52 protein-coding genes (1 of these 52 only partly in view) are annotated in these 55,679 nt (G+C 69.6%); 33 read left to right on the top strand and 19 right to left on the bottom strand.

Features of this window, described 5'->3' with window-relative positions:
* Positions 1–756: 756 nt before the first annotated feature.
* Positions 757–4,236, bottom strand: a complete 3,480-nt coding sequence (locus DFP85_RS10865) for a putative bifunctional diguanylate cyclase/phosphodiesterase (RefSeq protein ID WP_133636303.1) — start codon at positions 4,234–4,236, stop codon at positions 757–759.
* Between the two features lie 222 nt (positions 4,237–4,458).
* Here DFP85_RS10865 and DFP85_RS10870 point away from each other — a divergent pair, with 222 nt between their 5' ends.
* Together DFP85_RS10870 and DFP85_RS10875 are read left to right on the top strand one after the other, a co-directional pair.
* Positions 4,459–4,929, top strand: coding sequence for a GFA family protein (locus DFP85_RS10870; RefSeq protein ID WP_133636304.1), 471 nt, complete (start codon positions 4,459–4,461; stop codon positions 4,927–4,929).
* A gap of 120 nt (positions 4,930–5,049) precedes the next feature.
* A complete protein-coding gene (locus DFP85_RS10875) occupies positions 5,050–6,018 on the top strand; it encodes a YbgA family protein (protein WP_133636305.1) in 969 nt (322 codons plus the stop codon).
* Positions 6,019–6,051: 33 nt separating this feature from the next.
* On the opposite strand, the gene DFP85_RS10880 is transcribed toward DFP85_RS10875, so the two are convergent.
* Positions 6,052–6,918, bottom strand: coding sequence for an SDR family oxidoreductase (locus DFP85_RS10880; RefSeq protein ID WP_133636306.1), 867 nt, complete (start codon positions 6,916–6,918; stop codon positions 6,052–6,054).
* A gap of 145 nt (positions 6,919–7,063) precedes the next feature.
* Here DFP85_RS10880 and DFP85_RS10885 point away from each other — a divergent pair, with 145 nt between their 5' ends.
* Positions 7,064–8,269 (top strand): methyltransferase, encoded by a 1,206-nt coding sequence (locus DFP85_RS10885; RefSeq protein ID WP_133636307.1) that lies wholly within the window; start codon positions 7,064–7,066, stop codon positions 8,267–8,269.
* A 63-nt stretch (positions 8,270–8,332) separates the two neighbouring features.
* Positions 8,333–8,767 (top strand): GFA family protein, encoded by a 435-nt coding sequence (locus tag DFP85_RS10890; RefSeq protein WP_133636308.1) that lies wholly within the window; start codon positions 8,333–8,335, stop codon positions 8,765–8,767.
* 15 nt (positions 8,768–8,782) lie between these two features.
* Here DFP85_RS10890 and DFP85_RS10895 read toward each other — a convergent pair whose 3' ends face one another.
* The 5 genes from DFP85_RS10895 to DFP85_RS10915 all read right to left on the bottom strand — a co-directional run bounded on the left by DFP85_RS10895 (position 8,783) and on the right by DFP85_RS10915 (position 14,055).
* Positions 8,783–9,904, bottom strand: coding sequence for an extracellular solute-binding protein (locus tag DFP85_RS10895; protein ID WP_133636309.1), 1,122 nt, complete (start codon positions 9,902–9,904; stop codon positions 8,783–8,785).
* A complete protein-coding gene (locus DFP85_RS10900; RefSeq protein ID WP_133636310.1) occupies positions 9,891–11,654 on the bottom strand; it encodes a chloride channel protein in 1,764 nt (587 codons plus the stop codon). Before DFP85_RS10900 ends, DFP85_RS10895 begins: the two co-directional genes overlap by 14 nt.
* 87 nt (positions 11,655–11,741) lie before the next feature.
* On the bottom strand, positions 11,742–12,152 hold the full coding sequence (locus DFP85_RS10905) for a glutaredoxin family protein (RefSeq protein WP_133636311.1): 411 nt from the start codon (positions 12,150–12,152) through the stop codon (positions 11,742–11,744).
* A gap of 131 nt (positions 12,153–12,283) precedes the next feature.
* Positions 12,284–12,748 (bottom strand): aminoacyl-tRNA deacylase, encoded by a 465-nt coding sequence (locus DFP85_RS10910; protein ID WP_166644635.1) that lies wholly within the window; start codon positions 12,746–12,748, stop codon positions 12,284–12,286.
* A gap of 152 nt (positions 12,749–12,900) precedes the next feature.
* The gene (locus DFP85_RS10915) at positions 12,901–14,055 is read right to left on the bottom strand and encodes a ChaN family lipoprotein (protein ID WP_133636313.1); all 1,155 of its coding nucleotides are present in this window, start codon (positions 14,053–14,055) and stop codon (positions 12,901–12,903) included.
* Between the two features lie 164 nt (positions 14,056–14,219).
* Here DFP85_RS10915 and DFP85_RS10920 point away from each other — a divergent pair, with 164 nt between their 5' ends.
* The 5 genes from DFP85_RS10920 to DFP85_RS10940 all read left to right on the top strand — a co-directional run bounded on the left by DFP85_RS10920 (position 14,220) and on the right by DFP85_RS10940 (position 19,688).
* Positions 14,220–14,576 (top strand): hypothetical protein, encoded by a 357-nt coding sequence (locus tag DFP85_RS10920; RefSeq protein WP_133636314.1) that lies wholly within the window; start codon positions 14,220–14,222, stop codon positions 14,574–14,576.
* Positions 14,573–15,703, top strand: a complete 1,131-nt coding sequence (locus DFP85_RS10925) for a heparan-alpha-glucosaminide N-acetyltransferase domain-containing protein (protein WP_243737275.1) — start codon at positions 14,573–14,575, stop codon at positions 15,701–15,703. Before DFP85_RS10920 ends, DFP85_RS10925 begins: the two co-directional genes overlap by 4 nt.
* Entirely contained in the window at positions 15,700–16,710 is a 1,011-nt protein-coding gene (locus tag DFP85_RS10930) for a serine hydrolase (RefSeq protein ID WP_133636315.1), read from the top strand. The genes DFP85_RS10925 and DFP85_RS10930 overlap by 4 nt, the downstream gene beginning before the upstream one ends.
* 131 nt (positions 16,711–16,841) lie before the next feature.
* The gene (locus DFP85_RS10935) at positions 16,842–17,897 is read left to right on the top strand and encodes a L,D-transpeptidase family protein (protein ID WP_133636316.1); all 1,056 of its coding nucleotides are present in this window, start codon (positions 16,842–16,844) and stop codon (positions 17,895–17,897) included.
* Positions 17,898–17,942: 45 nt separating this feature from the next.
* A complete protein-coding gene (locus tag DFP85_RS10940) occupies positions 17,943–19,688 on the top strand; it encodes a mechanosensitive ion channel family protein (protein ID WP_243737276.1) in 1,746 nt (581 codons plus the stop codon).
* Between the two features lie 58 nt (positions 19,689–19,746).
* Here DFP85_RS10940 and DFP85_RS10945 read toward each other — a convergent pair whose 3' ends face one another.
* Positions 19,747–20,838, bottom strand: a complete 1,092-nt coding sequence (locus tag DFP85_RS10945) for a methyltransferase domain-containing protein (RefSeq protein WP_133636318.1) — start codon at positions 20,836–20,838, stop codon at positions 19,747–19,749.
* Between the two features lie 98 nt (positions 20,839–20,936).
* Between DFP85_RS10945 and DFP85_RS10950 the strand changes: the two genes are divergently transcribed.
* From DFP85_RS10950 to DFP85_RS10980, 7 genes are all read left to right on the top strand, one after another.
* On the top strand, positions 20,937–21,959 hold the full coding sequence (locus DFP85_RS10950) for a GlxA family transcriptional regulator (RefSeq protein ID WP_133636319.1): 1,023 nt from the start codon (positions 20,937–20,939) through the stop codon (positions 21,957–21,959).
* A gap of 126 nt (positions 21,960–22,085) precedes the next feature.
* A complete protein-coding gene (locus tag DFP85_RS10955) occupies positions 22,086–23,312 on the top strand; it encodes an RNA polymerase sigma factor (RefSeq protein ID WP_133636320.1) in 1,227 nt (408 codons plus the stop codon).
* Between the two features lie 77 nt (positions 23,313–23,389).
* Positions 23,390–24,229, top strand: a complete 840-nt coding sequence (locus tag DFP85_RS10960) for a YciI family protein (RefSeq protein ID WP_133636321.1) — start codon at positions 23,390–23,392, stop codon at positions 24,227–24,229.
* A complete protein-coding gene (locus DFP85_RS10965; protein WP_133636322.1) occupies positions 24,226–24,600 on the top strand; it encodes a YciI family protein in 375 nt (124 codons plus the stop codon). Before DFP85_RS10960 ends, DFP85_RS10965 begins: the two co-directional genes overlap by 4 nt.
* Positions 24,597–24,950 (top strand): DUF1428 domain-containing protein, encoded by a 354-nt coding sequence (locus tag DFP85_RS10970; protein ID WP_133636323.1) that lies wholly within the window; start codon positions 24,597–24,599, stop codon positions 24,948–24,950. Before DFP85_RS10965 ends, DFP85_RS10970 begins: the two co-directional genes overlap by 4 nt.
* Positions 24,951–25,064: 114 nt before the next feature.
* Positions 25,065–25,511 carry a PaaI family thioesterase gene (locus tag DFP85_RS10975; RefSeq protein WP_133636324.1) on the top strand — a complete coding sequence of 149 codons (447 nt, stop codon included), beginning with the start codon at positions 25,065–25,067 and terminating at the stop codon, positions 25,509–25,511.
* Between the two features lie 14 nt (positions 25,512–25,525).
* Positions 25,526–27,169: an MBL fold metallo-hydrolase gene (locus DFP85_RS10980; RefSeq protein WP_133636325.1), complete on the top strand. Its 1,644-nt coding sequence runs from the start codon at positions 25,526–25,528 to the stop codon at positions 27,167–27,169.
* A gap of 33 nt (positions 27,170–27,202) precedes the next feature.
* Here the strand turns inward: DFP85_RS10980 and DFP85_RS10985 are convergent, their stop codons facing one another.
* The 3 genes from DFP85_RS10985 to DFP85_RS10995 all read right to left on the bottom strand — a co-directional run bounded on the left by DFP85_RS10985 (position 27,203) and on the right by DFP85_RS10995 (position 30,616).
* Complete coding sequence (locus DFP85_RS10985; RefSeq protein WP_133636326.1) at positions 27,203–28,108, bottom strand: cation diffusion facilitator family transporter; 906 nt, start codon at positions 28,106–28,108, stop codon at positions 27,203–27,205.
* Between the two features lie 85 nt (positions 28,109–28,193).
* Positions 28,194–28,904: an SIMPL domain-containing protein gene (locus DFP85_RS10990; protein ID WP_133636327.1), complete on the bottom strand. Its 711-nt coding sequence runs from the start codon at positions 28,902–28,904 to the stop codon at positions 28,194–28,196.
* A gap of 122 nt (positions 28,905–29,026) precedes the next feature.
* Positions 29,027–30,616 (bottom strand): BCCT family transporter, encoded by a 1,590-nt coding sequence (locus tag DFP85_RS10995; protein WP_133636328.1) that lies wholly within the window; start codon positions 30,614–30,616, stop codon positions 29,027–29,029.
* A 154-nt stretch (positions 30,617–30,770) separates the two neighbouring features.
* Between DFP85_RS10995 and DFP85_RS11000 the strand changes: the two genes are divergently transcribed.
* Complete coding sequence (locus tag DFP85_RS11000; protein ID WP_133636329.1) at positions 30,771–31,448, top strand: TVP38/TMEM64 family protein; 678 nt, start codon at positions 30,771–30,773, stop codon at positions 31,446–31,448.
* Between the two features lie 27 nt (positions 31,449–31,475).
* Here DFP85_RS11000 and DFP85_RS11005 read toward each other — a convergent pair whose 3' ends face one another.
* A complete protein-coding gene (locus DFP85_RS11005; protein ID WP_166644636.1) occupies positions 31,476–32,783 on the bottom strand; it encodes a peptidoglycan-binding protein in 1,308 nt (435 codons plus the stop codon).
* 105 nt (positions 32,784–32,888) lie between these two features.
* Positions 32,889–33,389, bottom strand: coding sequence for a CIA30 family protein (locus DFP85_RS11010; protein WP_133636331.1), 501 nt, complete (start codon positions 33,387–33,389; stop codon positions 32,889–32,891).
* 137 nt (positions 33,390–33,526) lie between these two features.
* Between DFP85_RS11010 and DFP85_RS11015 the strand changes: the two genes are divergently transcribed.
* The 5 genes from DFP85_RS11015 (at position 33,527) to DFP85_RS11035 (ending at position 38,476) form a co-directional block, all read left to right on the top strand.
* Entirely contained in the window at positions 33,527–34,555 is a 1,029-nt protein-coding gene (locus tag DFP85_RS11015) for an Acg family FMN-binding oxidoreductase (protein WP_133636332.1), read from the top strand.
* A gap of 183 nt (positions 34,556–34,738) precedes the next feature.
* Positions 34,739–35,980: an efflux RND transporter periplasmic adaptor subunit gene (locus tag DFP85_RS11020; protein ID WP_133636333.1), complete on the top strand. Its 1,242-nt coding sequence runs from the start codon at positions 34,739–34,741 to the stop codon at positions 35,978–35,980.
* The gene (locus tag DFP85_RS11025) at positions 35,977–37,200 is read left to right on the top strand and encodes an ABC transporter permease (RefSeq protein ID WP_208108496.1); all 1,224 of its coding nucleotides are present in this window, start codon (positions 35,977–35,979) and stop codon (positions 37,198–37,200) included. Before DFP85_RS11020 ends, DFP85_RS11025 begins: the two co-directional genes overlap by 4 nt.
* A complete protein-coding gene (locus DFP85_RS11030) occupies positions 37,193–37,900 on the top strand; it encodes an ABC transporter ATP-binding protein (protein WP_133636334.1) in 708 nt (235 codons plus the stop codon). Before DFP85_RS11025 ends, DFP85_RS11030 begins: the two co-directional genes overlap by 8 nt.
* 285 nt (positions 37,901–38,185) lie before the next feature.
* Positions 38,186–38,476, top strand: coding sequence for a DUF1330 domain-containing protein (locus tag DFP85_RS11035; RefSeq protein ID WP_133636335.1), 291 nt, complete (start codon positions 38,186–38,188; stop codon positions 38,474–38,476).
* 260 nt (positions 38,477–38,736) lie between these two features.
* Here the strand turns inward: DFP85_RS11035 and DFP85_RS11045 are convergent, their stop codons facing one another.
* Positions 38,737–39,156 carry a DCC1-like thiol-disulfide oxidoreductase family protein gene (locus tag DFP85_RS11045; RefSeq protein WP_133636336.1) on the bottom strand — a complete coding sequence of 140 codons (420 nt, stop codon included), beginning with the start codon at positions 39,154–39,156 and terminating at the stop codon, positions 38,737–38,739.
* A gap of 184 nt (positions 39,157–39,340) precedes the next feature.
* Between DFP85_RS11045 and DFP85_RS11050 the strand changes: the two genes are divergently transcribed.
* The 6 genes from DFP85_RS11050 (at position 39,341) to DFP85_RS11075 (ending at position 48,149) form a co-directional block, all read left to right on the top strand.
* Positions 39,341–39,919 carry an acyloxyacyl hydrolase gene (locus DFP85_RS11050; RefSeq protein WP_133636337.1) on the top strand — a complete coding sequence of 193 codons (579 nt, stop codon included), beginning with the start codon at positions 39,341–39,343 and terminating at the stop codon, positions 39,917–39,919.
* 157 nt (positions 39,920–40,076) lie between these two features.
* On the top strand, positions 40,077–42,290 hold the full coding sequence (locus DFP85_RS11055; RefSeq protein ID WP_133636338.1) for an OsmC domain/YcaO domain-containing protein: 2,214 nt from the start codon (positions 40,077–40,079) through the stop codon (positions 42,288–42,290).
* A 321-nt stretch (positions 42,291–42,611) separates the two neighbouring features.
* Entirely contained in the window at positions 42,612–43,673 is a 1,062-nt protein-coding gene (locus tag DFP85_RS11060) for an efflux RND transporter periplasmic adaptor subunit (protein ID WP_133636339.1), read from the top strand.
* Complete coding sequence (locus DFP85_RS11065) at positions 43,670–46,714, top strand: efflux RND transporter permease subunit (RefSeq protein WP_133636340.1); 3,045 nt, start codon at positions 43,670–43,672, stop codon at positions 46,712–46,714. Before DFP85_RS11060 ends, DFP85_RS11065 begins: the two co-directional genes overlap by 4 nt.
* Before the next feature lie 114 nt (positions 46,715–46,828).
* Complete coding sequence (locus tag DFP85_RS11070; RefSeq protein ID WP_133636341.1) at positions 46,829–47,701, top strand: DMT family transporter; 873 nt, start codon at positions 46,829–46,831, stop codon at positions 47,699–47,701.
* A 40-nt stretch (positions 47,702–47,741) separates the two neighbouring features.
* Positions 47,742–48,149, top strand: coding sequence for an alpha/beta fold hydrolase (locus DFP85_RS11075; RefSeq protein ID WP_133636342.1), 408 nt, complete (start codon positions 47,742–47,744; stop codon positions 48,147–48,149).
* A gap of 77 nt (positions 48,150–48,226) precedes the next feature.
* On the opposite strand, the gene DFP85_RS11080 is transcribed toward DFP85_RS11075, so the two are convergent.
* Both DFP85_RS11080 and DFP85_RS11085 read right to left on the bottom strand, forming a co-directional pair.
* Positions 48,227–48,487 (bottom strand): hypothetical protein, encoded by a 261-nt coding sequence (locus DFP85_RS11080; RefSeq protein WP_133636343.1) that lies wholly within the window; start codon positions 48,485–48,487, stop codon positions 48,227–48,229.
* 184 nt (positions 48,488–48,671) lie between these two features.
* Positions 48,672–49,028 carry an antibiotic biosynthesis monooxygenase family protein gene (locus DFP85_RS11085; RefSeq protein ID WP_133636344.1) on the bottom strand — a complete coding sequence of 119 codons (357 nt, stop codon included), beginning with the start codon at positions 49,026–49,028 and terminating at the stop codon, positions 48,672–48,674.
* A gap of 522 nt (positions 49,029–49,550) precedes the next feature.
* On the opposite strand from DFP85_RS11085, the gene DFP85_RS11090 reads away from it, so the two are divergent.
* The gene (locus DFP85_RS11090; protein WP_133636345.1) at positions 49,551–50,357 is read left to right on the top strand and encodes a bestrophin-like domain; all 807 of its coding nucleotides are present in this window, start codon (positions 49,551–49,553) and stop codon (positions 50,355–50,357) included.
* Positions 50,358–50,447: 90 nt separating this feature from the next.
* Entirely contained in the window at positions 50,448–51,113 is a 666-nt protein-coding gene (locus DFP85_RS11095; protein WP_133636346.1) for an aspartate/glutamate racemase family protein, read from the top strand.
* 40 nt (positions 51,114–51,153) lie between these two features.
* Here the strand turns inward: DFP85_RS11095 and DFP85_RS11100 are convergent, their stop codons facing one another.
* Together DFP85_RS11100 and DFP85_RS11105 are read right to left on the bottom strand one after the other, a co-directional pair.
* Complete coding sequence (locus DFP85_RS11100; RefSeq protein ID WP_133636347.1) at positions 51,154–51,510, bottom strand: antibiotic biosynthesis monooxygenase family protein; 357 nt, start codon at positions 51,508–51,510, stop codon at positions 51,154–51,156.
* Between the two features lie 128 nt (positions 51,511–51,638).
* Positions 51,639–53,036, bottom strand: coding sequence for an aminotransferase-like domain-containing protein (locus DFP85_RS11105; RefSeq protein ID WP_133636348.1), 1,398 nt, complete (start codon positions 53,034–53,036; stop codon positions 51,639–51,641).
* 95 nt (positions 53,037–53,131) lie between these two features.
* Here DFP85_RS11105 and DFP85_RS11110 point away from each other — a divergent pair, with 95 nt between their 5' ends.
* The 3 genes from DFP85_RS11110 to DFP85_RS11120 all read left to right on the top strand — a co-directional run bounded on the left by DFP85_RS11110 (position 53,132) and on the right by DFP85_RS11120 (position 55,142).
* Positions 53,132–53,737, top strand: coding sequence for a LysE family translocator (locus tag DFP85_RS11110; RefSeq protein ID WP_133636349.1), 606 nt, complete (start codon positions 53,132–53,134; stop codon positions 53,735–53,737).
* 11 nt (positions 53,738–53,748) lie between these two features.
* Entirely contained in the window at positions 53,749–54,450 is a 702-nt protein-coding gene (locus DFP85_RS11115) for an aspartate/glutamate racemase family protein (protein WP_133636350.1), read from the top strand.
* 203 nt (positions 54,451–54,653) lie between these two features.
* Positions 54,654–55,142, top strand: a complete 489-nt coding sequence (locus tag DFP85_RS11120; RefSeq protein WP_133636351.1) for a VOC family protein — start codon at positions 54,654–54,656, stop codon at positions 55,140–55,142.
* 358 nt (positions 55,143–55,500) lie between these two features.
* Here the strand turns inward: DFP85_RS11120 and DFP85_RS19285 are convergent, their stop codons facing one another.
* Positions 55,501–55,679 carry the 3' portion of a site-specific integrase gene (locus DFP85_RS19285; RefSeq protein WP_133636352.1) on the bottom strand. 115 nt of this gene lie beyond the right edge of the window, so 179 of the gene's 294 nt are visible here — the last part of the coding sequence; its start codon lies beyond the right edge, outside the window — the gene reads right to left on this strand; the stop codon is at positions 55,501–55,503.

Raw genomic sequence — 55,679 nt, forward strand, 5'->3', positions numbered from 1 at the left:
CTGGCCCTGACCATACCCTTGGCCATAGCCCGGTCCCATCATCCCGGGACCCATCTGGCCCTGACCATACCCTTGGCCATAGCCCGGTCCCATCATCCCGGGACCCATCTGGCCCTGACCATACCCTTGGCCATAGCCCGGTCCCATCATCCCCGGGCCCATCTGGCCTTGGCCATACCCTTGGCCATAGCCCGGTCCCATCATCCCCGGGCCCATATGGCCCTGACCCTGGTCATAGCCGTGACCGTACCCGTGCCCTTGGCCCGGTCCCATCATCCCGGGGCCCATCTGGCCCTGACCATACCCTTGGCCATAGCCCGGTCCCATCATCCCGGGACCCATCTGGCCCGGACCATACCCGTGGCCATAACCCGGTCCCATCATCCCGGGACCCATCTGGCCCTGACCTGGACCGTAGCCGTGACCATAGCCCGGTCCCATCATCATGCCAGGACCCATCTGGCCCTGACCTTGGCCATAGCCCTGGCCATCCCGGTCATCGTCCATCATCCTCTGGGCGAGGGCGGTGCTGCTGGCACCCGCCCCCAGCGCCATGGCCAGGCCGAAGGCGAGCGACTGCTTGCGAAGGTTCATGAGGCATCTCCTGCGGGTTCACGAAGCGGGCCGGCCGTCGTGCCTGATCGCCGTGGCGTCAGGTCCGCGATGCTGGCCTGTCCTCCAGCATAGTCCGCCAGGCGTGCGTCCCCTTGACGCTTGTCAATCAAGCCGGTGACGTGCGCAACATCGGCCTGCCCATCACGGCCGAGGACGCGCCTCGAGCCATGCGACCAGCGCATCCAGGGGCATCGGCCGGGCGAACAGGAAGCCCTGGAAGACCTCGCAGCCGTGATGCTTCAGGTAGTCGTGCTGGTCGCGGGTCTCGATGCCCTCGGCGACCACCCTCAGGTCGAGCTCCCGGGCCAGGGTGATGACCCCCTGGCAGATGGCGGCATCCTTGTCGCTGGCGGTGACGTCCCTGACGAAGGTCCGGTCGATCTTGATCTTGTCGATGGGCAGCGTGCGCAGGTAGCCCAGGCTCGAGAAGCCGGTGCCGAAGTCATCGATGGCGGTGCTGATGCCCATGCCGTTCAAGGCATTGAGGATATCGATGGCGCCCTCGGTATCGCGCATCAGGATGCCCTCGGTGAGTTCCAGCTCCAGGTGGGAGGGCGGCAGGCCGGTCTCGTCCAGCACCCCCCTCAGGGTGGCCAGGAAGCTTGGCCGGTGGAACTGCATCGGCGAGAGATTGACCGCCATGCGCCCCGTGAGCAGGCCCTGGTCGACCAGGGAGCGGGCATCGCGGCAGGCCCGCGCCATCACCCAGCGGCTCAGCGGAATGATCTGGCCGGTCTCCTCGGAGAGCGGGATGAAGTCGGCGGGGGAGATGAACCCCTTGGTGGGGTGGCGCCAGCGTACCAGCGCCTCCAGCCCGTCGACGCGGCCGGCGGCGTCGAGCAGCGGCTGGTAGTACAGCACCAGCTGGTCGTGATCGATGGCCTCCTGCAGCTCGTTGCGCAGCATCACCCGCTGGGAGAGCTTGCTGTCCAGGTCGCCGGTGTAGCACTGGAAGGCGTTGCGCCCCTGTTGCTTGGCCTTGTACATGGCCATGTCGGCATGCTGGAGGAGCTTTTCGGGGTCCTCCAGGGGCTCGTCGTTGATGGCGATGCCGATGCTCGCCGAGATATGCAGCTCGTGGCCGTTGACCTTGTGGGGGCGGGTCAGCTCCAGCAGCAGGCGTTCGGCCACCTCCTCGGCTTCGGCGGGGTGCTCGAGGTCCGGCAGCAGCAGCACGAACTCGTCGCCGCCGAAGCGGGCCAGGGTATCGCTGGTGCGCAGTCCCGCGGCCAGGCGCCGGGCGACGCTGATCAGCAGCTGGTCACCCACCTTGTGACCCAGGGTGTCGTTGATCGGCTTGAACTCGTCCAGGTCGATGAAGAGCACCGCCAGGATCTGCGCATGGCGGCGGGCCAGGGCGAAGTCGTGGACCAGGCGGTCGCCGAACAGGGCGCGATTGGCGAGCCCAGTCAGGGCGTCGTGGGTGGCCTGGTAGGCCAGCTGGTTCTCCTGCTCCTTGCGCTCGGAGATGTCGTTCATGATGGCCACGAAGTGGGTCACCACGCCGTCGTCATCGTGGACCGGCGAGAGGAAGACCTGATTCCAGAACGGCGAGCCGTCGCGGCGGTGGGCACGAAGGGTGATCGAGAGGGTGCGTCCCTCGGCCAGGGCGTCGCGGATCTGCGCGACATCCCGCTCGTCGGTATCCGGCCCCCCCAGGAAACGGGGCGAGTGGCCCAGCACGTCCCGGGCCTGGTAGCCGGTGATGCGGGTGAAGGCGGGGTTGACGTAGACCGCCGGCTGGCCCGGCTGGCGGGCATCGGTGATGACCACGGCGTTGCTGCTGGCCTCCAGGCTGCGTTCCAGGATGCGTTGGCGCTGGGCGGCGGCCAGGCGCTCGCTGATGTCCTTGGCGATGCCGAAGACGCCGTCGACCTGACCATCGACCAGGATCGGCAGGAAGGTTACTTCCAGGTCCTGGGGCGCGGCGTCCTGGCGGTGGTAGCGCATCGTCAGGCTATGCGGTTGCCCGCTGGCGGCCGTCTGGAAACCGGCCTCCACGCGCTGCAGGTCGGCGGCCGACGTCGACGCCTCGTGCACGATGTCGCGGAAGGTCAGCCCCCGCCAGTCGCGCTCCCCCATCCCGATGATGGCCTGGGTCATGGGATTCAGGTTGCGATAGGTGCCGTGGCGGTCCATGGCGAACACCGCATCCGGGTTCTGGGTGAACAGCGACCGGAAGCGCTGCTCGCTGGTACTCAGGGCGCGGGCCTGTTCGTCGCGGATCGCCACCAGGGAGCGGCCGATGATCAGCTGGTAGGTGAGCAGCAGCCCCACCAGGCCGGCCCCGAGCGGCAGGCTGCCGGGCAGCGAGGCGAACAGCGGCGGCGTAGCGGCGGCGGTCAGGGTGAGCCGGGGGCCGTCGAGCAGGCGGGCCTCGGCGGTGGCCAGGGGGTGCCAGCCATCGTTCGGCGTCGGGGCCGGCAGCACGCTGATCGGCTGCCCGGCGCCGGCGATGGTGACCCGGAAGTCGCCGGTGTCGCGGCGCATCGTCTCGTGGATCAGCACGTCGAGGTCGAGGACCGCCAGCATCATCTGCTCGCTGCCGCCGCTGGCGCGCACGGCCAGGGTGACCATCCGCGGCCGCGCGGGATCGGGGAAGCGCCAGGCCATTTCGCTGTCCTGGCGCTCGATCTCGCGCAGCCAGGCCAGGGTCTCCGGCTCCACCAGCCGGTCCATCAGCCACAGCAGGGCCCGGGGGTGCCGGCCGCGGCGCCACACCGACTGCTCCTCGCCGTCGAGGAACACCAGGGCCTGCAGGCTCGCCTCGTCGTCGAAGTAGTTGCGTGCCTCCTCCTCGCGGACCCGCTTCTCGGGCAGGCTCCCGACCGCCTGCCAGCGTTTGGCCATGCGCTGGATGAACTCGGCCCGCGAGCGGGTGACCTCCTCGAGACTGATGGCCAGGTTGCCGGCCAGCTTCTCGGCGCTGGCCAGCCGCTCGTTGTGCTGGGTCCAGCTGCCCAGCAGCCACAGGGCCATGCTCAGGGCGACGCCGGCCACGCCGACGGTGACGGCGCGACGCGGCAGGGCCAGGATGGGCCGGACACGGTGTTCGGCGATGATCAGCATGCCGGCACCCAGCACCCCGCTGAAGAGCGCCCCCAGCAGGGTGAAGTCGTGGGCCAGCCAGGCGAGCAGGGGGCCCGTGTCAGGGCTCAGCAGGGCCGCGACCCCCAGCAGGCCGAGGACCAGGGCCAGCCCCCCGGCCGTGCGCCAGACGCGACGCCGCCACCGGCTCGCGAGCCCTATCGCACAGCACAGCGCGACCAGCAGGGTGAGCAGCGCCGGGGTCGTGTGCAGCCTGGGCCGGCCGGTCAGCCAGGAGAGGCCGGCGTCATCGGCTCCCGCCAGGAGGTTGTGGCCCAGGCTGTAGCCGGCGAAGACCAGCATGCCGAGCAATGCCGCGACACGGCAGCAGCGGCTGCCGCGCACCACGCCGGTCAGGCCGCCGCCGATCATCAGGATGGCCAGCGAGCCGTCCAGGCTGATGTCCAGCTGCGGCGGCACGGGGAACCGCGGGAAGAGGTCGAGCAGCAGGCCGCCGAGGCCCATCAGCAGGCTTCCGGCCAGCAGGATCAGCAGGCAGGCCTGCAGGGCGAGATCGCGGTTGTTCAGCTCCATCCGGTCGTCCATGTCCTGGTGTTATTGTGATATTCATGGCCGCTATTGCATTGCACCAATCGGTCAGGATGGTCATCCTGAGGGGCAGGGTCCGGCTTGGCAAGCACCGTCCATGGATGCACCCCGGGCGCCCCCTCAACCCTGGGCAACCCCTCGGGTTCACCGGGCGTGCCCGGCTCGGCCAATGAACCCACTTGCCCGTGTTATCAGCGAGGTATCGTCATGCTGCTCGAAGGCTCCTGCCACTGCGGCGCGGTGCACTTTCGCGTCGACGCCCCCCACCCCTACCCCTATCAGCGCTGCTACTGCTCGATCTGCCGCAAGACCGCCGGCGGTGGCGGCTACGCCATCAACCTGGGCGCCCGTGCCGAGACCCTCGAGGTGGAGGGCGCCGAGCACACTCGGGTCTACCACGCGGTGATCGACGGCGAGGAGAGCGCGGGCGAGCGCCACTTCTGCGGCCGCTGCGCCAGCGCGCTGTGGGTCTTCGATCCGGGCTGGCCCGAGCTGGTCCATCCCTTCGCCTCGGCGATCGACAGCGAACTGCCTGTCCCGCCCGAGCGGGTCCACCTGCTGCTCGACAGCAAGGCCGCCTGGGTGGAGGTCGAGGCCCGCGACAACGACCGCTGCTTCGCCGGCTACCCCGAGGAGAGCCTCGCCGAGTGGCACCGGCGCCTGGGTCTGGAACGCTAGCTGCCGGGACTGGCAGCGCGGTATGGCTGTGCCACAATGGCGCTGCCCCGATGGGCGGGCCGGGGGTACCCGGCAAGCGAGGCACGATGAGCGATGCACGGCGATAGGAGGTGCGCGGCGATGGCGGAACCGGCGGCAAGCAGGGAAGGGATCCCGGTGGGCATCAGCGCCTGCCTGATGGGCGAGCAGGTGCGCTACAACGGTGGGCACAAGCGCTCCCGCTACTGCCTGGAGGTCCTGCAGGAGCGCTTCGCCTTCGAGCCCTTCTGCCCCGAGCTAGAGGCCGGCCTCGGCGTGCCCCGCGACCCGATCCGGATGGTCGGGCTGCAGGGCGAGGAGCCCCGCGTGTTGGGCACCCGGGACCCCGGCATCGACGTCACCGAGCGGCTGGCCGACGTCAGTGCTGACTTTGCCGCCAGCCATCGTCACCTGCGCGGCTTCATCCTGATGAAGGGCTCGCCGAGCTGCGGGCTGGAGCGGGTCAAGGTCTACCATCCCAATGGCATGCCCAGCCATGCCGACTCGGGCGCCTTCGTGCGCGCCCTGCGTCGCCACTTCCCGGAGCTGCCGCTGGAGGAGGAGGCGCGTATGAACGACCCGGTGCTGCGCGAGAACTTCATCACCCGGGTCTACGCCTTCGACGACTGGAAGCGCCGGGTGGAGGCCGCCCCCAGCTATCATGCCCTGCTGCAGTTCCACAGCCGCCAGAAGTACCTGCTGATGGCCCACCACGTGGAGGCCTATCGCGAACTGGGGCGTTACCTGGCCGAGTCGAGCAAGGTGCCGCTGCAGGAGGCCATGACCCACTACCTGCAGCGCTTCATGGCGGCGCTGGGCCGGCCGGCGACCCGCAAGACCCACGCCAATGCGCTGATGCACGTGCTGGGCTACCTTCGGGAGGCGGTGGACGGCGAGACCCGCCAGGATCTGCTGGCGGCCATCGAGGACTATCGCCTGGGGCACGTGCACCTGGTGGTGCCGATCCGCCTGCTCAATCACTACGTGAAGCGCCACGGCTCGGACTATATCCGCGAGCAGACCTACCTGGACCCGCACCCCTACGAGCTGGGGCTGCGCAATACCATCTGACGGTGTTCCCGGCCCTCGGAGCTGTTTCCTCGATCAGGGCTGCCGCTCGTCGCGGGTCGAGCGCAGCAGCACCCGGTCCAGGGCCCGGGTGCCGAGCAGGCGCCTGAGGGTGCCGAACAGGTGGGTCGGCAGGGTCACATAGTAGCGCGCCCTGGGGCGCGGGCTCTCCAGGGCATGCACCAGCTTGTCGACCACCGCCTCGGCGCCGAGGGTGAAGCGCCCGCCGCCGTCGTCGCCGGCCAGCCGTGCCTCGACGGCCCGGTAGGTGTCGGCATGGGCGCTGTGGGTGGTATCGATATGCGCCTTGAAGGCGCGGTAGGCGTTCTCGCGAAAGCGGCTGGTGATGGGCCCCGGCTCGATCAGGCTGACCTGGATGCCGCTGCCGGTGAGCTCCAGGCGCAGGGTATCGGTGAGCCCCTCCAGGGCGAACTTTGAGCAGACGTAGGCGCCGCGGTAGGGCAGGGCGGCCAGGCCCAGCACCGAGCTGTTCTGCACGATGCGCCCGTGGCCCTGGCGGCGCATCGCCGGCAGCACACGGCAGGTGAGCTCGTGGGTGCCGAGCAGGTTGGTCTCCAGCTGGGCGCGCAGCACCTCGCGGCCGAGGTCCTCCACCGCCCCGGGCTGGCCGTAGGCGGCATTGTTGAACAGCGCATCGAGCCGTCCGCCGGTCGCCTCCAGAACCGTCGCGACACAGGCCTCGATCGAGGCGCTGTCATCGAGCTCCAGCGCCACGGCCGTAAGGCCCGAATCCCGCAGCCCGCCCAGGTCCGCCTCGCGTCGGGCGGTGGCGAACACGCGCCAGCCGCGGCGTGCCAGGGCGTGGGCAGCGGCGTGGCCGATGCCGCTGGAGCACCCGGTGACCAGCACGCTGCGGGGGGAGGCATCGGGAGAGACGGGCATCGGCGGGGCTCCAGGCAGGGGAACAGAAGAGGCCGGCGCTGCGGATGGCCGGCGAGTGCACCCCGCACTCTGTCGCCTGGCGCCCGGCCATGCAAGCCGGCCGCGAAGCCCCTACAATGCGCCCTTGTTCCGAGATCGAACCGCCATGCCCGCTATCCCCTCCCATGCCGAGCGCTTCACGCGTCTGACCGCCCTGTTGGCCGAGTGGCAGCCGCTGTGGCGGCCCCTGCCGTTCCAGCATCGTCGGCTTCCCTGGGCGGAGGCGCATCCCGGGCTTGCCGACCGCCTGCGCTCACTCGATGACGACGCCTGCACACGGCTGCAGGCCGAGCCCTTCACCGCCTCCCCCCTGGCCGAGCACCTGCCGGTGGCCGAGCTCGCCGCCCTGGTCGCGCTTCCCGAGCTACCGGGCGAGGGGCCAGACCTGCCGGCACAGTGGGCCGAGCACATGGGCGGGCGCAAGTGGCAGCAGGTCGCGGCCTTCGTGCCCCGCATGGCCGTGTTGCCGGAGGCCTCGCTGCTGGAGTGGTGCGCAGGCAAGGGCCACCTGGCGCGGACCCTGTCGCGCCGCCTCGACCGCGAGGTCACCGGCCTGGAGTGGCAGGCCGCCCTCTGCCGCGACGGCCAGGTGCTGGCCGAGCGGCAGGGTGCTCGGGTGCAGCTTGCCCAGCAGGACGTACTGGCCCCCGATGCCGCCCGCTGGCTCACGGCGGACACCCAGGTGGCGGCCCTGCATGCTTGCGGCGACCTGCACGGGCGGCTGATCGAGCTGGCCGCCGAGCAGGGCAGCGCCGTGACCCTGGCGCCCTGCTGCTATCACCGCACCGCGGAGGCGCACTACCGGCCGTACTCGCGACTCGGTCGCGCGCTGGTCGCCGAGCACGGCCTGTCGCTCTCCCGGGAGGATCTGGCCATGGCGGTGCAGGAGACCGTGACCGCCCCCCGCCATGTGCGCCGCCATCGCGAGCGGGCCAATGCCTGGCGGCTGGGCTTCGATGCCCTGCAGCGCCGGGTGCGGGGCCAGGATGGCTACCTGCCGGTACCGAGTCTCGCCTATGGCCGCCTGCCCGAGAGCTTCGCGGGCTTCTGCCGCTGGGCCGCCGAGCGCAAGGGGCTGGAGCTGCCGGCGGACATCGACTGGCATGCCTTCGAGCAGGAGGGGCGGCGGCGCCAGGCCGAGGTCACTCGCCTGGAGCTGGTCCGCCACCTCTTCCGGCGCCCGCTGGAGGTGTGGCTGGTGCTGGACCGCCAGCGACGGCTCGAGGAGGCGGGCTTCCGGGTCGAGCTCGGCACCTTCTGCGCCCGCGAGCTGACCCCGCGCAACCTGCTGCTGCGGGCCTCGCGGGGCTAGAGCGAGAACTTCTACACTTCAGCTGTTTCCCTTGTCAGGAGGAACCCGCCCGGGAGGTGTGAGATGAGCGATGGCAAGACCTATCACGGCGCCTGTTTCTGCGGTGCCGTCCAGCTGAAGGTAACCGGCGAGCCGGAGGCCATGGGCTACTGCCACTGCGAGGACTGCCGCCACTGGTCGGCGGGGCCGGTGAACGCCTTCACGCTCTGGAAGCCGGAGGCGGTGGAAGTGGTCCAGGGGGCCGATACGCTGGGTAGCTACCACAGGACGCCGGCCAGCCTGCGCCAGTGGTGCCGCAGCTGCGGGGGCCATGTGCTGACCGAGCATCCCGGCATGGGGCTGGTCGACGTCTATGCGGCGATCCTCCCCGGCCTCACCTTCGAGCCGGCCCTGCATGTCCACTATCAGGAGTCGGTGCTGCGCATTGCCGATGGCCTGCCCAAGATGCGCGACGTGCCCGCCGAGATGGGCGGCACGGGGGAGACCCTCGACGAGTGAGGTGATCACAGGGCGTCACTGCGCCTCCCGCGCCTCGAGCCAGGCCCGGAAGTAGTCCTGGATGCGCCCCAGGGTGCGGGCGTACCACGCCTCGTCCTTGGCCAGGGCGTTCTCGGCATTCAGCGGATGGGTGGGGATGTGCAGGCGCATGTCCACGCCGCTCTCGGGGTGGGTGGTGACGCGTACCGCCGCCGAGCGACGGGCCGGGCCGTAGGGAATGTGGCGCGACAGGTCGGCGAGGCGCTCGGTGGTGGTGGCGAAGCGCAGGAAGTCGCGGGCCATCTCGGGGTTGGCGGCGCCGCGGGGGATCGCCCAGGTCTCGTGCTCCTGGACCTGGCCGTCCCACAGGATCTCGATGGGTACCCCGCGGTTGACCATGGCGTCGAAGAAGCGGCCGTTGTAGCCCGAGGCCATCACCACCTCGCCCTCGGCCAGCAGCCGCGGCGGGACGTCGCCGGCCTCCCACCAGCGGATCTCGTCCAGCTCGTCGAGGCGCGCCAGTGCCAGGTCCAGACCGCGCCGGGTGCTCAGCAGGCCGTAGAGCTCCTCGTCTGGCACGCGATAGGAGAGCAGCGCCCACTCCAGGTTGACCGCCGGGGTGCGCTGCAACGCCCGGGGCCCGGGGAAGCGCCGCTGGTCGAAGAGGTCCGCGATGCTGTCGGGGCGCTTGCCGGGGAAGGCATCCCGGCGGTAGGCGACCACGGTGGCGAAGATGCTGTGGGTGATGGCGCAGCGCCCGAAGGAGTCCGGCAGGAAGTCCTCCTCCGCCAGCGTGCCGTCCGGGGCCGGCGCCAGCAGCGCGGGGGAGAGCGGCTCGAGCAGCCCCTCCGCGCAGGCGGCCATGGCCTCGCTGCGGGTCATGTCGATCAGGTCCCAGGGAACCTCGCCCTCGGCCACGGCGCGGCGCAGGCCCTCGAGCCCTCCGTCGTACTGCGCCACCTCGATGCGCGTGCCGGTGGCGGCGGTATAGGGGGAGAAGAGCGCGGCCTGCTGGGCGCGCTCGTAGGCCCCGCCCCAGCTCAGCACGGTGAGCGCGTCGTCGTCCGCCTGCCCGGGGACGGTGGCGAACAGCGCGAGCCCCAGCAGTGCCAACCTCGCTGCGCTCGCGGGCCACCGGCTGCGTTCATCCCGTGCCATGTTCCTCACGCCTCAGTTCGTCGCTGTGGGCCAGGTAGGCGCGAGCGATGCTCGACTCGAAGACCACGCCCCGGAAGGCGTCATCCGCGGCGGGGTCGACCACCGGCAGGGCCTCGCCGGTGACGTCCTGCAGCTCGGCCATGGCGTCCCACAGCGAGGTGTCAGGCTGCAGTACCGGCCGCGCCAGGGTCGCCACCTCGCCGACCAGTATCGGCCCGGTCGCCGATTCCCGCGCGGCCTCCAGGTCGGCCAGGCCCACGCAGCCCCGGTAGCGGCCCCGGCCATCGACCAGGTAGCCCTCGCCATGCCGCGCCCGGCACAGGGCGGTCACCGCTTCGGCCACCGGGGTCTGCGGGTGCAGGGTCACGCAGTCGTCGGTCAGGTGCTCGGCCACCGGGGTGGTGCGCAGCACGGCACGCCCGCGCCCGGCGGAGAGGTCCAGGCCGCGATGCTCGAGCTGGATGTCGAACAGCGAGCGGCCGAAGAGCTGGGCGGCGATGGGGCTGGCCAGGGTCACGCTGGCCAGGGCGGCGGTGGTCAGCGCATAGCTGCCGGTCAGTTCGAAGACGATCAGCAGGCTGGTCAGGGGCGCGCCGATCACCGGCGAGGTCACCGCCACCATGCCGCACACGGCATAGAAGACGAAGGTCTCCTGGGGCGCACCGCTGAGCTGGCCGACCAGGCTCCCGCACAGGGCGCCGAACAGGGTGCCGATGACCAGCGCCGGGCTGAACACCCCGCCGCTGAAGCCCATGCCCAGGCAGAGTCCCGTGGCGGCGATCTTGAGCAGCAGCACCAGCAGCAGCTCGGCGCTGCCGAAGGCGCCGGCGATGGTGGCGAAGCGCAAGGTCTCCTGACCCATGCCGAGGATGTCGGGCACCCAGAGGGCGGTGAGGCCCAGCACGGCACCGGCCAGGGCCGGGCGCAGCGACGGCGCGAGCGTCAGGGTGCCGGCCAGGCGCGTGACCCCGAGGATGGCGTGCATGTAGGCACCGGCGACCAGCGCGCCGAGGCCGCCGATGGCCAGGAAGGCCACGAACTCCCAGGGGCGAGGCACGGCGGTGTCGGCGACGTGGAAGAGGGCGCCGCGCTCGAGCACATTGGTGGCGATCACGTAGCCGACCAGCGCCGCCGCGGCCACCGGGGCGAAGGCACGCAGCGCGTAGTGGCGCAGCACCACCTCGTGGGCGAAGACGATGCCCGCCAGGGGGGCGTTGAAGGCGGTGGCGATGGCCGCGGCCACCCCGCAGGCGATGGTGATGTTGTCGTCCGAGCGTCCCAGGCGCAGCAGCCGGGCGCCCAGCGAGCCCAGGGTGGCGCCCAGGTGCACCAGGGGGCCGTACTGGCCCACCGAGGCCCCGGAGCCCAGCGAGACCAGCGCACTCAGCGCCGAGATGCCCCCCGCCCGGGCCGGCAGGCGGCCCCGGCGGGTCTGCACCGCGGCGATCACGTCGGCCGGGGCATGGGGGCGCCGTTCGGGAATCGCGCGGTGCAGCAGCCCGACCACCAGGCCGCCCAGCGCCGGCACCGCGACCGTGGCGGCCAGCAGGATGCCGGGGTGGTCGAACATCATGCGGCTGCGCGGCGAGACCAGCAGCAGCTCATTGAGGGCCAGCACGGCGCTGACGAAGGCCACGGCGGCGAGGGCGGCGATCGCGCCGACCAGCGCCCCCAGGAGCACGAGGCCCAGGAAGCGGACCACGGCCAGCGGGCCGCGACCGGAAGCGGGGCGTGCCGGAAGGGTGTCCATCCTCAAGGTGTAGGCGGCCCCCCGGTGCAGGGCAAGTGACGCCCCGCCTGCCGGGTCTGGCCTCGGCGCCCTCCCGGGCGCGACGGGTCAGGCGGCCCGGGCGTGGTCGGCCGCGGCGAAGCGGCGGTGCAGCCAGGCGTTGATGTCGTCGGACTCGTAGAGCCACTCGGTGGGGCCGTCGTCGTGGGCGATCTTCAGGCAGGGCACCTTGACCCGCCCGCCGCCCTCTTCGAGTTCGCGACGGTGGTCGGGGTCGAGCTGGGCATCGCGCAGCTCGATCGGCAGGCCGAGGCGGGCGATCTCCTTGCGCACCTTGATGCAGAACGGGCAGGTGCGGAACTGGTAGAGCGCCAGGTGGCGGCACGCCTCGTCGACCCGGGCCTGCTCCGCCGGGCTGCGCTCGACGGCCTGGGGGGTGGAGAGCTTCTCGGAGACCAGCATGACCGGCGCCAGCACCAGGCGCAGGCCGCGAAAGAAGGTACGAATCAGGATTCTCATCGGCGGTGGTGAACCTCGCGGACGATGGATGGGTCAGGGGCGCCCATGATGCCTGTCGTGGCCTTCGGTTGCGAGAACGTCGACGGGCCGCGACCTCTCGGTCGCGGCCCGTCTCGCCTCCAGGTGGCTCGTCAGTGGTGGCGGCTGAATTGTCCGTGCGGGCTCGCCGTCATCAGGCGGTCGAACTCGCTGCCGCTCATGTGCACCAGGGTCTCGTGGTCACCGGCCTCGAAGTAGATGTCGGGCTGGTGGCGCAGCAGGTCATCGATGTAGACCTGCAGGCCATAGGCCTGACCGACCGGGGTGGTGGCGCCCGGGTCGCAGTCCTTGAAGCAGTCGGCGATCTCGTCCTCCGAGGCGAGCTCGACCTTCTCGTGGAAGAGCTCCGAGAGCCGCTCGAGGTCGGCGTCGCGGGTGCTCGGGACCACGGCCAGGCGGTAGCCCGCCTCGCCGTGCAGCATGACCGCCTTGGCCAGCTGGTTGCCGGCGATATGTGCCTGCTGGGCGATGCGGCTGGTGGTCACTTCGCGCGGGTGGGGCACCTCCTCGAAGTCGATGTCACAGGCTCGGAGGTACTCCCGTATCGTCATGGGCATGCTCAAGACACTTCCTCCTTCGGCCACGCTGGGCCGGGAACGACAGTGATTGCCTCCCTTGCGTCGATGGTGCTTTCCATGCCTTCAGCATAGCCGTTCCCGACAGACGTCGGGATGCTCGTTGTGGGCCAGCGGCTCGCCCTGCCGGGGTCTCAGCTCGCGGGGGGCGGGAAGCGTGCCAGCACCTCCTGGCGCTCGCCGTCGCGACGGATCTCCAGCGGCAACAGGGTGCCGGGGGCCTGGCGGCCGATCACGGCGGTGAGGTCGGCGGGTTGCGCCATGGGCCGGCCGGCGGCGGTGACGATGACATCCCCCTCGGCGAGGCCGGCCGCCTCGGCCACGCTGCCGGGGGCAATGCCCTGGACGAGCACTCCCTCCGCGTGATCGCCGATCAGCACCCCCAGGCGCGGTGGCTCGGGGGGCTGGAAGGCCGATTCGTCGCCCAGCACGTAGCGGGCATCGGCCCGGGTTGCGGGCGGCTCGCAGTCGGGGCCCGGCGTCCAGGGCAGCAGGCTGCGATGGTCGCGAAGGCCCAGGTCGTCGAGCTGGTAGGGCACGCCATCGCCGTCGGCCAGGTGGCCCTCGCCCATCAGCCCCGCCACCAGGGGACCCTGCGCGGCGGCATCGGCCAGAGCGGTGGCCATGGCGCGGTCCCAGACCAGCTGGGCCGCGATGAAGCGCTCGAGGTCCGCCGGGTCGTCGTCGCGGTCGGCATGCTCGGCGTAGATCGCCTCCAGCGACGCCCGGTAGGCAGGCGTGGCCGGGGCGGGGGGCGTGATGCCGAAGCGCTCCTGCTCGGGGACCGCGTCCCAGCCTTCGGTGGCCAGCCGGCCGCGCAGCGCCGGGGTGACGTTGAGCGCCAGCAGCGGGATCCGCTGCATGCGGGCGAAATGGAGGATCGGCATGTAGAGCTCGGGGTCGAAGCCCCAGGCGCGGTTCCAGTCGCTCTGCTCGAGGAAGTCCGCCACGTCGAGCTCGCCGGCCACCCAGGCGTCCAGCGCCGGCTGGGCCTCCCGGGGCAGCATCTCCAGCCCGATCACCATCCCCGGGCGATGGGCATGCAGGGCGGCCAGGGTGTGGAGCTGCCAGCGGTGGTGGTCGAGGCGGTCGTGCTGTTCGCCGAGCAGCACCACCTCGCTCCTGGCGAGCTCCGCCATCAGCCCGGCCGTGGTCAGCGTCTCGCCGCCGGCGACCTGCCATTGCCCGGGCACCGGGCAGTCGTCGGCCAGGGCGGCGAGCGGTGCCAGCCAGGCCAGGGCGGTACCCAGGCAGAGGGCGCGGACGGGGAAGGCGCGGGAACGCGACATGGGCGTCTCTCGATGGACGGGAACACGCCCAGCCTACCCCGAGGCCCGGCGGGCGAAAAGCACCCTGGCGAGACCCCCCTGGCGGTGACGGGGCCGCGGCGCCTGGGCGATACTGGTGTCGGCGTCGTCCATGGCGGACGACCATCGACCAGCGGGGAGAGAGGATGGGACCGTACCGGAGACGCGCCGCTTGCCTGGCGGCGACGCTGCTCGCCGGGCTGCTGCTCACGGGCTGTGGTGGAGAGGCGCCGGCCAGCGAGGTACCCCTGCCGGTGCTGGCCAACAATCCCGCCGCCCATGACGACAGCCGGGTCGCCACCCGCGGCGTGGTGCGCCACTTCGACGACCCGCTGCACTACTGGATCGAGGACGAGGACCTCAATCGGGTCGAGATCTTCCCCCACGAGCGGATCGCGCCCCACCTGGGCGAGGCCGTGCGGGTCGAGGGCCATTTCCGCTTCTCGCCTCGCGAGGGACGACGGCTGACCCTGGAGAGCGTCGAGCGGCTGGAGAGCGAATGATGTCGGTGGCAGGGCGCGCGATCCGGGAGCGGCTGGGGGAGCGCCCCTCCCTCCCGGAGGGGCAGGGGCGCATCGCGGCGATCGACCTCGCTCGTGGCGTGGCCATCGCCCTGATGATCGTCAGCCATGCGGTGAGCGGACTCTTGGGCATCGGCCAGGTCCCGGAGTGGGGAATGGTACCCATCCACCTGCTCACCAAGTTCTCCTCGTCGCTGTTCATCACGGTGTTCGGCATCGCCCTGGCGGTGGCCTTCCTGCCCAAGACCGACGCCCCCGACTGGCCAAGGCGGCGCCTGAAACTGATGCTGCGCGGGGTCGAGGTGTTGTTCTGGTACAAGGTGCTCACCGTCGTCGAGATGCTGCCGCTCTACGCCCCCCCGGACATCCTCGATACCCTGCTCTACCAGCGCTTTCCCATCTGGGTGGAGATACTGGGCTTCTACGCCATCGCCTTGTTGTGGATCCCCTGGGTGCTGCCGCTGTGGCGCAGGATGCCGCTCTGGTCGAGGCTGGCCGCCCCGCTGGTCGTGGCGCTGCTGGCCGGCTGGCTGGAGCGCCACTTTGCCTTCTGGGGCATCGAGCCGCTCAAGGCGATCCTTGTCGAGGACGACAACCACTACACCTGGGGACAGCTCTCGCGGCTGCCGCTGGTGATGCTCGGCCTGCTGATCGGCGAGGGGGTGCTGCGCTGCCGCGAGCGCGACGCGCTGCGCCATCGTCTGGCGCCGGCTCTGGCCGCGGTCGGCGCGGCCATGCTGCTGGGGTTCGTGGCGCTCTCGCTGCCCGGGCTCGACGCGGCGCTGATGGCGGTGGCCCGCAACGCGGGCAAGCACCCGCCGGGGCTCGCCTTCATGCTCTTCAGCCTCGGCGGGGCGCTGCTGGTGCTCGCCCTCTGCCTGGCGGGAGGCGCGCGGGCCGCGGCCTGGCTGCGCCCGATCACGGTCGTCGGATCGGATGCCCTGGCGGCCTTCATCTTCCATATCGTGGTGATCTTCGGGGTCTTCCGCCTGCTGCTCGAGGCCTGGCAGGCCTACGGCTATCCCCAGGTGCTGGGCATCGGCCTGGCGCTGGTGCCGGCCACCGCGGCCTGGATCGCCCTGACCCGCTGGATCGGGGCGCGGTCATGAGGCGCTGGCTCACTCGCCTGGTCGGGGCGGGGCTGCTCTCGCTGTGGGGGCTGCCGGGTGCTGCGGCGCCCCTCGAGTCGCGCCTGGCGGCACTGGAGGCCGGTTTTCCCGGCGAGCTGGGGGTGCACGTCCGGGAACTCGACGGCGGACGGACCCTGGGCTGGCGGGACGAGGAGCCCTGGTACCTGGCCTCGCTGGTCAAGGTGCCGGTGGCCATCGAGCTGATGGCCCGGGTGGAGGCGGGGGCGCTGTCGCTCGACGACCGGCTGACGCTAGACGAGAGCGACTACGTGGACGGGGCGGGTCCCACCAACTGGGCGCCGCCCGGCACGCGGCTCTCGCTCGAGACGCTGCTCGAGGCGATGCTGACGGTCAGCGACAACACCGCCACGGACATGCTGATTCGCCACCTCGGCCTCGCCGCGGTCAACGCGCGGGCCCGGGCCCTGGTGCCCGAGGGGCTGGGGCCGATCACCGCCCTGGTGGACGTGCGTCGTCAGGTCTACGCCCGGTTGCACCACCAGGCCTTCGCCCTGGACGGGCTCGACTTCATCGAGCTGCAGAAGCGCGACGACGACCCGGCGCGGCTCGATTGGCTGTCGCGGCGTCTCGGGGTGCCGCACTCGGCATGGCGGCTGCCGTCGTTGGATGCCGCCTTCGACGCCTACTATGCCGGGGCCCTCAACAGCGGCCGGCTGGATGCCTTCGCCGAACTGCTGGCCGCGCTCGCCGAGGGACGGGCATTGGGCCCCGAGGCCACCGCGCGACTGCTGGGCCTGATGGCCCGGACCCGCAGCGGGGAGCGCCGCCTCAAGGCCGGCTTCGGGCCGGCCACCTCCTTTTCCCACAAGACCGGCACCCAGCGCCGGCGGGCCTGCGATGCGGGCATCGTCGACACCGGTGAGCGCCGCCGGCTGGTGGTCGCCTGTGTCCGCGGCGTGGCGGAGGTGGCGATGGCCGAGCGCGCCCTGCACGACATCGGGCGCGTGCTGCGCGAGCACTGGTGAGCAGACGCTCCTCTCCTGGCGCAGGGCTGGCGGGCCTGGCCTCGCTGCCGGTTGCCGTCACGCGGGCGCCATGAAACACTGTTCGCAAAGAGTCCCCTTTTCCCGATGACATCCCCGAGCCCATGCATACCATGACCCCTTCCACGATCACCCCCCTGGCCAGGCGCTGTCGCCCCCTGGCGCTCTCCCTCGCGCTGCTGCTCCTGCCGGCCGTGGCGCTGGCCGAGGCGGAGTGGCCCCGCGGCCACTATCCGCTGCCCGAGACGGGCAACATGGTCGGCGAGGTCTATACCGTCGAGACGCGCGAGGGCGAGACCCTGCTCGACATCGCCCGCGAGCACAACATCGGCTACGAGGAGATCCGCAACGCGAACCCGGAGGTCAGCCTCTGGGCCCCCGACCCCGGCACCGAGGTGGTGATCCCGGCGCGCTACATCCTGCCCCCGGCGCAGCGCGAGGGCGTGGTGATCAACGTGGCCGAGCTGCGCCTCTACTACTACCCGGATACCGCCGAGGGCGAGACACCCCGGGTGGAGACCTACCCCATCGGCATCGGCCGGGAGGGCTTCAACACCCCGCTGGGCGTGACCAAGACCACCATGAAGCTCAAGGACCCGGCCTGGTACCCGCCCGAATCGGTCCGCCAGGAGGCGAAGGAGAACGGCGAGCCGCCGCCCGAGGTGGTGCCGCCCGGCCCGGACAACCCGCTGGGCCAGCACGCCATCATGCTCGACATCCCGGGCTACCTGATCCACGGCACCAACCGGCCGGACGGCATCGGCATGCGCGCCAGCCGCGGCTGCATCCGCATGATGCCGGAGACTATCGAGGCGCTCTTCTCGCGGATCGAGGTCGGTGAGCGGGTCAACATCATCGAGATGCCGGTGAAGGTGGGCCAGGAGGGCGAGCGCCTCTACGTGCAGTCCTTCAAGTCCCTCGAGGAGCAGGAGAACGGCATGGGCGACCTGCTGGAGGCGCTCGGCCAGCTGCAGGCGAACGAGGCCGCGGCCGACATCCCGGTGGACTATGCCCGGCTGCGCGAGTCGCTGGAGGCCAGCAGCTGGCAGCCGGTCGCGCTCGCGCCCCTGCCGGAAGCGGCCATCGAGCCCGAGCCGCTGCAGTGGTTCGACGAGATCCTGGCCATGCGGCCCTGGCACGGCCAGCTGGAGACCCGCCAGGAAGGGTGACGACAGCCGGAAAAGGGAATGTCCGACAACCCGGGAAGGACGCGTATGAAGACTCTGCTCGTGGGATTCCTGTCACTGCTGCTGCTGGCCGTCGGCTGCCCGGGCGTGGCTCAGGAGGAGGGCGAGGAGACACGCTGGTTCAGCGTCGATGCGCTGAATGCCGGCCTGGGCGAGCCTCCCGAGGCAGTCAGTCGCCAGACGCCGCGCGACGCAGTACGCAGCTTCCTGGAGTTGACCAAGGAGGAGGATTATTCGGCCGCAGCCCATCTCCTCAACCTGCTCGACCTGACCCCCGAGGAGCAGGCCGCACGAGGGGCCGTGCTGGCCAGGCAGCTCGCCGCCGTCCTCCAGCGAGGAGAGTGGCTCGATATCTCCAGCCTTTCGGCTCGTCAGGATGCCTTGGTGGAGGACACCTCAGGGCAGAGCCCTCGCGCCGGCCAGACCCGCCGCAACCTCAAGCTGGCCACCCTCGAGGCCGACGGGCAGAGCTATGAGGTGCGGGTGGCCCGTTACCGGGCGGGCGAGCAGGACCCCGTCTGGCTGATCGCTCCCGAGACGATCACCGCGATCCCCAAGCTCTACGAGCAATATGGCCCCTCCTGGCTGGAGGGCCATATCCCGGAGCGCTTGCATACCTCCATCGGCGTGCTGAAGCTCTGGGAGTGGCTCGCCATCCCGCTCTTCCTGGCCATCACCGGGGCGGTGGGGTGGTTCATCCATGCCCTGATGGGCCTGCTGACCCGCGGCCTGCCCTCGGGGCTTGCCAGCGTCTTCGCGCAGATGATCCGGCTGCCCCTGGCCTTCATCGCCATGGCGCTGCTGGCACAGTGGCTGCTCGAGTACGTGGTCTCCTTTTCGGGTGTGGTCACTGCCACCCTGCGGGTGCTGCTGATCATCACCATGGCCTGGGGCGTGGGCCTGATCGCGGTGCGGCTCGTGGATACCCTGCTGATCAGGATGACGCGCCGGCTGGTGGGCGAGATCGACGACACCAGTCACCGCGACGATCGCAAGCTGCTGACGACTCTCTATGCGCTGCGTCGTGCGGTGATCCTGGTCACCGTGCTGGGCGTGGTGATCTTCGTGATCGCCCAGGTCAGCCTCTTCGAGTCCCTTGGCATGTCCCTGCTGGCCTCGGCGAGTGTAGCGACGGTGCTGGTGGGGATCGCGGGGCAGGCCGTGCTCGGCAATATCCTGGCCTCCTTCCAGGTCTCCCTGGCCAAGCCGATCCGCATCGGCGACCTGGTGGTCTTCGAGGGCCAGTGGAGTTACGTGGAAGGCATCTACTACACCTTCATTCGCCTGCGGACCTGGGACGAGCGGCGCCTGGTCGTGCCGGTGAAGTACTTCGTCTCCCAGCCCTACGAGAACCTCTCCACGAAGAACGCCAAGCACTACCGGAGTATCGTCCTGACCCTCCACCTCAGCGCCGACGTGGCAACCCTCAGGGAACGGTTCGAGGCGTTCGCCAAGGAGGAGGAGACTGTCATCGACCACCACAAGCTGGCCTGCCTGGTCACCGGCCAGCACGAGGCCACCCAGGAGATCACCTGCTACCTGATGGGCCCCGAGCCCATCGCCGCCTGGGAAGCCGAGATGAAGATCCGCGAGAAGATACTGGCCTTCATCCGCGACCATCATCCCGAGTGGTGGCCCAGGGAGGTGGTGGTGCTCAGCCATCATGACATCGCCCGGGGCGACACCCCGGCCAAGCGCCGGATCCGGCGGCCGGCCACGGTGCAGGAGATCGACGAGACGCCGTCTCCCGGGGGCGAGCCATCGCCCGAATAGGTGGGTGGGCCGTTCGGCGCTGCCGGACGGCCCGGTTGCTTGCTGCTGCGGCGCCCCGTCAGGGGCGACAGACGAAGTAGTCGTTCTGGATGTCGTGCTCCAGCTGGTGGACCCGGATGTCGCGGAAGCCCGCCTCCTGCAGGTAGGCCAGGGCACGCTCGCGGCCCCACATGGTGCCGAGCCCCTCGCCGCCCTGGGCCAGCGAGACCGTCATGCAGTGGCTCACCGAGACGGCATAGAGCATCGTCCCCAGCGGGTGGTCGCGGTCCAGGTGATGGTGGCTCGAGGCGTGGATGTCCTGGACCAGGTAGACGCCGTCCGGCGCCAGGCTGCGGTGGATGCCGGCGAGCAGGCTTCTCGGCCGGGCCTGGTCGTGGATGCCGTCGAAGGTGGTCACCAGGTCGAAGGCCCCGGGCTCGGCACTGACATCGAAGTCGCTCAGGTCGCGCACCTCGAAGGCCAGGTTGTCGAGCCCGGCCGCCCGGGCCTGCTCCCGCCCCCAGGCGATGGCCTCGTCGGAGAGGTCGTAGCCGACGAAGTGGCTGGCCGGGAAGCGCTCGGCCATGGCCAGCAGGGCGCGGCCGCGTCCGCAGGCGCAATCCAGCACCCGGATGCCAGCGTCGAGACGCTCCACCAGGCCCGGTGCCAGCGGCAGGATGGCGTCGAACAGCGCCGGCAGCACGGTCTGGCCGCTGTCGCTGGCCATCACTTCCTGGAAGCGCGGATAGCGCGAGTAGGGCACGCCACCGCCCTCGCGGAAGCAGCGGACCACGTCATCCTCCACACTGCCCAGCAGCGAGATAAACTGAGCATAGACGGCGAGGTTGGCCGGGCCCCGGTCGGTGAGCAGTTCGGCGTGGGCATCGGGCAGGCGATAGGTGCCAGCGGCCGGGTCGGTGTCGATCACGCCGCCGGCGACCATGCCGCCGAGCCACTCGCGCACATAGCGCTCGTCGAGCCCGGCCCGCTCGGCCAGCTGCCGGCTGGTGAGGGGCGCCTGGCCGGCCAGGGCCTCGAAAAGGCCGGTGCGGTGGCCGATGGCGGTGAGCAGCATCAGCCCGCTCTCGTTCAGGGCAGTGACCAGCCGGGCCTCGAAGGCGCCGCTGTCGGCTTCGGCCTCGGCCACGGAAAGGGAATGGACGTTGCACATGGGGGTTCTCCTGCTTGTTGTTGGGGGGCAGGAGAACGGTACGGCGGAAGAGGAGCGTCGACGAAAGGGGAATGCGCCGCAAAGGGGTGTTTTCTGCCATGACCACGCTATCCACCACGCAAGTCGCCATCCTGGCGGTACCCGAGACTACCGCCAGCACCCTGTATGGCATGTTCGACCTCTTCGGGTCGGCCGGCCGCGACTGGGGGCTGCTGATGCACGGTCGTCCCGGTGCGCCGCTGCTGCAGCCGCTGATCGTCTCCCGCGATGGTCGCGGCTTTCGCACCCGCAACGGGGCCTGGATCGAGCCGGACGCGGCCCTGGCTGACTGTCGGGCGCCGACGGCCATCTGCATTCCCGACCTGCTGGTGGTGCCTGGCGCCGAGCTTGCGGGGCACTACGACCCGGAGCTGGCCTGGCTGCTGGCCTGCCATGGGCGCGGGGCCCTGCTGGCCGCGGCCTGCACCGGCTCGCTGCTGCTCGCCGAGTCGGGGCTGCTCGCCGGGCAGGACGCCACCACCCACTGGGCCTACTGCGATGCCCTGGCTCGCCAGCATCCGGAGGTGTGCGTGCATGCCCATCGCGCCCTGGTGGTCAGTGGCGAAGGGGGCCGCCTGATCATGGCCGGCGGTGGCACCACCTGGATCGACCTGGCGTTGTTCCTGGTGGCGAGGCTGGTGGGGGTGGACGAGGCGATGCACCTGTCGCGGATCTTCCTGATCGACTGGCACCACGAGGGCCAGCAGCCCTATGCGGCCCTGACCGCCGCCCGGCAGGTGGAGGACGCGCTGATCAGCGAGGCCCAGGTATGGGTCGCCCGCCACTACGACACCCACTCGCCGGTGGCCGGCATGGTCCGCCGCAGCGGGCTGACCGAGCGCTCCTTCAAGCGTCGCTTCAAGGCCGCCACCGGCATGACGCCCATGGACTATGTACATACCCTGCGCCTCGAGGAGGCCAAGCAGATCCTGGAGAGCGGCGACGACCCCATCGAGGCGGTGGCCGAGCAGGTCGGCTATGCCGACCCGAACTTTTTCCGGCGGCTGTTCGGCCGCCGCGTGGGGCTCACCCCGCGGGAGTATCGCCGGCGTTTCCGCGGCCTGCGCCTGACGCTGCAATGACCCTCGCGCCTCCCTGGATATCCTCGGCGATGAAGACCTCGCGGACCCCATGCCGTTGTCCGTGCGGCGTTCTCGCGCCTGGCGGCTAAGCTTGCAGTGAGCATCCCGGGCGAGACAGCCAGCGTCATGATTCACGATGCCACCATCGAACGGCTCTATCGCCAGCACTCGCGGCGCGTGCTGGCGACGCTGATTCGCCTGCTCGGCGACTTCGAGCTGGCGGAGGAGGCGCTCCAGGAGGCCTTCGTGGCCGCCGTGCAGCAGTGGCCGTCGCAGGGCGTGCCGGAACATCCCGCCGCCTGGCTGATCCGCACCGGCCAGCGGCGCGGCATCGACCAGATTCGCCGCCGCCAGACCTCCCGCCAGCATGCCCATCTCGTGGCGCCCGAAGAACCGGCGGCGAGCCTCGACGAGCGCAGCATCCAGCACGACCCGCTGAGGCTGCTCTTCACCTGCTGTCACCCCGGCCTGGCCCTGGACGAGCGGGTGGCCCTGACCCTGCGCGAAATGTGCGGGCTGACCACCGAACAGGTGGCCAGGGCGCTGCTGCAACGGCCCGCCACCCTGGCCCAGCGCATCGTGCGGGCCAAGCGCAGGATCCGCGACGCCGGCATTCCCTACGAGGTGCCGGATGCCTGGGAGCTACCGGGGCGACTGCCCGCTGTCCTGCGGGTGATCTACCTGGTGTTCAACGAGGGCTACTCGCAGAGTGCCGGCGATGCCCTGGTCGACGTCAGCCTCTCGGTCGAGGCCATGGAACTGGCCCAGGCGCTGGCCCGGCTGCTGCCCGAGGGGGAAGTGTATGGCCTGCTGGCGTTGATGTGGCTCCACGACGCCCGGCGCGAGGCCCGCCAGGGCCCGGGCGGGGAGCTGGTCCCCCTGGAGGAGCAGGACCGTGGCCGCTGGGATCGGCGGCGTATCCGCGATGGCATGGCGCATCTTCGCCAGGCACTGGCGCTGACACCCACTGGCCCCTACACGCTGCAGGCCTCGATCGCCGCCGAGCATGTCCGCGCATCCAGCGCCGAGGCGACCGACTGGGGACGGATCGTGATGCTCTACGAGGCGCTCCATCGCCAGCAGCCCTCGCCGGTGATCGCCCTCAACCGGGCGGCGGCGGTGGCCATGCGCGACGGTCCGGAGGCCGGCCTGCGCCTGCTGGAGGCGCTGGAGGCCCACAAGGCGATCGTCAACTACCACCTCTTCCATGCCGCCCGGGCCGACCTGCATCGCCGTGCCGGCCACCCCCGGGAGGCCCGGCTCGCCTATGAGCGGGCCCTGGCGCTGACGTCCCAGGAGCCGGAGCGCCGCTTCCTGCAGCGCCGGCTGGCGGAGCTGGCCACCTCGTCATAAAAAAATCGCGCGGCGATGTCGATCCGCGCTGGCGTCGCACGACTCAGGGAGGCAACCAGCCAACGGAGGTGGAACTCATGCGATACATGCTGATGCGCAAGGCCGACCCGGCCACCGAGGCCGGCGAGCTGCCCGGCCAGGGCGTGCTCGAGGCGATGGCCGACTACAACAACCGGATGCTCGAGGCCGGGGTCTTCGTCACCGGCGACGGTCTGCGACCCAGCCGCGAAGGCTGCCGGATCGAGCGGCGCGACGGGCAAGTGCGGGTCACCCATGGCCCCTTTGCCGAGACCAGGGAATTGCTCGCCGGCTACAGCGTGCTGGAGGCGGACTCGCTCGAGGCCGCCATCGAATGGGCACGGCAGTGGCCCGCCGAAGACGGCGACGTCACCCTGGAACTGCGCCGCTACTTCAGCCTGGAGGACTTCGCGCCCGGCCCCGGCCTGGACAAGCACCGCGCCATGGCGCGCCTGCCCAGCGAGCTCAACGTGCACCTGTGCTTTCCCGGCAACTGCCGCGAGGCCATGACCTTCTACGCCGAGGTCACCGGCGCTCGGCTGGAGGCGCTGATCACCTACGGCGAGACGCCGGCCGCCCGGGACACCCCTCCCGAACGCCATGACCAGATCATCCACGCCTCGCTCAACGTCCGCGGCCGCCGGCTGATGGGCGCTGACATGGCCGGCCACGCCTACCAGCCGCCGCAGGGTGTCCAGGTGCACCTTGACTACGAGGCGCTCGACCGGGCCGAGGCGGTGTTCAACCGGCTGGCCGAGGGTGGTGAGGTCACCATGCCCTTCGGCGCCACCTTCTGGGCGCAGGGGTTCGGCATGCTCACCGACCGCTTCGGCGTGCCCTGGTTGATCGGCTGCCAGACCGGCCAATGCCCGATGAGCGAGGAGGAGAGCCAACCATGAAATACGCCGCGCTGGTCTACTACCAGGAACGCCTCATCCAGGCCATGAACGAGCAGGAGTGGCACGACCTCAACCAGGAGTGCCTGGCCGGGGTGGAGCGCCTGACGGGCCAGGGCCACTTCCTGGCCGGCCAGGCCCTGCAGCCGGTGGAGAACGCAGCCAGCGTGCGGGTGCGCGATGGCGAGGTGCTGATCTCCGATGGCCCCTTTGCCGAGACCAAGGAGCAGCTGGCCGGCTTCTACCTGCTGGACGCCCGCGACCTCAACGAGGCCCTGCAGCTCGCCAGCCGCATTCCCCCCGCCCGCTTCGGCACCATCGAGGTGCGCCCGGTGCGGGAACTTCCCCCAAGAGATACGGGAGACGCCACATGACCTATGTCGATGGATTCGTTGCCGCGGTCCCCACCGCCAACCGCGAGAGATACATCCGGCACGCCCGCGACGCCGCCGTGGTGTTCAAGGAGCACGGCGCCCTCTCCATGGTGGAATGCTGGGGAGACGACGTGCCGGAGGGGAAGGTCACCTCCTTCCCCATGGCGGTGAAGTGCCAGCCGGACGAGACCGTGATCTTCTCCTGGATCACCTGGCCCTCCCGCGAGGTGCGCGACCGGGGCATGGCCAAGGTCATGGAGGACCCGCGCCTTTCGCCCGAGGCAAACCCCATGCCCTTCGACGGCAAGCGCCTGATCTATGGCGGTTTCGACGTGGTGGTGGACGAATAGGGCAGGGCGCCTGGCAGGGGTCAGACGGGCCTGACCCCTGCCATCGACCAATGGGCCGGGTGCCTTCGGCATGGTATTGCTGGTGGCCGAGCCCATCACCACAAGGACCCCGTGATGCCCCAGGCCCCCGACTTCCCGCTGGCCAACCCCGACTACCGTACCGAGGTGGAGCGTATCCTCCAGGCGGCGCCCTTCATCCGCGCGCTGGGCGTCGAGGCCGAGGAGGTCGCCCCGGGCCTGTGCGTGACGCGCCTGGCGGTGCGCGAGGACCACCAGCAGCAGGATGGCTTTGTGCATGCCGGGGTGCTGGCCACCATCGCCGACCATACCGCCGGCGCCGCCGGTGCCACCCTGATCCCGGCCGGCGCGATCGTGCTCACCGCCGAGTTCAAGATCAACCTGCTGCGCTCGGCCCGCGGGCGTGAGCTGCGCTGCGTGGGGCGGGTGCTCAAGCCCGGACGCACCCTGATCGTCGCCGAGTCCGAGGTCTACGCCGGCGAGGAGGGCGCCACCCTGGTGGCCAAGGCCAGCGTGACCCTGGCGGTGGTCACGCCGCGCTGATGGCGGGGGAGCGCATGACCGAGATCCGTCCCGCCGCGACCCTCGCCCTGGTGCGCGACGGCGACCGGGGGCCGGAGGTCCTGCTGCTGCAGCGCACCTGGCAGGCGGCCTTCCTGCCCGGCTACTTCGTCTTTCCCGGCGGGGCCGTGGACCCCCAGGACCCGGACGTGCGCGCCTTCACCTCCGGCCGCGGTGACGCTGTCATCAGCCAGACCCTGAGCCTCGACGAGGGCGGGGCCGACTACATGATCGCGGCACTGCGCGAGTGCCTCGAGGAGGCGGGCCTGCTGCTGACCGTGGACGGACAGGGGCGCCTGCCGCCGGGGGACCACCCGGTGCTGACCGAGGGGCGCGAGGCCCTGCGACGCGAGGCGACCAGCTTCCATGCGCTGTGCAAGCATCATGGGCTGGTGCTGCCGCTGGACCGGCTGGCCTACCTGGGTCACTGGGTCACGCCACGGGGCGCGCCTCGGCGCTTCGACACGCGCTTCTTCGTGGCCCTGGCGCCGCCGGGCCAGCAGGCGGCGCATGACGGCAGCGAGACCATCGACCATGCCTGGCTGGCCCCCGCCGAGGCCCTGGCCGCGCACCGCCAGGGGCGCATGGCGCTGGGTTACCCCACCCTGCGCACCCTGCGCCTGCTTGCCGACTTTTCCACTGCCGAGGGGCTGCTGCGCTACGCCCACGCCAACCCGCCGACGCCGCGCCCCAGCCGCCCCTGGCCGGCCCGCAAGGGGGGCGTCGCCTGGCAGGTGGAGCCGGATGCCCCGGCCTATGCGGAGGTGCGCCGCCTGGACCCCCAGCGGCGGGGCTCGGCCAGCGCCGAGATCGCACCCGGCCGGGCGGTCGAGCTGGCGCCGGGGGTGACCCGGGTCACCGCGCCCAACCCGGGGGCGATGACCGGCCCCGGCACCAACAGCTACCTGCTCGGCGACGGCGATGAGCATCTGGTGATCGACCCCGGCCCCGCGGATCCGGCCCACCTGGAGCGGCTGCTGGCGCTGACCGCCGGGAAGATCTCCCGGGTGCTGGTGACCCACACCCATGTCGACCACTCGCCGGGGGCGGCCTGGCTCAAGGCACGCACCGGCGCCCGGCTGGTGGGCCTGCCGCCGCCGCCCGGGGCCAGCCAGGACGCCGGCTTCGTTCCCGACCACCGGCCAGCCCACGGCGAGCACCTCGAGACGCCCGCCGGCCCGCTCAAGGTGCTGCATACGCCAGGTCACGCCTCCAACCACCTCTGCTACCTGCTGGAGCCCGCGCGGCTGCTGTTCGCCGGCGACCAGGTGATGCAGGGCTCCACGGTGGTGATCAACCCGCCGGACGGCGACATGGCCGCCTACCTGGCCGCCCTGCAGGCCCTGGGAGAGGAACCCTTCGATACCATCGCCCCGGGCCACGGCTTCCTGATCGGCGAGGCCCATGCCGCCATCGACTTCCTGGTCACCCATCGCCTGGCCCGCGAGCACAAGGTGTGCCGGGCCCTGGCGCGCCACGCCCCGGCGAGCCTCGAGGCGCTGACACGCCACGCCTACGACGACGTGCCGGCGGAGAAGCTGGGGGTGGCGGCGCGCTCGGCGCTGGCCCACCTGCTCAAGCTGGAGGCCGAGGGGCGCGCCGCGCAGCAGGCGGGGCAGTGGGTCTCGCTGGAGGATTAGGGGCCGCTTGTGCCCGAACGCGGGGTGCCGGGCCTAGGCCCAGCGCTCGTCGGCGGTAAAGGCCACGGTGAACCAGCGCCGCTCCGGCGGCGGGCTCAGCCCGGCGCTGATCTGCTCGCGGATCTCGTCGAGCACGGCGATGCCCTGGCCCCGCCCGTACTCGGGCGTGGTGACGATATGGATCTCGATGTAGTGGCCGCGGCCGGCCTTGGCCACGTGGCTGTAGTAGCGCAGCAGCCCCTCGCGCGCCATCACCGGGGCCATGGCGGCATGCACCTCGCGGTCGATCTCGCTCGGCGCGATCAGCAGCACCTCCTTCATGGCACGCCGCACGATGCCGATGGGCACCGGCATGAAGCTGGCCGTCAGCACCATCAGCAGCACCGAGTCCACGTAGGGGGTGAGGTGCGCCCAGGGGGTGCCCTGCAGGAAGCGGGCGATGATGAAGGCCACCAGCAGCGAGGTGGTGATCAGTGCCGCCATCAGCCAGCCCTGCATGTCGATGCGCACGAACTCCGAGTCCGCCGTGCGATTGATGCGCCGCTGGTAGGCGGTCATGGCGAAGCAGACGATGGCCACCACCACCGCATAGCCGATCGCCAGGTCGAAGGCGAGCTCGCGGCCGCCCTCGCGCAGGTCGAGCAGGGCGGTGAGGAAGGCATAGAAGCAGAGCAGCATCAGGATGCTGCCGTTAAGCGCCGCGACCAGCGGCTCCAGGTGCCAGTAGCCGTGCTGGAAGCGCTCGCTGGCCTCGCGCACGGCGAGCCGCGCCACCAGCAGCGCCAGCCCCGACATGGCGGCGTCGATGGTGGAGAAGACACCATCGAAGAGGATCGACTGTGAGCCGGCCAGCAGGCCGAAGGTGACCCCGAGGCTCGAGACCCCCAGGGTCATGAGGATGGAGAGCTTGAGGGCGCGCTGCTCGAGGGTGGCTTGCATGACGGGTCTCTGGGGCGGAAAGCCTTCCAGTCTAGCCGAGCCGGATAGGGCGGGCGAGGGGGCGACGATGGCCGCTGTCGTCGCCTCAGCGCAGGTAGTAGTCCACGGTGGTCACCACCCGCACCGTCTTCACCGGCTGCTGTTCCTCGGTGATGCCCATGGCCTGGTCTCGCGCACGGATCTCGAACACCCCCTGGTTGGCGCGGCGCAGGTCACCCACGTCGGCATCGGCGTCCCGGGCGAACTGCTCGGCGGCCTCCCGCGCCGCCGCGGTGGCCTCGGCGATCATCTCCGGCTTGATGTCGTTGAGCCCGCTGAACAGATAGAGGGGGCCACCGGGGCCGTAGTCGGAGGAGAACACCACCCCGGCGTCGAGCAGCTCGCCCACCGCCTGGGCGGTGTCGCGGATGCGCGCGATCTCCTCGCTGCGCACCGTCAGCGTCTGGTTGATGATGAACTTCTGCTCGCGATCACCGCCCTGGTAGGGATTGGCGGCGGTGTCGTTGACGTTGAGGCGCTGCAGCTCCACCTGTGCGGTATCGATGCCGTGGTCCTCCAGGAAGGCGAGCACCGCCTCGCGGCTGGCACTGGCCTCGTCGCGGGCCTGCTGCAGCGTCTCGCCGGTGGCCACGAAATGCAGCGGCCAGAGGGCGAGGTCGGCCTGCACTTCCCGCTCGGCCAGGCCCTTGACCGTGACGTAGCGGTCGCCGGTGCGCAGGCCGGTCAGCCCCTCGGCGACCAGCGACGCCGCCACGATCGCGGCGATACCCAGAATCAGGGCGGGGAGGACTTTCATGACGGCTCCTTCTGCAGGATGGCCGGCCAACGGCCAGGAGGAACGGGAGGCACCGCACCCGATGCCTCCATGATACGCCAAGGCTGCAGGATTTGGCCGTCAGGTCGCCATTCCCGGCAGGCTCACTCGGCCCCGGCGCTGGCCACCGAACTGGACGCGATGATGCCCTGTTCCCGCGCCATGGCATAGGCCGCCCGGGGGCCGGCCCACAGCGAGGGCAGCAGCACCAGCGAGACGGGAATCGCGGTGATCACGATGAACTGCTGCAGCGCGCCGATCTGTCCCGCGCCCATGTAGAGCAGGATACCCGCCATCAGCGCCATGGCGATGCCCCAGAAGGCGCGTACCAGCGGGCTCGGCGCGTCGTGGCCGGCGCACACCACGGCGATGGCGTAGCTCATGGAGTCGCCGGTGGTGGCCACGAAGATGCTGGTCAGCAGCAGGATGGCCAGCGCCATCAGGGACCCGCCCGGCAGCGCCTGGGCCACGGTCAATGTCGCCACGTCGAACTGGAAGTTGTTCAGCGCCTCGGCGAGATCGATCGCCCCGGTCAGCTGGTAGTGGATGCCCGAGCCGCCGAGCAGGGTGAACCAGATCGCGGTGGCCACCGGGGCCATCACCGCCACGGCGAGGATCATCTCGCGGATAGTGCGCCCGCGGGAGATGCGTGCGACGAAGATCGCCATCAGCGGTGCATAGCCGATGAACCAGGCGAAGAAGAACACCGTCCACCACTGCATCCACCAGGCCGGGGCGGTCTCGGCGGTCATGGTGGCCATGGTGAAGAACGACGACAGGTACTCGCCGAAGCCCTGGCTGAAGGCGTTGACCAGGAACAGGGTGGGGCCGGCGATCAGGATCACCGCCGCGATGGCCAGCGCCAGGAAGACGTTGAAGCGCGACAGGATCTGGATGCCCTTGTGGATGCCGGTCATCGCCGAGGTGACATAGACCCCCGCCAGCAGCAGCAGGATACCGAGCTGGGTGGCGTAGCCCTCGCTGACGCCGAACAGCTCGTGCAGGCCGAAGCTCATCTGGGTGGCGAGAAAGCCGATCGGGCCGACGGTGCCCGCGACCACCGCGATCACGCAGCAGGCATCCACCACGCTGCCCAGCGCGCCCTTCATGACGCGCTCGCCGAGCACCGGGTAGAGCAGGGTGCGCGGCTGCAGCGGCTGGCCCTTCACGTAGTGGGCGTGGGCAAGCACGATGGCGGAGAGCGAGCCCAGCACCGCCCAGGCCAGGAAGCCCCAGTGCATGAACGACTGGGCGAGTGCCCCGGCCACGGCCTCGGCGGTGCCCGCTTCGGTGTCGAAGGCCGGCGGGGTCACCACGAAGTGGTAGACCGGCTCGCCCGCGGCGAAGAACACGCCGCCCCCGGCCAGCAGCGTGCACATGATCATCGACAGCCACTTGAAGGTGCTGATCTGCGGGCTCTCCAGGTTGCCGACCCGGGCGCCGGCCGCCGGCGAGATGGCCACGCCGATGGCGATCAGGAAGGTCAGCAGCAGCAGGAGCTGGAAGTAGGTGCCCAGGGTGGCCGCCGTCCAGGCGAAGCCGGCGCTGATGCTGTCGGCCACCAGGTCGATGTCGTAAAGCGACAGGCCGACGAAGGCGACGATGAAGCCGACCGTTAGCAGCAGCACGATGGGATCGCCCAGGCGCGAAAGCGCCGAGGCCCTGGCAGGTGGAGGGGTAGGGTTCGAAGGCATGGGGACGCTCTAGTTGCGGAGGATGTGTGCGTCGATGGGACGTGACGCCGACTAGAGCGATGGCATTCTAACAATCTTCTACTTAGGTCTAAAGGGATGACCCGGCTCGGCGGGCATGCCACCATGGTCCTCGATGCATGACCGAGACGCCCCGATGCTCAACGACAGTCCGCCAAGCCGCCCCTGGCGCTGGGTGGCGCTCGGCGCCACGCTGCTGATGGCCGGCTACCTGTGGATCTGGCACTCCCCCGAACTGGCCGACCTCCAGCGCTGGGCCGATCAGGCCTCCCACCACCCCGCGGTGATCGTCTCGGTGATCGCGATCATGGCGGTGACCCTGGCCATCGGGCTGCCCGGCAGCATCGGGCTGTGGCTGATCGCGCCCTTCTATACGCCCCTGGCGGCCACCCTGATGCTGACGGTCGGCAGCGTGGCGGGCGCCCTGGGGGCCTACTACCTCGCTTCCCGCTTCAGCGACCGCTGGAAGCCCAGGGGCCTCACTCGCAATGTCATGGGCAAGCTGGAGAAGCGCAGTGACTTGCTGACCCAGTGCGCCCTGCGCGTGCTGCCGGGGTTTCCCCACTCCGTGGTCAACTTCGCCGCCGGCCTGCTGCGTCTGCCGTTGGCGACCTTCGTGATGGCGGGCATCATCGGCCTGAGTGCGAAGTGGGGGGTCTATTCCAGCGCCATCTACGGCGCCCTGGAGGCGGTGGAGACCGAGCAGGCCGTGAGCCCCAGCGTGATCCTGCCGCTGGTCGCCCTGACCTTGCTGCTGCTGACCGGCGCCTGGCTCAGGCGTCGCGTAGCGGCCCACGGCCACCTGCTGGGGTAGCAAGGGGTTGGAGGGGGGTTGCGGCGACTATTCCTCCAGCCTGATCCGGCGCAGGGTGTAGTCGCCCCCCTGGTTGGCCAGCACGAAGCCCTGGAAGGGATCGCGCAGGCCATTGTCCTGCACACGCAGCAGCCGCTGGTCATCCACGCGAACCTGCATCTGTCCGTCATCGTCACGGATCCAGACGATGCGGTGGAAGCGGCCGTCCTCGAGGTCGAGGCTGCCTTCGTGGCGGGCAACCACCTCGGCGCTGCCGGACACCAGCCTGACCAGGCTGAGCCCCGGGCGCGAGCCGGGTGTGTAGACCAGGCGGTAGCCGGTGCCGCTGGGTCGGTTGCCCTGGAAGACCCCGAGTTCCAGGCTGCCAGTGCGCTGCCGGGAGGTGATCTCCAGTTCCATCCTGAAGGCGTTGTCGACGGGGGCATTGACGAAGATGTGCGCCGGTTCCACGGGGACCGTCACCTCGTCCTGCCCGGCATTGCCCGTCTGCTCGAGGATCAGCGAGAGCATCGCCAGACCGATCTCCTCCGGACTATCGGCGCTGAGCCCGCGTGATTCGCGAGCGGTCGACCGCCGCGTCTCCACGATGCTCCGCAAGCCGTTCTCATCCACCTCGAAGTCGCCGCTGAGCACCGTCCAGGGCGGATTGCGACGGTAATCGCCGTCGCTGAAGTCGTCCTGCAGGGCGACCCGGGACTCGGCGGCGGGTGGCGGCTCGGCGGGTGCCGCCACTGCCTGTCTCTCCGTCTCGCGCAGGCGTTTCAACAGCTCGGCCGTTGCGCGGCCGTCCTGCGCCATGTCCCTGTCCGCCTGGTACTCGCGTATCGCACTGCGGGTGCGGCGTCCCATGGCGCCATCCACCGGGCCGGCGTCATAGCCGAGCCGATTCAGCTCGCGCTGTATCTCGGCAATGCCCTGTCGATCCGACAGGGTCTCGATGTCGGGCCGCGCTCGCTCGGTCCCCTGTGAAGATGCTTCCTCTTCCGGTTGCCAGCCGCGTGTGGCCTGTTGCGCCTCGGCGACCTGTCCGGCCGTCATGCGCTGGGCCAGTGAATCGCGTGCCTCGGCGGCATGGCGGTGGCCGCGGGCCGCGGCCAGGTTGTACCACTTGTGGGCTTCCACGAAATCCTGCGCCGTCCCGTTGCCGGCCTCATGCAGGCGGCCCAGCATGTACTGGGCATCGGCATCGCCGCTTCTGGCCGCTGCGCCGAACTCCTGCAGTGCCTGACGGTACTCCTGCCGCTCGTAGTAGCGCATGCCGTCGGCGTAATCGGCGCTGGCCAGTCCGACGGAACCGACGAGGATAAGACTGAGTACGAGTCCCTTGATGATCACGGTCGTGCCTCCATTGAACGGGCTTGTCATCCGTAACATCAGGATAGGCAAGATGCGTGATGACGCAGGCCGAAGGGTGCTGATCGGTCGAATCAGGTGAAAGACTTAGCTGTTCGACGTCCCCAGCCACGCCACCTCCAGCCGGAAGGGGCCGGCGCTCTTGTCGGCGATGAGCAGCCCCACCTGCCGGATCGCCGCGGGGTCAAGCGGCGGGGCATCCTCCAGCCGCCGGCCGCGGAACACCGCCTCGAACTCCTGCCAGGTCAGGGTGACATGCTGCCACTCGCCGGCCTCGGGCAGGAAGATCGCTCGGTAAGCCGCGCCCTGTGGCAGCTGCTCGGTATAGAGGCGAAGCTGGTAGCGGCGCCCGTCGCCGCGCACCTGGAGCGCCAGGCCTGCGTAGTCGCTCAGGTCGAACGGCTCGGGCGCGCGGCGTACCGAGGCGAAGCCGCCGTTGTTCTCGAGCGAGGTCTCGCCGAGGAACACGCCGATGCCATCTTCCCCATGCAGGTTGCCGCGGGAGACGCCGCCCATCACGTCATCGTTGATGGCCTGCCAGCGCGTGGCCTCGTCCGCGTGCTGGAAGTCGATCAGGCGTGCTGTCATTGGGGGCCTCCGGGGTTGCGTGTTACCTGTTGCCCAGCTTGCCTGCCATGACACCCTCTGTCTTGTGCGGCGTCACCGCCGCGAAAGAAATACGACATACTCAGAGAGGCATCGGCCAGCCAATGTGAGGACGCTCAATGAACTACAACGAGGCGGTGAAGCGCACCTGGAGCGTGGATGAGGCACCGGCGCAGGAAGAGGCCGAGCGCTTCAAGACGCTCATCCGCTACGCCACCCTGGCGCCCTCGGGCCACAACACCCAGTGCTGGCGGTTCCGGGTGGAGGAGGGCGCCATCCGCATCCTGCCGGACCTGACCCGGCGCACGCCGGTGGTCGACCCCGACGACCATCACCTCCATGTGTCGCTCGGCTGCGCCACCGAGAACCTCTGCCTGGCCGCCCGGGCGATGGGGCTCTCTGCCGAGGCCGAGTTCCAGCCGCAGGGCGAAGGCGCGATCCAGGTGACTCTGACTCCCGGCGAGGCCGAGGCGTCGCCGCTGTTCGAGGCCATCACCTCGCGGCAGTGCACGCGCAGCGACTACGACGGCACGCCGCTCTCGGCCGAGGAGCGACGCCGGCTCGAGGCGGCGGGCAGCGGAGACGGCGTCTCGGTGGTGCTGCTTACCGAGCGCGAGGCGATCGAACGGGCGCTGGCGTTCATCCTGGACGCCAACACCCGGCAGCTGGAGAACCCTGACTTCCGCCGGGAGCTCGAGGCATGGATCCGCTTCAATGACGCCGAGGCGGTGGAGAGGGGCGATGGCCTGAGCGGCCGGACGACCGGCAACCCCCAGGCGCCGCGCTGGCTGGGGAAGTACCTGATGCGCGCCATGCTGCGGCCGAAGACGGAGAACGCCAAGCTGGCCCGCCAGGTTCGCAGCTCCGCGGGGCTGGCGGTGTTCGTCTCGGCGGTGGATGACCGCGCTCACTGGGTCGAGGCCGGCCGCTGCTACCAGCGTTTCGCCCTGCAGGCGACGGCGCTGGGCCTTCGCAACGCCTTCGTCAACCAGCCGGTGGAGGAGGCGAGCGTGCGCCCCGCGTTCGCCCGGTCGCTGGGGCTGACCGGTAGACGCCCTGACCTGGTGGTGCGCGTCGGCCGTGCCCCGGCCATGCCCCGTGCGCTGCGACGCCCGCTGGAGAGCGTGATGGAGCAGGGGGAGGCGTGATGCGCGAGCGCGCTGCTCAGCATCCGCAGTTCTAACTGGCGGTCTATGCGCCCGCCATCGCGGCGCTCGCAGGCCCGCACAGCGGTGCTGAGGGAATGCCCGGGAGCCCAGGACAGCGCAGTTGCCGCGCTTCTTGCGTGAACTCAGGGTAGAGAGGAGGAAATTCTGATAAGGAGACACACCTTGGGCCGCGTCCGTTACACGTCCGTGCTCGTGATACTGGCCCTGGCACTCGCCGTCGGCGTTGGCGTGTGGCGCTGGTGGCAGGGGCCCCAGGTGCAGGGGTATGTGCTCGAACGCCGGCCGCTGGTGCAGACGGTGGTGGCGACCGGGCGAGTCGTGACGACCTCCCGGTCCCAGGTGGGCAGTGAAATCACCGGGGTCGTGCTGGAACGCCATGTCGAGGAAGGTGACACCGTGAGGCCCGGCGATACGTTGCTGGTGCTGCGCTCGGATGAGCTCGCCGCCCAGGTGCGCGAGGCCGAGGCGGCGCTGACGGAGCTTGCCACCAGCCGACGCCCCCAGGCCTTGGTGGCGCTCGAGCGCGCCGAATCCGAGCTGGCCCAGGCGCGTCGCGAGACGGCCCGGCGGCGCACGCTGGCCGAGCGCTCGCTGCTCTCCACCGAGGCGCTGGAGCAGGCCGAGCAGGCACAGACGCTGGCGCACAATGCCTTTGATGCCGCCCGGCTGACGGCGACGGCGCTGGCGCCGAGCAACGTCGAAGAGACCCTGCTGCGAGAGCGCCTTGCCGCCCTGCAGGCTAGGCTCGCCAAGACCGTGGTGCGTTCCGAGGTGGCCGGCACGGTGCTGACCCGTGACGCGGAGCCCGGCGACCTGGTGCAGCCTGGCCAGGTGCTGTTCACCATCGCGCTGAGTGGCGCCACCGAGATTCGTGTCCCGCTCGATGAGCGCAACCTTGCCCTGCTGGCCTTGCAGCAGGACGCCATGGCCGTCGCCGATGCCTACCCGCAGCGCCCGTTCCTCGCCCGCGTCAGTTTCATCGCCCCGAGCATCGACCCCCAGCGCGGCACCGTGGAGGTACGGCTGGCGGTCGATCCGGTCCCGGATTTCCTGCGCCAGGACATGACGGTGTCGGTGAACATCGAGACCGGCCGGCGCGAGCAGGCGCTGGCCGTGCCCAACGATGCCCTCGACGATACGCTCGATACCGGGCCGTGGGGTCAGGCGCAGGTACTGGTGGTGCGTGAGGGCAGGGTCCAACGTAGAGAGGTGACCCTGGGATTGCGCGGCCTGGCGATGTCCGAAGTCCTCGACGGGCTGAGGGTGGGCGACCGGGTGCTGGCGAACCCCACGGCCTCCCTCCCGGAAGGGTCGCGGGTACGCTTCACCCAGCGGGCAGCGCCGGTGTCCGGCAGTGGCGAGGACGCCGCCACCCGCAATGAACTGCCGGTGAACTTCAATTGAGCCGCCCGCTGCGGGGTCTGTGGACCGAGTGGACCATCGCGATCGCCTTCCTGCGCGATGGGCGCGCGCAGTCGGTGATGATTGCCGTGGGCGTGGCGGTGGGGGTGGCGGTGATCGTGTTCATCGCGGCCCTGATCCAGGGCCTTCAGTCCAACATCATCGAGCGCACCCTGGGAACACAGGCCCACATTCGTCTGCTGTCGCCGGACGAGGTCAATCGGCTGTTGCCGGCCGCCCCCGGGACCCTGCAGCTGGTCCAGGAAGACCGTCGCGCGCAACGCCTGCGTTCGATCAACAACTGGCAGCAGGTCAGCGCCACCCTCGACCGGCTGCCGGAGCTGACAGCGGTGTCGCCGGTGGTGTCGGGCCCGGCGTTTGCCCGCCGTGGCGAGGCCGTGCAGTCGGTGGCCCTGACCGGGATCGAGGTGGCGCGCTACCGGCGGATCATTCCACTGGAGCGTTACCTGGTCAGTGGCCGGCTGCGGGTGGGGGCCGACGAGGCGCTGCTCGGCAAGCTGCTGGCCGACGACCTGGGCGTGAAGGTGGGCATGAAGCTGCGGCTGGAAACCGGCCAGCAGAACAGCCGGGTGGTGAACATCGCCGGCATCTTCGAACTGGGGGTTCGCGAGCTGGATTCGCGCTATGTGTATCTGGACCTCAAGCAGGCCCAGTCGCTGCTGGACCTGCCCGGCGGGGTGACCGTCATCGACCTGACAGTCGCGGATATCTTCGCGGCGGAGACGATTGCCGACCAGGTGGGGCGCCTGACCTCGCTCAAGGCGGAAAGCTGGATCGAGACCAACGCGCAGCTGATGAATGCCCTCACGGCTCAGAGCCTCTCCACCAACATGATCATCGTCTTCGTGGCCATCTCGGTGGCCTTCGGCATCGCCAGCGTGCTGTCGGTGAGCGTGGTACAGCGCACCCGGGAAATCGGCATCCTGCGGGCCACCGGCGCCACCCGGCGGCAGATCATGCGGGTCTTCCTGATCCAGGGCGCGCTGTTCGGCCTGCTCGGGTCGGTCATGGGCATCGCGGTCAGTTACCTCCTGGTGTGGGTGTTCAACACCTTCGGGCCGGGACTGTTCTACATTCCTGTGCCCACGACATTGGTGGTGGCGGCGCTGCTGCTGGCCACGCTGACCGGCCTTCTGGCAGCTGCCGTGCCGTCGCGCCGTGCCGCGCGACTGGATCCGGTGGTGGCGATACGCTATGTCTGATGCGGCAAGCGAGGTGCTGCGCCTGGAGGCGCTGCGCAAGTCCTACAACGTCGGGCGGCCCAACGAGGCCGAGGTACTGCATGGCATCGACCTGGCCATCGGTCGCCGCGATTTCGCCGCCCTGGTCGGTCCCTCCGGCTCGGGCAAGAGCACGCTGCTGAACCTGCTCGGCCTGCTCGACACGCCGAGCAGCGGCGAGCTCACCCTGCTCGGCCAGGCCACCAGCGGGATGGACGATGCCGGCCGCACCGCGCTGCGCGGCAGCGCCATCGGCTTCGTCTTCCAGTTCCATCACCTGATCCAGGCCTTCAGTGCCCTCGACAACGTGCTGTTGCCGCTGATGCTGACCCGGGGAAAGCCCGATCGGGTGGCCATCGAGCGCGCCCGCGAGCTGCTCGACGCCGTGGGGCTGGAGAGGTTTGCCGACGCCCGGCCCAACCAGCTCTCCGGTGGCCAGCAGCAGCGCGTGGCCATTGCCCGGGCGCTGATCACCGAGCCGGCGCTTCTGTTGGCCGACGAGCCCACCGGCAACCTGGATACCCGCACGGCGGGCGAGGTGTTCGAGCTGTTCCGGCGCTTCAATCGCGAACGCGGCTGTGCGGTGCTGCTGGTGACCCATGACCCGCGCCTCTCCTCCACCTGCGACCGCACCATCGACCTGGTGGATGGGCGTATCGTCAGTGATGCCATGAATGCCTGACGCGGGTGCGGCGTGCGTCGGCAGTACAGCAGCGAGAGACCACCAGGGCGTTGGCCCCTCGCTTCAAGGTGCACCCGTCCCTGGGTGAGCCAGTGGACGTGCGAGCTGCTGGACAATGCTGCGGGGCGCTTCGAGGGCTTAAGCAGCAAGGCCACCCAGAAGAGCCAGGCAGGATCTGCCCGCCAGGACCGCGAAGCCGACTAGAATGTAAAAGGCCTGGACCGCCCACTGGGGGCGGCCACATTTCTCGTGGATCAGGGTCCTGCAGGAAAGGGGGAATACGACATGTCCGCTTATCTTGTCTTCAACTACCGGATCAATGATCGGGAAGCGTACGATCCCTACCTTGCGGCCGTGGCGAGCATCCTGGAAGCCCATGGCGCAGAGATTCTCGCGGCAGATTTCGAAAGCGAAGCCGTGGAAGGCGATGCCGGGCATGTGACGGTGGTGCTGCGGTTTCCTTCGAAGGAAGCGGCGAAGGGATGGTATGACTCACCCGAGTACCAGGAGATCATCGGGTTGCGCGTGGATAACTGCGATGGCCTGGCCGTCCTGGCAAACGGGGTAGGAAGCTGAATCGCGAGCGTAGCCTCGCTGCCCCGAGGGCCGACACCCGACGCAACATGCAGCACCGTGCCAGGGCGGCCGGGACCGTGCCCCCCTTTGCGGGGTGACCACGATCTCGTGATCAAGACGGCGGAAAACCCGGAGTGGAGCCGGCTGCTGTTCGGCAGTGATGACATGCACCTGATGCGCAAGTGTCCCTGTCCGGTCTGGCTGATGAAGCCGGTGGAGAAGACCAACTACCGATGCATCGTCGCGGCCGCCGGTGCCGCTCACCGGCGCAGGTTGTCGATGGGCGGAATGCGGCACAGGCGCAGCAGGCCATTGCGACAGGCCTTGAGCCCAGGGTAGAGGCGGGCGGCGCGCCGGGGGCTGGCGAAAAGGCGATACATCAGCCGGTTGAATACGCCGCTTCGCGTGCCGAGCAGGGTGAGGCGATGCAGGGCCTCGCTGCCGTGGTACCAGCGATCGCCGACCTGCAGGGCGAAGCCCTGGTCCAGGTCGATACCCTGGGCGCTGAGCTCCCGGCGCGCCTCGCTGGCCTGGCGCCCGTCGATCAGCTCGAGTTCGCCGACGTCGCGGCGTATGCGCTGCCAGCGCACATAGCGCCGACATATCGGGCAGTCGCCGTCGTAGACCAGCCGCAGTCGTCGGGCCTCGTCGGGTGCCTGGAAATCGTTCGATCGAGACAATGCGAGCTCCTCTGTGCGGGTGCACATTCAGCCTACGCTCGCCCCGCGCGCCGGGAAACCACCGGTGCGTTGCCCTTGGCCGACCGAGGTGGCTGCGGTTCCCAGGAATAATCGACTCGTCGGGCTCACTTCCCGCCGCTAACATGAGCCAGATCCGATAGTCTTTCCTCCAGGTGAGCCGACGATGCCAGTGATCGGGATACCTCGCCATTCAGTGCCTTTCAGGCCGTTATCGATCGTCCTCGCTTGCCTGCTCGCTGCCCCGCCGAGCTTCGCCGATGACCTGGCATTGCAGAGTCTCGGCCTGCGTGCCCGACTCTCGGAGAGGACCCTGCTGGGGGATGAGGCGCCGGAGGATTTCGAGGAGTACGACCTGTCGGCCAATATCGCGCTGCCCTGGGAGAGCTACTCCACGTCGGGCTGGGGGATGGGCACCCGGTTGATGGCGAGTGCCGGCCTGTTGCGGGGGGCGGGGGAAAATGCGCTCGTCGTGTCGCTCATCCCGGAGGTGACGCTCGGGAGCCAGGATGGGCGTTTCCTCCTGGACCTGGGCGCGGGCGGCGCCCTGTTCAGTCGGCATCGCTTCGGCACGCAGGATTATGGTGGGCCTTTCCAGTTCGCCCTGACCCTGGGGATCGGGGGGCCGTTATATCGACAGCTGGGGCTCGGCTATCGGTTTCTGCACTATTCCGATGCCGCCGTTAATGGATCGGATACGACCGGGGCGGATTTCCACATGATCGAGTTCCGCTACCGGTATTGAGTATCGGGGGCTGTTGCCTCGGGGATCGAGCGGGGCATGCCCCCCGTGCGCTCGGATTGGCGATTTTTTGACCATTCGCCCAAGACGACGCGCGGAAAAAGCTGGATAATGGCGGGTTTCGCTTACGCCCCCTGAATCGACACCCGGTGCTTTGTCCATGGAAATCAAGGTCAACTATCTCGACAACCTCCGGCTGGAGGCCAAGTTCGACGACTTCACGGTCATCTCCGACCAGCCCATCCGCTACAAGGGGGATGGCTCGGCGCCGGGGCCGTTCGACTACTTCCTGGCCTCCTCGGCCATGTGCGCGGCGTACTTCGTCAAGGTCTACTGCAACGCGCGGGACATCCCTACCGAGAACATCCGGCTGTCGCAGAACAACATCGTCGACCCGGAGAACCGCTACAACCAGATCTTCAAGATCCAGGTGGAGCTGCCGGCGGACCTTTCCGACAAGGATCGCCAGGGCATCCTGCGCTCCATCGACCGCTGCACGGTGAAGAAGGTGGTGCAGACCGGGCCCGAGTTCCAGGTCGAGGCAGTCGACAACATCGACGAGGACGCCCAGGCGCTGCTGTTGGGCAAGGCGACGGGCGAGGGCGCCACCTGGATCGAGGGCAAGGACCTGCCACTGGAGCAGACCATCGCCAACATGACCGCGATCCTGGCCGAGCTCGGCATGAAGATCGAGATCGCCTCCTGGCGCAACATCGTGCCCCACGTCTGGTCGCTGCACATCCGCGACGCCGCCTCGCCGATGTGCTTCACCAACGGCAAGGGCGCCACCAAGGAGAGCGCGCTCTGTTCGGCGCTGGGCGAGTTCATCGAGCGGCTGAGCTGCAACTTCTTCTACAACGACCAGTTCTTCGGCGAGCGGATCGCCGGCAGCGCCTTCGTCCACTACCCCAACGAGGAGTGGTTCCAGCCCGGCCCCGACGACGCCCTGCCGGCGGGCATCCTCGACGAGTACTGCCGGGCGATCTACGACCCGGAGGGGGAGCTTCGCGGCTCGAACCTGATCGACACCAACTCCGGCCAGGAGGCGCGCGGCATCGTCTCGCTGCCCTTCGTGCGCCATTCTGACGGCGAGGTGGTCTACTTCCCCTCCAACCTGATCGAGAACCTCTACCTCAGCAATGGCATGAGCGCCGGCAACACCCTGCACGAGGCGCAGGTGCAGTGCCTCTCGGAGATCTTCGAGCGGGCGGTGAAGAAGCAGATCATCGAGGAGGAGCTGGCGCTGCCGGACGTGCCCCAGGAGGTGCTGGCGCGCTACCCGGCCATCGTCGAGGGCATCGAGGCGCTGGAGGCCCAGGGCTTCCCGGTGCTGGTCAAGGATGCCTCGCTGGGCGGGCAGTTCCCGGTGATGTGCGTCACCCTGATGAACCCCAAGACAGGCGGTGTCTTCGCCTCCTTCGGCGCCCACCCGAGCTTCGAGGTGGCGCTGGAGCGCAGCCTCACCGAGCTGCTCCAGGGCCGCAGCTTCGAGGGCCTCAACGACTTCCCGCCGCCTACCTTCAATACGCTGGCCGTCACCGAGCCCAACAACTTCGTCGAGCACTTCATCGACTCCTCGGGGCTGGTCTCCTGGCGCTTCTTCAGCGCCCGTTCAGACGTCGACTTCGTCGACTGGGACTTCTCCGGCAGCGGTTCCAACAGTACGGCCCAGGAGGCCGCGACCCTGTTCGGCATCCTTGAGGAGCTGGGCCTGGAGTCCTACATGGCCGTCCATGAGGACCTGGGCGCGCCGGTGTGCCGCATCCTGGTGCCCGGCTTCTCCGAGGTCTACCCGGTGGAGGACCTCATCTGGGACAACACCAACAAGGCGCTGCTGTTCCGCGAGGACATCCTGCACCTGCACGAGCTGAGTGACGCCCAGCTGGCCGACCTGCTCGAGCGCCTGGAGGAGAGCCAGATCGATGACCACCAGGACATCATCACCCTGATCGGCATCGAGTTCGACGAGAATACCGAGTGGGGCCAGCTCACCATCCTCGAACTGAAGCTTTTGATCAACCTGGCGCTGGGCCAGCACGAGGAGGCGCTGGAGCGGGTCGACATCTTCCTGCAGTACAACGACAACACCGTGGCGCGTAACCTCTTCTATCGCGCGGTGAGTGCGGTACTGGAGGTCCTCCTCGACGACGAGCTGGCGCTGGACGACTTCCTGCACAACTTCCGGCGCATGTTCGGCGAGGCGACCATGGAGGCCGTGGTGGGCTCGGTGAACGGCAGCGTGCGCTTCCATGGCCTGACCCCGACCAGCATGGCGCTGGAGGGGCTGGAGAAGCACCAGCGCCTGATCGAGAGCTACCAGAAGCTCCACGCCCATCGCGCGGCCAAGGCCGGGGTGGCCGTGGCGAAGGCGTAGCGCGCCGTCGGGAGTCGACGACGCCCTGCATCACAACGCCCCCGCGCCAGCTGCCTGGCGTGGGGGCGTTGCGTTATGGCGTTATGCGTAGCCAGGCGCTGGGTGGGCCGGGTACGGCGGGCGTTCGGCAGAGGAAGGTGCCACCTCCGGGATAACACTGCGTCCGATTGTCTCAAGACTGTAGCTGGCATGATTGTTTAAAATAGCTGTTTGAATCTGTTGGTGGCATACCCCCGTAGCGAGCCCCACGCGGTCACGGGCCCGAACCGCGCCTTGACCATCCGCGCGGCCCCACGTCACCGCCATGTCCAAGGATGTTCGATGCGATACATCGTCCTGCCGCTGTTGATACTGCTGATGCTGGCCGGCTGCCAGGAAGGGGACCCCGAACCTGCCGAGACCGAGCCACGCTGGGTGAGGACCGCCACGCTGACCGCGAACACTGCTGCCACGCTTTCGCTGACCGGGGTGCTGCGTGCCCGCTACGAAACCCCTCAGGCCTTCCAGGTCAGCGGCCGGATCGCAACCCGCCATGTCGATGCCGGGCAGGCGGTTCGCCAGGGGGAGGTGCTCTTTACCCTCGACCCGAGCGACCTGGAGGAGGCGCTCGCCGCGGCGCGCGCGGAGCTGGCCGCGGCCGAGGCCTCGCTGGCCGTGGCCGAGGCGGACCTGGCCCGCGACCGGCAGCTGCTGGAGAAGGACTACCTCAGCCGCCAGGCGTTCGAGCGCTCCGAGCTTGGCGTGCGCGAGGCCACTACCCGCCGTGACGCCGCCAGGGCCCGCGTGGCCCAGGCCCGCAACGCGCTGGAGTACGCGACCCTGCGCGCCGAGGCCGATGGCGTGCTGATCGAGGTCAGCGGCGAGCCGGGGCAGGTGGTCGGCGTCGGCCAGGCGGTGGCTCGGCTGGCCCAGGAGGGCCCACGCGAGGTCGAGGTCAACTTTCCTGCCCGGTTGCGTCCGCCGGAAACCGGCGAGCTGCTGCGGGACGAGCGTCGCATCGCCCTGACCCGCCGCGAGGTGGCCGGTGCCGCCGACCCCGCGAGTCGCACCTGGCGCGCCCGCTATCGGCTGGAGGGGCCACTCGAGGAGCGCGGCCTGGGCGACATCGTCGAGGCCCGCTTCCCCCTGGCGGAGGGCGAGGTTGCCGGGCACTTCCGGGTACCCGTGGCGGCGCTGGACGAGCGCGGTGACGGGGCGCAGCTATGGCGGATCGTGGAGGGCCAGGCGCAACCGCTGGCGGTGACCGTGGCGCGCATCACCCGCGAGCACGCCCGGGTCAGCGGCGAGGGGCTCGAGGCGGGAGAGGCGGTTATCAGCCTGGGGACCCACCTGCTCACGCCGGGCATGGCGGTGCGCCCGCTGGAGGAGAAGGGCACACCGTGAGCTTTCCCAACCTCTCCGCGCTGGCCGTCCGCGAGCGCGCCGTTACGCTGTTCTTCCTGGTGATCGCGCTGCTGGCGGGGCTCTATGCCTTCGCCTCCCTGGGGCGCGCGGAGGACCCCGACTTCACCGTGAGGGTGATGATGGTCTCGGCCGTATGGCCCGGTGCCTCGCCACAGGAGATCCAGGAGAGCGTGGTGGACCCGCTGGAGAAGCGCATCCAGGAGGTCGACGATCTCTACCGCATCGAGACCACCATTCGTCCGGGGCGCGCCGATCTCAAGGTGGAGTTCGAGGACGACACCCCCGGCGAGGAGATGTCCGAGCGCTTCTACCAGGTGCGCCGCCGCATGCAGGACGCCGCCCCGAGCCTGCCCGACGGCGTGGTGGGCCCGCTGATCAACGAGGATTTCGGTGACGTCTACTTCTCGCTGGTCGCCCTGCGCGCCCCGGACATGCCGATGCGCGAGATGGTGCGCGAGGCCGAGGATATTCGCGATCGCCTGCAGCGCGTCGAGGGCGTCAACAAGGCGCAGGTGCTGGGCGAGCGCCAGGAGCGGATGCATCTCGACTTCGACCTGGCCAGGCTGCAGAGCCTGGGGATTTCCCCCCAGGCCGTCTTCGCCGCCATCGAGGCGCACAACCGCCTGCTGCCTGCCGGTCGCGTGGATACCGATGGCCCGCGCATGTACCTGCGGTTGAACCAGGACCTTTCGGACCCCGAGGCGCTGGCCGAGGTGCCCATTCGCATCGGTGAGCGATTGATTCGCCTGGGCGACATCGCCGAGGTCTCGCGCGGCTATGAAGACCCGCCGAGCTATCTGGTGCGCGCCTTCGGCGAGCAGGCACTGCTGCTGGGCGTGGTGATGCAGAACGGCGAGAACGGCCTCGAATTCGGCGAGCGCCTGAGTGCCTTCTGGCAGCAGGAGCGCGAGCGGCTGCCGCTGGGCATGTCGCTCGACGTGATGACCGACCAGGCGGATGCCATCGCCGGGGCCGTGAACCTCTTCCAGGTGAAGTTCCTGGTCGCCGTGCTGGTGGTGATGCTGGTCACCATGCTGGCCGTGGGGCTGCGTGCCGGCATCGTGGTCGGCATCGCCATTCCGGTGACGCTGGCGCTGACCTTCGTGGTGATGCTGGCGATGGGCATCAACCTGGACCGCATCACCCTGGGGGCGCTGATCATCGCCCTGGGGCTGCTGGTCGACGATGCCATCATCGCCATCGAGATGATGATCGTGAAGATGGAGGAGGGGTGGGACCGGCTCGAGGCCGCCGCCCACGCCTGGAACGTCACCGCCGCGCCGATGCTCTTCGGCACCCTGGTCACGGTGGCCGGCTTCGTGCCGATCGGCTTTGCCCAGTCCGCCGTGGGCGAGTATGCCGGCAACATCTTCTGGGTGCTGGGCATCGCGCTGCTGCTGTCGTGGATCGTGGCGGTGGTGTTCACCCCCTACCTGGGGGTCAAGCTGCTGCCCGAGCAGAAGGTCGCCCACCCGACCCAGGAGGCGTACCAGTCCCGCGGCTATCGGCGCCTTCGCGGCGTTGTCAGCGCCTGCGTGCGCTACCGCAAGAGCGTGGTGGTGGTGACGGTGGCCCTGCTGGTGGCCGCCGTGGCGGGCATGGCCGGGCCGGTGGAGAAGCAGTTCTTCCCCAGCTCGGACCGCCCCGAGGTGCTGGTCAGCGTCTACCATCCGCAGGGCACGGCAATCGGCGCGACCGACGCCACCACCCGGCGCCTCGAGGCGCTGATCGGCGAGGCCGAGGGCGTGGCCTCGCTCTCCGCCTACGTGGGGGCCGGCGCGCCGCGCTTCTTCATCTCCGCCAACCCGGAGCAGCCCAACCCGGCGTTTGCCAAGCTGATCGCCGTGACCGAGGGCGTCGAGGCCCGGGAGCGGCTGATCGAGAGGCTCGACGAGCGCATCGCGGCCGGCGCCTTCCCCGAGGCGCGGGTGCGCGTGCAGAAGCTGCTCTATGGCCCGCCGGTGGACTGGCCGGTGAGCATCCGCGTGCTCGGCGACGAGCCCGACCGCCTGCGCGAGATCGGCCACCAGGTGCGCGAGGTGATCGCCGAACACCCCGCTACCCGCGACCCGCACCTGGAGTGGGACGAACGGGTGCCCCGGCTGCACCTGGCGATCAACCATCACCGGCTGCAGCTGATCGGCCTGACGCCGGACGAGGTGGCGCGCCAGCTGCAGTTCCAGCTGGACGGCATCACCATCACCGAGCTGCGCGACGGCATCCGCCTGGTGCCCGCCGTGGGGCGCGGGGCCGCCCAGGACATCGCCGACCTGCAGAGCCTCGAGGTCGTCAACCGCGCCGGCCAGCGGGTGCCGCTCACCCAGCTCGGCGAGCTGGAAACCGTCTTTGAAGAGCCGGTGATCAAGCGCTACAACCGCCGGCCCTTCGTGGCCGTGAATGCCGAGATCGAGGGCGCCCAGCCCAACGACGTGACCCTTGAGGTCTGGGAGGCGCTGGCGGCGGTGCGGGAGCGCCTGCCTGCCGGCTATGCGCTGCAGATCGGGGGCTCGGTGGAGCAGTCGGACAAGGCGCAGGCCTCGATCCAGGCCCTGCAGCCGCTGATGGTGGTGCTGATGCTGATCTTCATCATGCTGCAGATGCGCTCCTTTGCCGGCACCTTCATCGTGGTGGCCACGGCGCCGCTGGGGCTGATCGGCGCGGTGGCGGCGCTGCTGCTGTTCCAGCAGCCCTTCGGCTTCGTGGCGACCCTGGGGCTGATCGGCCTGGCGGGCATCCTGATGCGCAACACCCTGATCCTCACCCAGCAGGTCGCGGATAACGCCAACGCCGGGATGGCAATGCGCGACGCCGTGGTGGAGGCGGCCGTGCAGCGCGCCCGCCCGGTGGTGCTCACGGCGGTGGCGGCAATGCTGGCGTTCGTTCCCCTGACGCTGGACAGTTTCTGGGGGCCGCTGGCCTACGTGCTGATCGGCGGCGTGGCCGTGGGCACCCTGATCACCCTGCTGTTCGTGCCGGCGCTCTATGCCCTCTGGTACCGCATCGCCTCGCGTGCCGACTGACGCCTGGTCGGGTTGTCACGCCGGCGAGGTAGGATGCATCCTGCAGGCCCCGATCAGCTCGCGCCACCGGACGCGGCGCGAGCCATGGACGCAGCGGCGACAGCAGGAGGTCAGATGGCAGGGGTGAGTACCGCATTCGTGATGCTGGCAGCACTCTTCTGGGGGCTGTCCGGTGGCATCGGCGGAATGCTCGTAGCCGACGGCTGGGACCCGCTGGTCGTCTCCTTCTACCGCGGCGCGATTGGGCTAGTGTTCGTGCTCGCCTGGCTGGGGTTGCGTCACCGCGACAGCGGCCTGGCCGATCGCCGGCTATGGGGCTGGTCGCTGATGGCCGGGCTGGGCGTGGCCGGCAACTTCACCTTCTACTTCGTGAGCATCTCCCAGGGCAGCGTGGCGGTGGCGGCGACGCTGATGTACTGCGCCCCGGTGTTCGTCTTTCTCGTCTCCTTCGCCCTCGGGCTCGAACGGCCCACGCCGCTCAAGTGGGTCGCCATCGCCATGGTGATGCTGGGGATCGTGCTGCTGACGCGCATCTACGACATCCAGCCGGGCGGGGTGACCCCCATCGGCATCGCCGCCGGGATGCTCTCCGGGCTCTCCTACGCGCTCTTCATCTTCGGCTTCAAGTACGCCGCCCCCCACGGCAGCCCCCAGGCCACGCTCGTCATCGCCTTCGCGGTGCTCTCGCTGATCCTCTTGCCGCTGGGCGATACCGGCCAGACCCTCTCGGCGCTGGGCACCCCGAGCTGGCCGCTCTTCGTCACGCTGGGCGTGCTGGGCGCCGGCGTGTCGTTCATCCTCTATGTCGTCGGGCTCAACGATACGCCCCCGGCCGTTGCCGCCATCGTGGCCATGGTCGAGCCGGTCACGGCCTCGCTGTTCGGCGTCCTGGTGCTCGATGAGCGCCTGGTCGGGCTCGAGCTCGTCGGCATGGGCCTGATCCTGCTCACGGTAACGGCATTGAGCGTTTCCTCCAGCTCACGGTAAGCCCCTTCCGCCCAGCGCACGGATGACGGGTGGGGTGCCGATGGCCGGCTTCCCGACCCATCACCATGCCGCCTTGCAACGAGCCGAGATCGAGCTGCCGGCACTGGTGGTGGGCGAGGAGGACCGCATGCTGCCGCCGCCGCTCTCCCGTCGGATCCAGCAGGGGGTGGCTGATGCCAGCCTCACGACCATTCCAGGCGCCGGGCACCTGACGCCCCTCGAGCAGCCGGAGGTGGCTTGCGACACGGCGGCAGGGCAGGATGAAAAGCACTGGCGCCCTGGGCGACTGGCGCCTGGAGATACCGAGCGTCCGGGCCAGGCCCGGCTCATGGTGTGGCACATCGATATCGGGATGGGGGAGGGTGGGGGGTGGATACCGATACCTTTGCGTGGAAGGCCCTCGGCCTGGGGCCGCGGTTTCGTGTCGAGCTCGCCGAGGCGGGCGTGACGCTCCATCGCAACGAGGCGACGACCTTCATCCCCTATGCCGAGATCGCCAGGGTCCATCTGCAGGAGGTTCCGCGTTCATCCCCGGCGGCGCAGCTGCATGTCGAGCTCGTCGACGCCAAGGGGAAGGGTATGGCGTTCCATGCCGCGGCCGGCATGGGCGCCCACGAGGAGCTCGACCAGTGCCGTCAGGCCGCCGCGGCGCTGCTGGGGCGCCTGGCGCACGTGCAGCCAGCGGTGGAGGTCTACGAAGGGATGCGCAAGGACAGGCCGCTGCGGTTCCTGGCCGTGGCGCTGATCCTGCTGGCGGTGCCTGCCCTGGTCTGGGCGTTCGACCATTTCCTGCTCGGCAACCCTGAGCGGGCGGCCATTCTTGGCATCACGCTGGGCGTGTGTTTCCTCTTCGGCACCCTCTGGACCTTCCGACGCAACCGCAGGGCCACGCCGACGCCGATCGGCGATGCGATCCGACAGCTGGAGGGGGGAGTCGTAGCCTGGTGCGGTCATCGTGAAGGGCGCGTGATCAGCGCAGCGCCGCGTCATGCCGCTCGCGACTGTCGGCGGGTGCCTGCTCGCGGTCGTGCATCCCGTAGTCGCGGATCACCCCGGCCACGCGCAGGCGGTAGTCGTCGAAGACCACCTCGCGGCCCAGGGACTGGGCGGCGCGGTGGCGCTCCACCCGGCGCCATTCGGCGATGGCTTCCTCGTCGCGCCAGAAGGAGAGCGAGAGCAGCTTGCCCGGCTGGGCCAGGCTCTCGAAGCGCTCGATGGAGATGAAGCCATCGATCTCCTCCAGCAGCGGGCGCAGGCCGGCGGCGATGTCGAGGTAGTGGTCGCGCTGGTCGGGGTGCGGCTCGACTTCGAAGATGACGGCGATCATGGCGGCTCCTGGAGAATGGACGCACAATTCGCCAAGGCGCACGAAGGCGACGATGCCGACGCGGCCCCTGGCGGGCATTACCCCTGAACGTAAGGCCAAACGGCCCGCGAGTCACTCATCCAGCGGGGTCAGAGCGTTCGCCATGGGATCGGCGGGGGTGCCTGCAGGGGCTCCCTCACCGCTTTCAGGACCTGGGGCAGCGCCGCTGAACCGAAACGTTCGACTTGCGAGGGCTTCGGCATGCGCTCAAGAGAAGTGCTCTTCAGCGGGCGACCGGTCCGGGACCGGTGGCGCTCGGGACAGCCGCCTGGCTGCGCCGCAATGACCGTGCCGGGGCCCGGCCCGGTCTGCTCGGCGGGATCTTGGTCTATAACTTGGTGATCGGTATTGCGCTGGCGGTGGCCGCCGCTCATGCCTGACGCGTACGAGGCAATGAGTCTCGTATACCCCCTTCAAACATGAAACCCGACGGCTGTGCGCGACATCGCCCTGACCAGGCAACAGCCTGAACCTGAGGTAGGGATGATGCGTTTCCAGCATTTGGTGGATTCATTGTCGGTTGTCGGCTTCTTCTTAGCGTTCACGGTCGTTGCGCTGATCACGCTCGAGGTCGGTTACCGCCTCGGGCACTGGTGGCAGACGCGATCGTCCAACGAGCAGCAGGGCCCCACCAGCATGATCGTGGGCTCACTCCTGGCCCTGATGGCTTTCCTCCTCGCGATCACGATGGGGATGTCGTCCGATCGTTTCGACACGCGCCGCAGCCTGGTGCTCGTCGAGGCGAACTCCGTGGGCACCACGTATCTCCGTGCTGGCTACCTGTCCGAGCCGGCTTCGAGCACGATACGGGACCTGCTCCGCGCCTACGTGCCCCTGCGCATCGTGACCAACGATCTCGCAGACCTCAAGGTGAGGATGGACCGCTCGGTCGAGATCCAGGCCGAGCTCTGGTCGATCACCGAAGAACTAGCCCGCGCCACGCCCGACTCCGACGTCCTGGCTCTCTTCATCGCGTCACTGAACGAGATGATCGACGTGCACGAAACGCGGGTTGTTGCGGGCCTTTACGCGCGTGTTCCCGAGACGATCCTCATCCTGCTTCTCCTCGGCTCGCTGCTGACGCTGGCGATGGTGGGTTACAACGCGGGCCTCAGCCTTCGGCGCAGCCCCCTCGCCGCGGTCGTTCTCGTAATCGTCCTTGGGGCGGTCATCACGCTCGTGGTCGATCTCGACCGACCCCGTGACGGCTTCCTTGAGGTGAGCCAGCAGCCGCTCATCGACCTCCAGCAGCAGATCGGGCAACTGTCGCCAGCGAGCCCTTCGACGTAGACGGCTTGCCGCCCAGCCAACCGGTTGCACCGGACGGCGCTGGCTCACCGCCGCCTGCGTGAACGTTATCCTGGGATAGGAGGCGCGAAGATGAAGACGATAGGGCTGATCGGCGGCATGAGCTGGGAATCGACCCAGACCTACTACCGGCTCATCAACCAGGGGGTGAAGGCGCGGCTGGGCGGGCTGCACTCCGCCCGGCTGGTGCTCTACAGCCTGGACTTCGCCGAGATCGAGGCGCTCCAGCGCCGCGGCGACTGGGCGGAAACCGCGCGCCTCCTCGGCGCGGTGGCCCAGTCCCTGGCGGCGGCCGGCGCCGACTTCCTGGTGCTGTGCACCAACACCATGCACAAGGTCGCCCCGCAGCTCGAGCAGGCCGTGGAGATTCCCCTGCTGCACATCGCCGATGCCACCGCCAACGCGCTGCACCGTCAGGGCGTGACCCGGGTGGGGCTGCTGGGCACCCGTTTCACCATGGAGCAGGCCTTCTACCGGGAGCGCCTGGAGGCGCAGGGCATCCAGGTGCTGGTTCCCGATGCCGCCCAGCGCGAGCGGGTACACGCCGTCATCTATGACGAGCTCTGCCGCGGCGAGATCCGGGCGGATTCCAGAGCCGCCTACCTGGCGATCGTTGCCTCGCTGGCCGGTCACGGCCTCGCTATTCGGCGTCCTGGTGCTCGACGAGCGCCTGGTCGGGCTGGAGCTGTGATCCTGCTCACGGTGACGGCGTTAAGCCTCTCCTCGAGCTCTCGGTAGGCCCCCTCCCGCCCAGAGCCCCCCCTGGGGCGCTGGCCGATCAGCGAGGCGCCGGGTCGTGTCGTTCGCGGCTGTCGGCCGGCGCCTGCTCGCGGTCGTGCATCCCGTAGTCGCGGATCACCCCGGCCACGCGCAGGCGGTAGTCCGCGAAGACCTCCTCGCGGCCCTTGGTCTGGGCGGCGCGGTGGCGCTCCACCCGGCGCCATTCGGCGATGGCCTCCTCGTCGCGCCAGAAGGAGAGCGAGAGCAGCTTGCCCGGCTGGGCCAGGCTCTCGAAGCGTTCGATGGAGATGAAGCCATCGATCTCCTCCAGCAGCGGGCGCAGGCCGGCGGCGATGTCGAGGTAGTGGTCGCGCTGGTCGGGGTGCGGGACGACTTCGAAGATGACGGCGATCATGGCAGCTCCTGGTGAACGGATGCGCATCGCGACATGGCGCGAGAAGGCGGCGATGCCGACGCGCCCATGGTGGCATCTCTCACTGAACCTAGAGCCAAATGGCCCCTGCGTCACTCACTCGGCGGCGCTCAGAGCGTGCGCCAGGGGATCGGCGGGGGCGTCAGCAGGGTGTCGGTCACCGCCTTGAGTGCCGCTTCCAGGGCCTCCCGCGAGCGGGCCCCGCCCAGGCAGAGTCGCACCGCCTGGGGCGCCGGCTCGCTGCCCACGCAGAAGGGCTCTGGGCCGGTCAGGCGCACGCCGCGCTCCTTCAGGGCGGCGAGCAGCTCGGCGGCGCGCAGCCCCTCCGGCAGCGTCAGCCAGAGGTTGTTGCCGTGGTGCCGCCCGGAGGGGGCATAGTCCGCCAGCCACCGGCGGGCCAGGCGCTGGCGCTCGGCCTGCTCCTCGCTCTGCCAGGCCAGCAGGCGCTCGGCATCGGCGCTCTCCACGCAGCGGCACACCGCCTCCACCATCAGCGACGGGACCATCCAGCTCTGGGCGCGCACCGCCGCGCCCAGCGGCTCCTGCAGCGCCTCTGGCACCCGCAGGGCGCCGATGCGCAGCCCCCCCGCCAGCACCTTGGCGGTGCTGAAGGCGAACAGGGTGCGCTCCGGGGCCAGCCGGTAGAGCGGGGTGCCGCGCTCGGCTTCCGGCAGGTACTGCACCCCATCCTCCAGGATCCAGAACTCGTGCTGCCGGGCAAGTTCGGCCAGGCGTTCGCGCCGCGTCTCGCTGAGCACGGCGCCGGTGGGGTTGTTCTGTTCCGGCGTGACGTAGACCAGCCGCGGCGGCTGCTGGGCACACAGCCGTGCCAGGGCCTCCAAGTCCATGCCCGCGTCGTCCAGGGGCACGGCCAGGGTCTTGAGGTGCGCCTGGCGGGCGGCACCGATCAGCCCGGGATAGGTGAGCGCATCGGCGGCGATGCGCTCGCCGGGGCGCGTCAGCGCCCGCAGCGTCAGGTCGATGCCGTGCTGGCCCCCCTGGGTGATCACCAGCGCCCCCGGCGAGACCGGCATGCCCAGGCGGGTCATCCAGGCGGCAAGGCGCTCGCGGTGCCCCGCCAGCCCGCGCTCCGGCTGGTAGGCCACGGCGCGCTCCAGCACCTCTCGATCCTCGGCGATCCCGGCGAGCGCCTGGCCCAGCAGCGTGGCGCGCAGCGGGTGGGGCGGGGGCAGGCTGAGGCTGAGGTCGATCAGGCCCTCGTCCTCCGCCGGGGTGGCGGCCAGGAAGGGGGCGGCGGCGGCTTGCTCGGCGACGCGCACATAGGTGCCGCTGCCCACCCGCGCCGAGACCGCGCCTCGACGCTCGGCCTCGGCGTAGGCGCGTGACACCGTGCCCACGGTCACGCCCAGGGCATCGGCCAGGCGGCGCTGGGGAGGGAGCTTCTCGCCCGGGGCCAGCTCGCCGGCCTGGATGGCCCGGGCGATCGACTCGGCGATGGCCCAGTATCGGGGGCCCTCGGCATCGAGCCGGGGAGTCCAGATTGTCATGGTGACAATAAAACCTTTGACGCCAGAATTGCGCCCGTTAAGCTGAAAATTCACGGGCTGTATCGACAATAACGCCGAAATTGTATGGGTGCAATATGCTGGAAGCCGTGGCATTCCTGGGGCCGGCGGCCCTCTACATGATCTCCATGACCATCACCCCGGGCCCCAACAACGTGATGCTCACCGCCTCCGGGGCCAACTTCGGCTTCCTGCGCACCCTGCCGCATATGCTCGGCATCCTGGGGGGCTGCTTCCTGCTGTTCGCCGGCATTGCCCTGGGGCTGGGCCTGCTCTTCGAGCGCTACCCGCTGGTGCAGACGATCCTGCGGGTGGTGGGAAGCGGCTACCTGCTCTACCTGGCCTGGCGCATTGCCACGGCGCCGCCGCCGGACCTGCGCCGGCGCGGCGAGGGGCGCCCGCTAGGCTTCTGGCAGGCGGCCGCCTTCCAGTTCGCCAACCCCAAGGCCTGGGTGATGGGGCTGGCGCTGATGGCGGGCTTCCTGCCCAGCGACGGCAATACCTTGGTCAACGCCCTGCTGCTGGCCGGTTTCGCCGAGCTGGTGGGCTTTCCCTGCATCGCGCTCTGGGCGGGCTTCGGCATGGCCATCGGCCGCTGGCTCGACACGCCGCGCGCCTGGCGGGTCTTCAACGGCGTGATGGGGGCGCTCACCGCCGCCTGCGTGATCTTTATCCTGGGATAAGAGGAGGGGAGATGAGGACGATAGGGCTGATCGGCGGCATGAGCTGGGAATCGACCCAGACCTACTACCGGCTCATCAATCAGGGGGTGAAGGCGCGGCTGGGCGGGCTGCACTCCGCCCGGCTGGTGCTCTACAGCGTGGACTTCGCCGAGATCGAGGCGTTGCAGCGCCGCGGCGACTGGGCGGAAACCGCGCGCATCCTCGGCGCGGCGGCCCGCTCCCTGGCGGCGGCCGGCGCCGACTTCCTGGTGCTCGGCACCAACACCATGCACAAGGTCGCCCCGCAGCTCGAGCAGGCCGTGGCGATCCCCCTGCTGCATATCGCCGATGCCACCGCCAACGCGCTGCACCGGCAGGGTGTGACCCGGGTGGGGCTGCTCGGCACCCGCTTCACCATGGAGCAGGCCTTCTACCGCGAGCGCCTGGAGGCGCAGGGCATCCAGGTGCTGGTTCCCGATGCCGCCCAGCGCGAGCGGGTGCACGCCGTCATCTATGATGAGCTCTGTCGCGGCGAGATCCGGGCAGACTCGAAAGCCGCCTACCTGGCGATCGTGGCCACGCTGGCCGGGCAGGGCGCCCAGGGCGTGATCCTCGGCTGCACGGAGATCGGGCTGTTGATCCAGGGCGACGATACGGACGTTCCCCTCTTCGATACCACCGCCATCCACGCCGAACAGGCGGTGGAGGCGGCGCTTGCGGCCCAGGACGCATAGCACATGTCGGCCAGGACCAGTCGGATGAGCCTCCATGGAAAAAACCTCGCCGGCTGTCGATCTGGACCTGCTTCATTCGACTACCGGGTGAGATGTTCCGGTTGAGCACAAGGGTGAATAGGTTTCGATCACTTGTTCGTACTCTTATGCATGGAGCGAAGCTACCAGGCGGTACTCGACCTGGAACCATGATGGAGGAGCCTATGACGAAGATTGCAAAGAACACGATCTGCCTTTGGTACGAACGTGATGCCGAAGAGGCGGCGAACTTCTACGCCAGGACCTTTCCCGATTCCTCCGTCGGCGCGGTCCATCGCGCACCGGGAGACTACCCGGCGGGCAAGCAAGGTGACGTCTTGACCGTCGAGTTCACCGTGCTGGGCATACCCTGCCTGGGGCTTAACGGTGGGCCAGGGATCCAGCACAACGAGGCGTTCTCGTTCCAGGTGGCCACCGAGGATCAAGCCGAGACCGATCGTTACTGGAATGCCATCGTCGACAACGGCGGCCAGGAGAGCGACTGCGGCTGGTGCAAGGACAAGTGGGGCATCTCCTGGCAGATCACCCCCATCGCGTTGACCAGGGCCTACACCAGCCCCGACCGCGCCGCCGCCCAGCGGGCGTTCGATGCCATGATGACGATGAGGAAAATCGAGATCGCCGCAATCGAAGCGGCGGTTCGTGGCGAGTAGCCGACGGTCTGACAACAGCATGCCGCGGATGGCGCTGCGTGCCGCCTCTGATGCCGAATGTTGACCGCCCAAGCAAGGCCCCCGAGTCACTCATCTGGCTCGGGGGCCTTGCGTTTGGGCGCCGTGATGCTTCAGCGGCCGGCGTTGATGCCTGCACCCGTTGATCCTCACCTGCGACCAATCGGGGTGTGGCATCCATCGGCACTCTCGCATACGCTGACCGCTTAATGTCGCTTAGACGGCTAGGCAGCATGCCAACAACGCAAGACGCAGGGACTACCGCAGTGATGGCAGGGAGCCATCATTGCCTGCCGGGTAGGGGCGGTAGCGTGCCTTAAAAATGGGGGTCTGTTCCCGATTACCCAGGCGCTTTGCGCGCGAGAATTCTCCAATATCCCCCCAAGGGCTGATCGAGGACGTGGCGGTAGAGAAACACGGGTGCATTCAGTGCCTGGTTCTGAGTAGCCGCCACCATATGCCTCTCCACCGCCAGGTGTCCCGGGAAGGCATTCACCTCGGAGGCTTCCATGCTGGCGG

It is taken from the genome of Halomonas ventosae (genome assembly GCF_004363555.1).
GTDB classification, from domain to species: Bacteria; Pseudomonadota; Gammaproteobacteria; order Pseudomonadales; family Halomonadaceae; genus Halomonas; species Halomonas ventosae.

Coding starts and splice junctions, on each gene's coding strand:
- DFP85_RS11105 (WP_133636348.1), bottom strand. CDS start 53,036: ATGACAATCTGGACTCCCCGGCTCGATGCCGAGGGCCCCCGATACTGG.
- DFP85_RS11080 (WP_133636343.1), bottom strand. CDS start 48,487: ATGGTCGAACGCCCAGACCAGGGCAGGCACCGCCAGCAGGATCAGCGC.
- DFP85_RS10915 (WP_133636313.1), bottom strand. CDS start 14,055: ATGTCGCGTTCCCGCGCCTTCCCCGTCCGCGCCCTCTGCCTGGGTACC.
- DFP85_RS10890 (WP_133636308.1), top strand. CDS start 8,333: ATGAGCGATGGCAAGACCTATCACGGCGCCTGTTTCTGCGGTGCCGTC.
- DFP85_RS11085 (WP_133636344.1), bottom strand. CDS start 49,028: ATGATCGCCGTCATCTTCGAAGTCGAGCCGCACCCCGACCAGCGCGAC.
- DFP85_RS11120 (WP_133636351.1), top strand. CDS start 54,654: ATGACGAAGATTGCAAAGAACACGATCTGCCTTTGGTACGAACGTGAT.
- DFP85_RS11030 (WP_133636334.1), top strand. CDS start 37,193: ATGTCTGATGCGGCAAGCGAGGTGCTGCGCCTGGAGGCGCTGCGCAAG.
- DFP85_RS10880 (WP_133636306.1), bottom strand. CDS start 6,918: ATGCCCGTCTCTCCCGATGCCTCCCCCCGCAGCGTGCTGGTCACCGGG.
- DFP85_RS11090 (WP_133636345.1), top strand. CDS start 49,551: ATGATGCGTTTCCAGCATTTGGTGGATTCATTGTCGGTTGTCGGCTTC.
- DFP85_RS10935 (WP_133636316.1), top strand. CDS start 16,842: ATGACCCCTTCCACGATCACCCCCCTGGCCAGGCGCTGTCGCCCCCTG.
- DFP85_RS10955 (WP_133636320.1), top strand. CDS start 22,086: ATGATTCACGATGCCACCATCGAACGGCTCTATCGCCAGCACTCGCGG.
- DFP85_RS11055 (WP_133636338.1), top strand. CDS start 40,077: ATGGAAATCAAGGTCAACTATCTCGACAACCTCCGGCTGGAGGCCAAG.
- DFP85_RS10960 (WP_133636321.1), top strand. CDS start 23,390: ATGCGATACATGCTGATGCGCAAGGCCGACCCGGCCACCGAGGCCGGC.
- DFP85_RS10995 (WP_133636328.1), bottom strand. CDS start 30,616: ATGCCTTCGAACCCTACCCCTCCACCTGCCAGGGCCTCGGCGCTTTCG.
- DFP85_RS11075 (WP_133636342.1), top strand. CDS start 47,742: ATGGCCGGCTTCCCGACCCATCACCATGCCGCCTTGCAACGAGCCGAG.
- DFP85_RS10970 (WP_133636323.1), top strand. CDS start 24,597: ATGACCTATGTCGATGGATTCGTTGCCGCGGTCCCCACCGCCAACCGC.
- DFP85_RS10965 (WP_133636322.1), top strand. CDS start 24,226: ATGAAATACGCCGCGCTGGTCTACTACCAGGAACGCCTCATCCAGGCC.
- DFP85_RS10900 (WP_133636310.1), bottom strand. CDS start 11,654: ATGGACACCCTTCCGGCACGCCCCGCTTCCGGTCGCGGCCCGCTGGCC.
- DFP85_RS10950 (WP_133636319.1), top strand. CDS start 20,937: ATGACCACGCTATCCACCACGCAAGTCGCCATCCTGGCGGTACCCGAG.
- DFP85_RS10925 (WP_243737275.1), top strand. CDS start 14,573: ATGATGTCGGTGGCAGGGCGCGCGATCCGGGAGCGGCTGGGGGAGCGC.
- DFP85_RS10930 (WP_133636315.1), top strand. CDS start 15,700: ATGAGGCGCTGGCTCACTCGCCTGGTCGGGGCGGGGCTGCTCTCGCTG.
- DFP85_RS10980 (WP_133636325.1), top strand. CDS start 25,526: ATGACCGAGATCCGTCCCGCCGCGACCCTCGCCCTGGTGCGCGACGGC.
- DFP85_RS11110 (WP_133636349.1), top strand. CDS start 53,132: ATGCTGGAAGCCGTGGCATTCCTGGGGCCGGCGGCCCTCTACATGATC.
- DFP85_RS10975 (WP_133636324.1), top strand. CDS start 25,065: ATGCCCCAGGCCCCCGACTTCCCGCTGGCCAACCCCGACTACCGTACC.
- DFP85_RS11100 (WP_133636347.1), bottom strand. CDS start 51,510: ATGATCGCCGTCATCTTCGAAGTCGTCCCGCACCCCGACCAGCGCGAC.
- DFP85_RS11000 (WP_133636329.1), top strand. CDS start 30,771: ATGCTCAACGACAGTCCGCCAAGCCGCCCCTGGCGCTGGGTGGCGCTC.
- DFP85_RS11035 (WP_133636335.1), top strand. CDS start 38,186: ATGTCCGCTTATCTTGTCTTCAACTACCGGATCAATGATCGGGAAGCG.
- DFP85_RS10945 (WP_133636318.1), bottom strand. CDS start 20,838: ATGTGCAACGTCCATTCCCTTTCCGTGGCCGAGGCCGAAGCCGACAGC.
- DFP85_RS11070 (WP_133636341.1), top strand. CDS start 46,829: ATGGCAGGGGTGAGTACCGCATTCGTGATGCTGGCAGCACTCTTCTGG.
- DFP85_RS10990 (WP_133636327.1), bottom strand. CDS start 28,904: ATGAAAGTCCTCCCCGCCCTGATTCTGGGTATCGCCGCGATCGTGGCG.
- DFP85_RS11060 (WP_133636339.1), top strand. CDS start 42,612: ATGCGATACATCGTCCTGCCGCTGTTGATACTGCTGATGCTGGCCGGC.
- DFP85_RS11115 (WP_133636350.1), top strand. CDS start 53,749: ATGAGGACGATAGGGCTGATCGGCGGCATGAGCTGGGAATCGACCCAG.
- DFP85_RS10910 (WP_166644635.1), bottom strand. CDS start 12,748: ATGCCCATGACGATACGGGAGTACCTCCGAGCCTGTGACATCGACTTC.
- DFP85_RS10985 (WP_133636326.1), bottom strand. CDS start 28,108: ATGCAAGCCACCCTCGAGCAGCGCGCCCTCAAGCTCTCCATCCTCATG.
- DFP85_RS10895 (WP_133636309.1), bottom strand. CDS start 9,904: ATGGCACGGGATGAACGCAGCCGGTGGCCCGCGAGCGCAGCGAGGTTG.
- DFP85_RS10940 (WP_243737276.1), top strand. CDS start 17,943: ATGAAGACTCTGCTCGTGGGATTCCTGTCACTGCTGCTGCTGGCCGTC.
- DFP85_RS11010 (WP_133636331.1), bottom strand. CDS start 33,389: ATGACAGCACGCCTGATCGACTTCCAGCACGCGGACGAGGCCACGCGC.
- DFP85_RS10870 (WP_133636304.1), top strand. CDS start 4,459: ATGCTGCTCGAAGGCTCCTGCCACTGCGGCGCGGTGCACTTTCGCGTC.
- DFP85_RS10885 (WP_133636307.1), top strand. CDS start 7,064: ATGCCCGCTATCCCCTCCCATGCCGAGCGCTTCACGCGTCTGACCGCC.
- DFP85_RS10905 (WP_133636311.1), bottom strand. CDS start 12,152: ATGAGAATCCTGATTCGTACCTTCTTTCGCGGCCTGCGCCTGGTGCTG.
- DFP85_RS10920 (WP_133636314.1), top strand. CDS start 14,220: ATGGGACCGTACCGGAGACGCGCCGCTTGCCTGGCGGCGACGCTGCTC.
- DFP85_RS11015 (WP_133636332.1), top strand. CDS start 33,527: ATGAACTACAACGAGGCGGTGAAGCGCACCTGGAGCGTGGATGAGGCA.
- DFP85_RS11050 (WP_133636337.1), top strand. CDS start 39,341: ATGCCAGTGATCGGGATACCTCGCCATTCAGTGCCTTTCAGGCCGTTA.
- DFP85_RS10865 (WP_133636303.1), bottom strand. CDS start 4,236: ATGGAGCTGAACAACCGCGATCTCGCCCTGCAGGCCTGCCTGCTGATC.
- DFP85_RS10875 (WP_133636305.1), top strand. CDS start 5,050: ATGGCGGAACCGGCGGCAAGCAGGGAAGGGATCCCGGTGGGCATCAGC.
- DFP85_RS11095 (WP_133636346.1), top strand. CDS start 50,448: ATGAAGACGATAGGGCTGATCGGCGGCATGAGCTGGGAATCGACCCAG.